Source organism: Lottiidibacillus patelloidae (assembly GCF_002262935.1).
Lineage (GTDB): Bacteria > Bacillota > Bacilli > Bacillales > SA5d-4 > Lottiidibacillus > Lottiidibacillus patelloidae.
The window spans coordinates 230,685-286,484 of sequence record NZ_NPIA01000005.1 but is presented as its reverse complement, the minus strand read 5'-3'; the positions used below and the strand labels follow the sequence as shown (position 1 = coordinate 286,484).

Here is a 55,800-nt window from a genome sequence, read left to right as displayed (position 1 = left end):
GCGATATTGTATTTCTTTTACGCCAGATAAATTATCTGTCGCTGTTAACTTAAATGTTGCTTCTGTTGTGTACCAGTCGTTATTTCCTTTTGTTCCTGTAATTTCCATATTTAATTCTGGCGAAGTATCGTCAATCAGCCATAAAAATGTAGGATAGCTTATGCCCTCTTCGATATACCAAATTGTTCCAAAATCCCAATTTTCAAATGTTTCTTTTTGCTTCATTTCAGCTTTTGTTTTAACTGAAGAGTTTGTTATTGTTCCAAAAAAATTATCATAACAAAAGCTGTCACTATTAACTCCCGTTACTTCTCCTGTTGTATAGGAATTTGTTATTGTTGCATAATCGCTAGGATCTGGAATGTTCTGTGAAGGCCAATCCCAACTTGAGTTAATCCCAACTAAGCCACCTACACTATTAGTTCCCACTACTTTTCCTGTGCTATATGTGTTTGTTATTGTTCCAAGATTATGGCCAACTAAGCCACCTACTGTATTAGTACCAGTTACTTCTCCTGAGTGGTAGGCGTTTGTTATCGTTCCATGATTGTATGTAACTAAACCACCTGTATCATTAACACCCTTTACTACTCCTGTACTATAGGAATTTGCTATTATTCCATAGTTGTGGGCAACTAAGCTTCCTACATAATTACTTCCCTGAGAATTTACATTTTCTATTCCGACATTCTTTAATTCAGCGGAACTTCCAGTATAAGCAAATAGAGCTGCATTGTTTCCTTGATTTATCGTTAAGTTACTAATGATATAACCTGCACCGTCGAATGACCCTATAAATCTGTTACTATCATTACCTATCGGTAGCCAATTATTATAGCTAGATAGGTCAATATCCTTTATTTGTTTGAAGTGTTTATCTAAGTAATTCCTCACTTCATTTAACTGGCCCGCAGTTTCAATTAAATAAGGATCCTGCTCCGTACCTGACCCTCCTGCAAATGGGCTTATTGCACTAGCTTGTTGCGGGGCAACTGTTGCAAATAAAGGTATGACTAAAAGTACTGCAAGTAAAATGTTTATACTCTTTCTGAGTTGTTGCTTAACATAATATTTCATGAATTTCCTCCTTGTATTTTATGGGGTTCATATTATATTTTAATGACATAAGAAAGCACCACTCGCTTGAAAGTAGTGCTATTGGCATCTTTTATACTAGTAGTTGGTATTCATATGTATTATTTAAAAGATATGTACTTATTATTAAAATTATAATACTAATATACTACTATACTACTTAGTATAGACTTATCCTTCTTTTTTTATAAAAAATTCCCTTAATTTCTAATATTTATTTGAAAAGGTGAGAATTTGACTAAATTCCTAAACACATTAATAGTAAGTCCTTAATATATAGAGCATAAAAAAAGGATGGCCAATTGGCCATCCTTTTTGAATGATTATCTAGTTTCAGCAAACAGTTGCTTCCACTATGTTTATTTTCCTGCAATATCGATACGGTTCATCGCACGAGCAAGTGCTAGTTCCGCACGTTTCATGTCAATATCCTTGTCGTTCATGCGCTTTTCTGCACGTTCTTTTGCTTCTTTCGCACGCTCAACATTGATTTTTTCTGGCATTTCAGCACTTTGTGCTAAAATCGTCACTTTGTCAGGACGAACTTCTAAAAATCCACCGCTAACTGCGACCGGCTTTTCTTCATTATTTTGAATTAAGCGAACCGCCCCAATAGTAAGCGGAGCTACGAGAGGTACGTGACCTGGTAAGATACCAAGCTCCCCTGATTGTGCTTTCACAACAACCATTTCCACGTCACCTTCGTAAACCGGACCGTCAGGAGTGGCAATGCTAACTTTAATCATATCCATCTCAAACCCTCCTTGGGTCTTTTAACAGTCCAATTTTTACGCTTTTGCTTCCATTTCTTCTGCTTTAGCCACTACTTCTTCAATACGACCAACTAGACGGAAAGCATCTTCCGGTAAGTGGTCATACTTGCCTTCAAGGATTTCCTTGAAACCTTTAACTGTTTCTTGAACAGGTACGTATGATCCAGCTTGACCAGTAAATTGCTCAGCCACGTGGAAGTTTTGTGATAAGAAGAATTGAATACGACGAGCACGGTTTACGATTTGCTTATCTTCATCAGAAAGCTCATCCATACCTAGAATTGCAATGATATCTTGTAATTCTTTGTAACGTTGTAATGTTGATTGTACGCTACGTGCTACTTCGTAATGCTCTTCTCCAACAATTTCAGGTGACAATGCACGTGAAGTTGAAGCAAGTGGGTCTACCGCAGGGTAAATACCCATTTCAGATAACTTACGCTCTAAGTTAGTTGTTGCATCTAAGTGAGCGAAAGTTGTTGCTGGTGCTGGGTCAGTATAGTCATCGGCAGGTACATAAATCGCTTGGATTGATGTAACTGAACCAACGTTAGTTGACGTGATACGCTCTTGTAATTGACCCATTTCTGTAGCCAATGTTGGTTGGTAACCAACGGCAGAAGGCATACGTCCTAATAATGCTGATACCTCAGAACCTGCTTGTGTAAAGCGGAAAATGTTATCGATGAAGAAAAGAACGTCTTGTCCTTGCTCATCACGGAAATATTCCGCCATTGTTAATCCTGTTAATGCAACACGTTGACGCGCACCTGGTGGCTCGTTCATTTGACCGAATACCATCGCAGTTTTCTTGATAACGCCAGAGTCGCTCATTTCGTGATAAAGGTCATTACCTTCACGAGTACGCTCACCTACACCGGCGAATACTGAGATACCACCGTGCTCTTGAGCGATGTTGTTAATTAATTCTTGGATAAGTACTGTTTTACCTACACCGGCACCACCGAATAAACCGATCTTACCACCCTTAATGTAAGGAGCTAGTAAGTCTACAACTTTAATTCCTGTTTCAAGAATTTCAGTAGTTGTAGATAAGTCTTCGAATGTAGGTGCTAGACGGTGAATAGGGTCACGACGTACATCACCAGTAATTTTTTCATCTAAGTCGATTGATTCACCTAATACGTTAAATACACGTCCTAAAGTTACATCACCAACTGGAACAGAGATAGGTGCACCTGTATCAACAACTTCTACTCCACGAATTAAACCGTCTGTAGAAGACATCGCAACTGTACGAACTGTATCGTTTCCTAGGTGAAGAGCAACTTCAAGCGTTAAGTTAAAATCTTTTTCGCTTGCAGACTGTCCTTTATATTCAACTGTAAGGGCGTTATAGATTTCAGGTAATTGACCGCTTGCAAACTTAACGTCTACTACAGGTCCCATTACTTGAGTAATCAGTCCTTTATTCATCGTTTTCCCTCCTGACTTCAATTCCGCAAAGCGCTGCGACTATTCTAGTGCAGCTGCTCCTCCGACAATTTCCGTAATTTCTTGCGTAATCGCTGCTTGACGTGCACGGTTGTAAGAAAGCGTTAATGAATCGATTAAATCAGACGCATTGTCTGTCGCACTCTTCATCGCTGTCATACGCGCAGCATGTTCACTAGCTTTACCGTCAAGTAAAGCGCCGTAGATCAAGCTTTCGGCATATTGCGGTAATAGGACTTCTAATATTTCTTCTTCTGAAGGTTCATATTCATATAATGCTGAGTTACCAGTGTTTTCAATATCAGTAAGAGGAAGTAACTTCTTCTCTTCTAATGTTTGAGAAATGGCACTCACAAAATGGTTATAAACCATGTATAGCTCATCAATTTCTCCATCGACGAATCTGCCAACACCTTTGCTAGCAATATCTTTAATATCAGCGAATGAAGGTTGGTCACCTAAACCTGTTACTTCTAGAGCTACAGGCATATTGCGCTTCTTAAAGAAATCTCGTCCGATACGACCGATAACGATGATTTCGTATTCATCAGTCGATTGATGGCGTTTTCCAATTGTACGAGTAACGTGACGAAGTACGTTAGAGTTATACGCACCTGCTAGTCCACGGTCAGATGTAATAACAACGTAACCAGTTTTCTTTACAGGGCGAGATTCCATCATCGGATTGTTTGAAGTGCTATTAGAAGCGATGCTTCCAACAACTTCTTGCATTTTATCCATGTAAGGTACGAAAGCTTTAGCATTTTGCTCTGCACGTGCGAATTTCGCTGCAGATACCATTTCCATCGCTTTCGTAATTTGCTTCGTTTTCTTCGTCGACGTAATACGTCCTTTTATATCTCGTAAAGATGCCACTCCGTTTCACCACCTTTTCGCTTTTCTGATTTCAGAATTCTATTATTCAGAAACAACGAACGTTTTCTTAAATGCGTTAATCGCTTCTGCGAAGTCTTCATCAGCAGGTAACTTACCTGATTCACGAATAGCAGCTAAAAGCTCCTTGCTGTTATGGTCTAACCAAGTGTGGAACTCTCCTTCGAAACGACTTACGTCTTCAACAGGAATATCATCTAAGAATCCGCGTGTTAATGCGTATAAACTTGCAACTTGTTTTTCAACAGCTAATGGCTTGTGTAAGCCTTGCTTTAAGATTTCAACTGTACGTGCACCACGGTTTAACTTCGCTTGCGTAGCTTTATCAAGGTCAGAACCGAATTGTGCGAACGCTTCTAATTCACGGTAAGACGCTAAGTCTAGACGTAGCGTACCAGCAACCTTCTTCATCGCACTGATTTGTGCTGATCCACCTACACGTGATACAGATAGTCCGGCGTTGATCGCTGGGCGTACACCTGAGAAAAATAGGTCAGATTGTAAGAAGATTTGTCCGTCCGTAATTGAGATTACGTTTGTTGGAATATATGCAGATACGTCACCAGCTTGAGTTTCGATGAATGGTAATGCAGTTAATGAACCGCCACCTTTAGCATCAGATAACTTAGCAGCACGCTCTAATAAACGACTGTGTAAGTAGAATACATCCCCTGGATATGCTTCACGACCTGGAGGACGACGTAGTAATAATGAAAGCTCACGATAAGCAGATGCTTGTTTCGTTAAGTCATCATATACTACTAGTACGTGTTTACCATTGTACATAAACTCTTCACCCATAGTTACACCAGTGTAAGGAGCTAAGAACAATAATGGTGCTGGTTGAGAAGCACTCGCTGTTACAACGATTGTGTAATCAAGCGCACCGTGTTGACGTAATGTTTCAACTACGCCACGTACTGTAGATTCTTTTTGACCAATTGCAACGTAGATACAAATCATATCTTCGTCTTTTTGGTTTAAGATTGTGTCAATCGCTACTGCTGTTTTACCAGTTTGACGGTCACCGATGATTAACTCACGTTGTCCACGTCCGATTGGTACAAGCGCATCGATTGCTTTAATACCTGTTTGTAATGGCTCATGTACTGATTTACGATCCATTACTCCTGGTGCTGGGCTCTCGATTGGACGAGTTTTTGTTGTTTCGATTGGGCCTAAACCATCAACTGGTTGACCTAATGAGTTAACTACGCGTCCTAATAATTGCTCACCGACAGGAACTTCCATGATACGTCCTGTACGTTTTACTTCATCGCCTTCGCGAATTTCAGTATATGGTCCTAAAATGACGATACCTACGTTGTTTTCCTCAAGGTTTTGGGCCATACCCATTGTACCGTTTGAGAATTCAACAAGTTCTCCAGCCATTACGTTGTCAAGACCATGAGCACGAGCGATACCGTCACCGACTTGAATTACTGTACCAACGTCGCTCACTTCAATTTCAGAATCATAGTTCTCTATTTGCTTTTTAATAAGCGCACTAATTTCTTCTGCTTTGATGCTCATACTTTCACCCCTATTCTTAACCTTGTGCTGAGACTAATTGACGTTGAATTTTCTTCAGTTTGTTACTAACACTACCGTCGAAAATTCGATTGCCAATTTGTACTTTTATTCCACCGATAAGTTCTTTATCGATTACGTTTGTAATGTTTAGCGTTTGTTTACCAACACGCTTCGCGAATACTTCAGATAACGCTTTCTCTTCATCAGCTGAAAGTTCTTTCACTGAGTAGATAGTCGCTTCTGCAATTCCACGTTTTTCATTTGCTAAAGCGAAGAATTCTTCAATCATATCGATGATGATTTCTTCACGGTTACGATCAACAATAACGTAAAGTGTGTTTAGCGCTTCTGCTGAAAGTTCACCAAATGCTTCCTTTAACAATTCTTTTTTCTTCGCTACCGAAATTTTCGGATACTTTAAGAATTGTTGAAAGTTTTTGTTTTGACTATATACATCTTTAAATGCACGTAGTTCTTGCTCAAGCTGATCAAGTTTGCCTTTTTCTGTTGCTAATTCAAAGAGTGCAACTGCATATCGATTTGATACTGCGTTTTTACTCATTGCTTAACTCCCACTTCTTGAATGTACTTTTCAACAAGCTCAGTTTGCTCATTGGCATTCAGTTCTTTTTCAATAACTTTAGAAGCGATCATAACAGATAAAGTAGCAACTTGTTCGCGTAATGCTTTTACAGCAAGTTCTTTCTCACGCTCGATTTCACGAAGTGCGCTTGCCTTCAGGCGTTCCCCTTCTTGACGAGCTAAATCAAGGATTTCTTCTCCTTGCTTTTCGCTTAGCTTCTTCGCGTTTTCAATGATTTCTTGAGCGTCTTGACGAGCTTTCTTAAGTTCTGCACGCTGTTCTTCGATGAATTTTTTAGCTTCTTCACGATTGCGTTCAGCTGTTTCAATTTCATTAGCAATATGCTCTTCACGTTGCTTCATGATTCCCATTAAAGGTCCCCATGCATATTTGCGTAGCAAGCCTAACAATACGATGAAAACAACTAACTGATAGACTATGCCCCAGAAATTAATATGTTCCACGCTGTTCACTCCCCTCAAAGGTCATATAAAACGAGTAGCGAAGGTTCGAATTGAATCTTCGCCACTAAATATTTAGACTATTATTATCCACCTAAAACGATGAATGCGATTACTACAGCGATGATCGGTAATGCCTCAACTAATGCAACCCCGATAAACATTGTAGTTTGTAACTTACCTTGTAATTGAGGTTGACGAGCGATACCTTCTACTGTACTTTTTACGATAAGACCGTTACCAATACCTGCTCCGATTGCTGCTAAACCTACTGCGATAGCTGCTGCTAATAAATTCATTGTGTATTTCCTCCCTTTTAATCCTTAAAGTTTTTTAAAATATTTTGTAATGCAATTCTCCAAATGGAGAGTTTATATTAATGGTCGTGACTCACTTTGTGGGCCATATAAACCATCGTTAACATAACGAAAATAAATGCTTGGATCGCACCTATAAAGATACTAAATCCTTGCCACACTAACATCGGGAAAAATCCTCCGATTGCTCCTAAAATGTTAAAGTGGTGATCAGTTACTGCGAGACCTGCTAACAATGTTAGTAAAATCTCACCTGCCAAAATATTACCGTAAAGACGTAGTCCAAGAGTTAACGTATTAGCAAACTCCTCAATAATCTTTAACGGAAATAAGAAACTTAATGGTTTGAAGAAATCTTTACCATATTCTTTTGCACCCTTCATCTTCACTCCATAGTAGTGAGTTAAGGCAACAACCATAACTGCTAATGTTAAAGTGATTGCTGGGTCAGCTGTCGGTGATTTCCACCAAAGCTCATGGTGATACACGACTGCAAATGGTAACCCTAACATGTTTGCTACGAAGATATACATAATAAGCGTAACTCCTAATGTTAAGAAGCGTCCACCTGTTTTCCAATCCATCGTACTACTTATGATTCCTTTTATGAAATCAAAAACCCATTCAATGAAGTTTTGTAAACCTGTCGGTCGCATTGCAAGAGTGCGAGTTGCTCCAACTGCTAAAAGGAATACGATTACTGCTGCAACTGTTGTCATTAAGATTGCTGACCAGTCACCGTGTAGCCCAAAAAGTTCAAAATGAGGGACTCCGTGATCCATATTTATTCACCTCTCTTCCTTCGTAGCGTTTGAAAAGATAAAAAATCTATGAAGATGATAATGTAGCTAGCCATCAGCCCCACTACCACACTTACCAAGTGGAAGGTTTCCGGATAACGCAGTGCAATTAAAGCAGCTAATCCACCAGTCATTAGACGAGACAAAGATCCTAACGTTGGTTGCTTCTGCTTATTCGCAGCGGCATTTCCTAATTTGTTCGTTTTTCTGTACATCTGCCAGAGGTTGTACAAACTTCCAGATCCACCTAACAATAATCCGAGGAAAACGGTATCATAAGGTGTTATTGCCCAACCAGCAATAAAAATTGATAGTGCGAACAAGTTCAAACTAAGGTAGCGCTTGAATGTGATTTCGTATTCTGTCATTATTCTTCGTCTCCTAAATAACGATTAACTAGACGAATTGTACTATAGACGCCTGCTGCTAGTCCGAGAAGTAAGCCAATGACAAGAAATAACGGTTTCGTATGTATTTGACCATCAAGCCAAATCCCGCCGAACACACCAACAAGTGTTGCTCCGACTAATTGCGATAGAATCACACTCATCAATGCCATCGCTTTAAAAGGATTGCGATTTTGATTTTGCAAAAAACGACAGCTCCTTTTCCTTAAATTGTTCGCGTAATTTAAGGTGAAAACCTTATCATTGTTACCCTCTGTAAGTCTACAATAGGGAAATGTCAATGTCAATTCATTTCAGGCAATTTAAACAAGTGAAAAAGTGACTGTTGTCACAAATTCACAAACTTGTCACATCTTTCGTTAAGGGATAGATAAATGTGCTTGAATCATGTCTTCCTTTCCTGCTTTTTTCGCAAATATGATCGCAATGTACTCTCCTGATTTTCCAATTCTTTCTTTCGGTATTTGCACTTCCAGAAGTCCTCGTTCGACATTTTTCTTATAGTCAAATACGCGATCAAATCGAAGCGTATCTGCCTCGTAAAGCATAATACCAAATTCATCTGCACCTCTAGGAAGGTAGACTTCATACATGTAAGTCTCCTCTTCTTCCCCTTTGCCGAAGCCAAAGTTCGCAAGGCGTGGGTAGTTTGGTTCATTAACGACGAAGAGATATGGTAAATGAATCAGTTGCTTACCTGCTGAAACTTGGAGTGAGCCATAATTCAACCCTTCTTTTAATACAGAAGGTGTTAACTCTAGCCCCAGTTTTATCTCTTTTTTTTCGCCTGGTTTTAGCGTTGATGACAATGGTAATTGCCAACTTATACCACCCTTATTTTCTGGCAGGGTAAATGAAAGTTTGGATGACCGGTCCGACACATTTTCAATGGTCATTTTGAATGTTTTTTTGGTACGTTGATCTTGTTTGCTTACTTTTCCAATCCCAATCGAGCTTGGATAAATTAATGTTTCTGCTTTTAAAGCAGCTTCCACTTGTACTCTCCCTGCTCCTTGCTCATAAGGCGGATAAGGGTCTCCTTTTTTATCTACAAGAATTTTCGCCGTGTTCATTAATGCTGCTTTAATTTGCTCTGGTGACCAAGTTGGGTGAGCTTGCTTAATTAAAGCGGCTGCTCCTGCGATATGCGGGGCTGCCATACTTGTTCCATCTAACGGTTGATACCCTTCTGGAACTGTACTATTAATTTGCACACCGGGCGCTACGATATCTGGCTTGATTTCCCATGAGTGTGTTACAGGTCCTCTTGAGCTAAAGCTAGCAATTTTATCTACTATCGTTTCAGATTCTGTTGCTAGCCATGTCTTTGATGCAGCTATTTCTTTACGAAGTTTTAATCCATCTTTTTGTGCAAGTGATGCGACCGGTATTTTAATGTCACCCATTATCCCACCTTGGAAATTACCTTCCTCATTGTTATAAATAAGGACAGCCACTGCACCATTATCTTCCGCTGCTTTTGCTTTTTCTGCAAAAGGAATGATACCACGTTCTAGTAGAACTATTTTCCCTTTGACATCTGTCATTTTCTCTCTTTCACCTAAACCACGATAAACGACCTCATAATCTCTTTTTAACTCCCACGGTACTGATCCTTGTAACGGAAGCATAGAGAATTGCTCATCTATTTTCTTAACTGCTACTTTTGGTAGTAATAGAGGTGGGTAAGACGCTCCAACTGCTATTGCTTTTGAAGACGTTCCAGGAGATCCTACCGTCCAAATAGATGGACCACTATTACCACTAGAGGTGACCGCAACAACCCCTTTTTCTACAGCTTTGTTTAAAGCTATACTAGTCGGCCAATCCGGTCCATTGACAGGATTTCCAAGCGATAAGTTTATCACGTCCATCCCATCTTCAACGGCTTGATCAATCGCTGCAATAACTTGATCAGACGTTCCTCTTCCCCCAGGTCCGAGTGCACGGTACGCATAAATATGTGCATCAGGCGCAACACCGCGAATTTTCCCATCACCAGCAATGATCCCAGCAACGTGCGTGCCGTGTAACGTATTTAATGATCCAAGTGACCTCGTTTCCATTGGATCATCGTCATTGTCAATAAAGTCCCGACCACCTTTATACCTTCTTTTCAAATCTTGATGTGTGTAGTCTATACCGGTATCAATGACAGCGACTTTTATTCCTTTCCCCGTCAATCGTTGCCCTTTTATATCTAGATAGGTACGAACATCTTCCGCCCCTATAAATGTCCCGTTATTATAATAGAGCAATGTATATGTATTTGCTTCATGTGTAGATTTTATATGCTTAACTTTGTCTAATTTGTTTACTTCTTTTCTGCTAATCTCAAACGAAAATCCGTTAAAAACGTGTTTGTAGCGATATTTTACTTTGCCTGTTGGTACTACTTTTTGCACGTCAGCGATAGCTGCATCAACATCACCCTTAGCCTCAATGAGGAGAACCACTGTGCTTTCCTTGGCGACGGCACTAGTATCGTTTGATAAAATCGCACATATAAAGAGAGCTATAATGAATAGAACACGATACACATTTACACCTCCAATATTGTTACGATGCCGCAAGTGTCCATTTTTAATACGAAAGTAGCACTTATAAAAAAATGAATTTTTTAAAGGATATTTACTCAAAATGGTGAATACATAATAATTGGAAAAATATAGTTAGGGTTGAGAGGGAGTTTTAGAATTGAAAAAAACATTAGTCATCATACTCCTATTAATTGTAGGGATACTTGCAAGCGGGTGCTCCAATGAAACAATTGGTCAGGAAACAGATGAAAGTTTATCAATTAGGGAGCGCATTGAAGCTGAATTACTCGCATTCTATCAGACTGCAGCGTACGCTCGTTCATCAGAAGTAAATAAAGAGACATTAATTGAGAAATTAGAAGCTCATCATGCAGCGTTTAGAAAGTTGGAAGTCGAATACGCAAACGAAAACAAAAATGATCCATTTTCTGATAATGTTGTCATCTTTTTAATGTCAATCAATGAACGGATTAATGGATTAACTTCATTCATCATTCATTATGGCATCGAAGGAACTGGTTCTTTTAGTTTAGAAAAGCAATTTTCCGACAGCTCCATTGATGTTTTTGATACTATTTTGGAAACTGGGATTGCTCCAAGTCATAATAAAATAAAATAAGAAAAATACCCTGAAGAACATAAATTCTTCAGGGTATTTTTTTAGTTAATATAATATCTTTTGAATGATTGCTAAAATGAATGAAGACAAAAATTCAAAGAAGTAAAAGAGAGCAATAAATGCAACAACCATTAACCAGCTTGTCCCGCCTTTTTTCTTCATCAGCTTTCTTTGTTCCTCTTCGCTATCTGCTTTATGTTTAATTTCACTTAATTTCTTAAGAACTTCTAAACGATAACTTGAATATGCGGTCATGCCAGGCATGAAATAAAGCATCAGAAATACAACTGGTTCTACTCTATTCCCAGTTAACACGATATAAAATAATAAACAATACAATGCTAACAAAACAAACAATGGCAGTTTCCACATTTTGCGATACACATACCAAAAAACAGAAAAGAAAAACGGTGACCAACTAAACATTGTATGTTTATTTGTTTGCTCCATCTTTATCCATTTACTTAAAAACTTTTGATATCTCTTACCAACAATTAATTCAATTTCTTCTTCCGAATACTCACTTACCTTATCAAACACATAATAATCTTTATGAGATTTATCAGCTTTCACTTTATCAGAATATGTAATATCTGGTTTAGGAAAATATTTTTCGAAGTGTTTCTTTATATACTTTTCATAAAATGTTTGTGGCATTTTTATCCATATGAAAAAAATAATAAGTACAAGAGGAAGGAGTAACAGAGTTGCTATATGGTCGACATAATGCATAACAATCATACCTATTGCTGAACCATACCCTAAAAACACAAGACTAAACATCCTAAATTTTTCAATTCCATCTAACTTTTTAACAAGATAAATTAAAACCCATGTTCCTCCTACTAATCCAATTAATACAGGTAACCAAAATTCTGCTACATTCATTTCATTGCGCTCCTTTCCCTAGATGTTTATTTGCTTTTTTTGAATAATTCTTCAAAAAATTTCACGCCCCAAAAAAATAGAAAAAATAACAATAAATACGGTTGCTCATAAAACAAATATACTGCGAAGGGAAGTGCTAGGAGAAAACCAACTTTTTTATATGTTTTCATTATATAAATAATGGCTATTCCTACTAATATTTCAATCCCAATCAGATTACCTTCTTTTATGTAAGGGGGAATAAATAAAACGGTATAGATGAATACAACAACTACAAAGTATGTAATATATGATATTAATTTTACCACTCTATATTCCTTTCTCTTATTCTTCTCTTTTAATACCATGCGGATAGCCTACAAGTCGATATATCAATCGAAAAATTATAGGAAATAAAACAATAGAAAATAAGACAAAAATAATATCTTTACTTGGATTGAAAATAAAAATTAGTAATTGCTGACTAATTGTGATGAAGTAAAAAACTACTGCAGCCCAATACGTAAAACGGAAGTACTTATGCGTGAATGATTCCCCTTTTTCATACGGTTTACCAAAAGCAAAGTCAATAAATCTTTTCATAAATACACCTCTCAAGAAAAAAATACACTCAGAATATTCTGAGTGTATTGAAAATTATACCATATTTACGGTCTGAAGTTTTCCGGACGTTCGCTTTTCTTGTTGAAGTGATAAAGAATTGCTTCAACAATACGTTCAGATGCTTTTCCATCCCCATACGGGTTAGATGCTTTTGACATTTTTTCGTATTCTTCTTTGTCCGTTAAAAGCTCTTTTGCAAGTGTATATATATTTTCTTCGTCTGTTCCTGCAAGTTTTAATGTTCCAGCTTCAATTCCTTCCGGACGTTCTGTAGTGTCGCGCAGTACGAGAACTGGTACACCTAAAGAAGGAGCTTCCTCTTGAACACCACCAGAATCCGTTAATATCATGTAAGCACGAGAAGCAAAGTTATGGAAGTCGACAACATCTAACGGTTCGATCAAATGGATGCGCGGGTCGTTTCCTAACACTTCATCAGCTACTTCACGAACAGCAGGATTTAAGTGAACAGGATACACTACTTGCACGTCTCCATGCTCATCTACTAAACGTTTAATCGCACGGAACATGTTACGCATTGGCTCACCAAGGTTTTCACGACGGTGCGCAGTCATTAAAATGAGACGGTCATCACCTAAACGATCTAATACATCACTTTGGTAGTCGTCTTTTACAGTTGTCTTTAAGGCATCAATGGCAGTATTTCCAGTTACGAAAATGCTTTCTCCCTTTTTGTTTTCCGCAAGCAAGCTTTGCTCTGCTTGTGACGTTGGAGAGAAATGTAAGTCAGCCATTACTCCTGTAAGTTGACGGTTCATCTCTTCCGGAAATGGTGAATACTTATTCCAAGTGCGAAGACCTGCTTCAACGTGACCAATTGCAATTTGATTATAAAAACCAGCCAGACTAGCTACAAATGTAGTTGTCGTATCACCATGAACGAGAACGATGTCTGGTTTCACTTTACTCATGACATCATTTAAACCTTCAAGCGCACGCGTTGTCACTCCAACTAACGTTTGGCGGTCTTTCATAATATTTAAATCGTAATCAGGCGTAATGTTAAAAATGTTCATTACTTGGTCAAGCATTTCACGGTGCTGTGCTGTTACCGTTACGATTGATTCGATTTGTTCGCTATGCTTTTGTAGTTCAAGAACGAGCGGGGCCATTTTTATTGCCTCTGGTCGCGTCCCGAAAATGGTCATTACTTTAATGCGATCTGTCATAGCGTTTTCCCCCGCTTCACTCTATTTCGTTCCGAAAAGGCGGTCGCCTGCGTCACCTAAACCAGGAACGATATAACCTTTTTCATTTAATTTTTCATCTAAGCCAGCAACGTAGATTTCTACATCATCATGGGCTTTTTGCAATGCTTCAATTCCTTCAGGTGCTGCGATAATACACATAAATTTAATGTTAACAGCTCCACGTTTCTTTAATGAGTGGATTGCTTCAATTGCTGATCCACCTGTTGCAAGCATTGGGTCAACTACGATTAATTCACGTTCATTAATATCAGAAGGTAGCTTCACATAATATTCGACTGGTTGCAATGTTTCTGGGTCACGGTATAACCCAACATGACCGACCTTAGCTGTAGGAATTAACTTTAAAATCCCATCAACCATTCCAAGTCCTGCACGTAAAATAGGAATAATCCCTAACTTCTTACCAGCTAGTACATTAGATTTTGCAATACTTACTGGTGTTTCAACTTCTACTTCTTCCAGTGGTAAGTTACGTGTAATTTCAAAAGCCATTAATGCAGCTAGCTCGTCCACAATTTCACGAAATTCTTTCGTACCTGTTTTTTTGTCTCTAATATATGTAAGTTTATGTTGAATAAGTGGGTGGTCAAAAACGTATAGTTTTCCCATTATTATCCGCTCCTTTTTTGTAATGGTCTTCACAAATTGTACAGAAAAACAAATGCTAGTTCAAGCAATGATAAAATTAATTTTTCTAAATCCTCTTTAATACGAAAAAAAGCAGACAAATGCTTCGGAAAAAGCTTTGTCTGCTTAAATTTTATTCGTATAACGGATATTGTTTTGATAGTGCCGCAACTCGCTCGCGAGCTTCGTTTAGTTTTTCTTCGTTTTCTAGATTTTTTAAAGTTAAAGCAATAATTGCCGCTACTTCGTCCATTGCTTCTAAGCTAAATCCACGAGATGTCACTGCTGCTGTACCGATACGGACACCACTAGTAACAAATGGACTTTCTGGGTCAAATGGAATCGTATTTTTGTTCGCTGTAATGCCGATTTCGTCGAGTGCATGTTCTGCCACTTTACCAGTAATATTTAAACTACGGACATCAATTAGTAATAAGTGGTTGTCTGTCCCACCAGAAACTAAACGAAGTCCTTCACGGTTCAGAGCTTCTCCTAAACGCTTCGCATTGTCGATGACATTTTGTGCATATTCTTTAAAGCTAGGTTGCAGAGCTTCACCGAAAGCTACTGCCTTAGCCGCGATCACATGCATTAATGGTCCACCTTGCAGGCCAGGGAAGATTGACTTATCAATTTTCTTCGCCCATTCTTCTTTACAAAGAATCATGCCACCACGAGGTCCACGTAATGTTTTATGAGTTGTTGTCGTAACAAAGTCAGCATAAGGAACTGGATTTTCGTGTAAACCAGCAGCTACTAAGCCAGCGATATGAGCCATATCGACCATTAGGTATGCGCCTACTTCATCAGCAATATCACGGAAACGTTTAAAATCAATCGCACGCGGGTATGCACTTGCTCCAGCAACGATTAACTTTGGATTATGTAACTTTGCTTTCTCTAAAACATCTTCGTAATTAATTGTATGTGTTTCTTCATCTACGCCATACTCAACGAAGTTATAGTTAATCCCACTAAAGTTTACGTGACTACCGTGCGTTAAATGACCACCATGAGAAAGGTTCATCCCTAAAACAGTGTCACCATGCTCTAAAATTGTGAAATAAACACCCATGTTCGCTTGGGCACCTGAGTGTGGTTGCACGTTGGCATGTTCTGCTCCGAAAAGTTTTTTCGCACGATCACGAGCAATATTTTCTGCAACATCGACATGTTCACAGCCACCATAGTAACGACGGCCTGGGTAACCTTCTGCATATTTATTTGTTAAGACCGAACCTTGCGCTTCCATGACAGCTTTGCTGACAAAGTTTTCTGAAGCGATCAGTTCGATTTTCGTTTGTTGTCTTATGAGCTCATCTTGAATCGATTGCATTACTTCTTGGTCTTGCTGGGCTAAATGTTTCATAATTGAAGCTCCTTCCCCTTTTTCAAAATCTTATCTGAAAATTGAAACCGCTTTTATTTTATCATTTATTAGCGTTAATGACGATAATTTATGAAGAAATACAATCTTGATCTGTATCATCACGGTAAACAGCACGCTCTCCACCGATGAGCTTCGGACGAGTTTTTGCCATCGTCACGTTTGCCCCCCCGACAAGGCGCATTGATCCTCGCACTGGAACTGCAACATGTTTTAAATGCATACCAATAAACGTGTCGCCGATATCAATACCAGCATCCGCTTTTATATGTTCGACTGCGACTGGCTCTCGCATTTGCCTGTATGCATATGTTGCCATTGCCCCACCAGCTTTGCCAGTTGGAATCACTGTCACTTGTTCAAGTTTGTTTTCTTTCGCCGTTTGCTTTTCGACGATAAGAGCACGGTTTAAATGCTCACAACATTGAAAAGCTAAAGCGACTCCTGTCTCTTCAGCAAATTCCCTTAATGCAGCAAAAAGATCGCGGGCAACATCTTCTGAGCCAGTTGTACCGATATGCTCTCCCATTACTTCACTCGTACTACAACCTACAACGAATAAATCACCTGCCGAAAGCTTAGCATTGTCTTGTAATTCTGTAAGTAATGTAGTTAGCGTTTCATAAATTGCACGATTATCCATTGCTGTTTTCCCCTTCATATTCGGAGATCTTTCCAACACGGCGGGCATGACGGCCACCTTCATAGTCTGTTTCTAGCCAAATTTTCGCAATATCACGCGCAAGGCCTGGCCCAATGACTCTTTCTCCCATCGCGAGGATATTACTATCGTTATGTTCACGAGTAGCTTTTGCACTAAACGTATCATGGACTAAGGCGCAGCGAATTCCTTTTACTTTATTGGCAGCAATGGACATCCCAATACCTGTTCCACAAATAAGAATTCCACGATCTACTTCACCACTAGCTACTTTTTCGGCAACTGGGATAGCGTAGTCTGGATAATCGACAGATTCACTACATTCACAGCCGATATCGACTACTTCAATATTCATGCTTTCCATTAATTCAATAATTTCCTTACGGATGTTTACGCCACCGTGGTCTGACCCGATTGCAACTTTCATTTTGTTATCCTCCTAGTCGTTTATGTATTTTTTCTAACGCTTCTTCTATTTCAAGTAGTGTTTCTTTATATAATGCAAGAGATCCACCAAACGGATCTGATATATCATTTTTCCAAAGATTGTTTTGCACGTCATTTAGCTTGTCCAACTTTTCATTATCCGTTTCACGATTGGCATATTCTTTTAACGTATACAATTTTTCTGCCGCAGATGGGTAAGTAGCTAATATTGCACTTTTATGGTTTTCTGTCATTGTTAACACGATATCGGCCCAATCGACAAGCTCGTTTGTTAATGGTGACGATTGATGATCAAGGTCAATGCCTTTTTCTTTCATTGCGTCGATGCTATTTACCGAAGCAGGCATGCCATTACTTGCAAAAACACCGGCAGATTTTGCGATAAATTTATCATTGTAACGATTATTTGCAAGTGCCTCTGCCATTGGCGAGCGGCACGTATTACCGGTACATACAAAAAGAACGTGTTTCACTTACTTTCCCCCTCCTTTTTCTACTATCATACCCGTTTCATGGAAGAAGTGAAAATGAAAACACGTTTAAATTGGTAATAAAATTTTCAATCCGAATGCCAGTAAAATACAGCCTCCTAATGCTTCACTATACGAACCAAGCCATGATTGAACTTTTTTACCAACGATAAGACCCGTCCACGTTAAGACCATACTCATTAATCCGAACATGATAATTGTTAATACGGTTCGCGTACCAAATATCCCAAGACTTAGTCCGACGGAAAAACTATCTAATGAAACACTAACTGCAAAAATGATTAATCCGAATCCGACTGGTGTTACTAACATATTATTTTCATCGCGAAACGAGGCAATAATCATTTGCAACCCTAAAATTAAAAGAAGCATACCACCAATGAATGCGGCAATGTTACCAAAGTGATCTGATAACATCCTTCCGAGGACCATGCCACACAAAGGCATCATCATATGAAAAATACCAATAGTAATTCCTATTTTAAATATTTGTTTATAGCGTAATCGAACCATCCCCATGCCGATTCCTATTGAAAAAGCATCCATACCTAGTGCAAATGCCATAAAAAACAGCGTGAGAATTTCACCTATTAGCGCAGTGGAATTCACCGAGATACCTCCTAACGGTGCTGATGTTAATAATTCAATTTATGCGTGTCCACTACTAAATAGACATGCTTTTTAAAATGGAAAGAGTGGTATGGTTTCTACTAGGTGAAAATAGATTAGTAAGGAGAGAAGGAAGTAGAATGACATTGTTAGAAGTATATAACTACAATATTTCAGAAAAATAAGTTTATAATAATAGTTGTATGATTAATTGGAGGTGTAGGTATGTCTCGAAAATGGCTAAGCAATGAAGCGAAAACATGGACAGAAAAGGGCATCATATCAGATGAACAAGCTTCAGAGATATTAAGTTTATATCCAAAAGATGAGAAAAGTCGTTTCTTTAAACTATTACCGATAATTGCAAGTATTTTATTTGGTTTAAGTATCCTATCTTTTATTGCTTCAAATTGGAATGGGATTCATGACCTTGTTAAGTTAGCAATTATTATCGTTTTTTTATTTGGATTTTACGCAAGTGGGTCTTATTTCATAGAAAAGAAGAAAACGACGATCGGCTTGCCACTTATCGGTCTAGGTGTGGTAACGTTCGGGGCAGGAATTATTTTACTCGGACAAACGTTCCACATTATTACTTATGATGCGAAAACATTTATTTTATGGGGCATTGCTGGGATTATTTCCGCATACTTTTTCCGAAGCCGCTTCTTATTTTTACTTCCGGCTGCGATTTTAACGTTCGGTCAATTTTACAGTTATACAACATTCAATACTTTTAGTTATACGATTTTAGTTATCTGTATTATTCTTCTAGGTTCTTTATGGTATAGGTTAAAAAGTGTCCTCGTTAGTTTAGCTTATGTTACATCAATGATGGTGCAATGTTTAATTCTCTTCTTCGATGGCGAGAACACGGAGCTAGTTATTTTCGCTGGACTGATTCCACTAGCTTTTTATATGATTGGCGAATTCGTTAAGTTAGAGCGTTTCACTTATCCATTCCAAGTTGTTCCGTTAGTCGTTGGATTTATCTTTACTTTATTTTTGTCATTTATAAATCCACATGACATTAACGAACACTTTAAATACTTACCGGTATATTTAGCAATTACCGCTGTGTTTGCTGGTGCTACACTTCTAATGAAATATCAGACAAATAATTTGTTCACATCGTATCAGCTCATTTTATTTTTAGCATTCGTTATTCCCATCATGGGTGAAAATGTTTTCCAACACGAAATCTTTTATGTTATTTACTTATTCATCTTCTCAATCATGTATTTATTACAAGGCTTTAAGTTAGAAGATAATCACACGATCAACATAGGAACTTTCCTATTTATTTTCACGACACTTTCGGCTTATTTAAATCTAGCATGGGAGTTTATGCATAAGTCACTTCTCTTCCTTACTGGAGGAATTATTATCGTCGGCTTACATTACTTTTTACAAAAGAAGAAAAAAGAGCTTATTCATAATGGAGGTGAATGATGATGACTAAGAAGCGTAAATTACTTTTTTATAGTTTTATCGGAATACAAGTACTCGTCTTATTCTTCATCACATTTACTCATTATGCAACGGAATGGTATGGAGAAGAAATTCGCTTAAAAACAGAGCCAATTGATCCGCGCGATTTGTTTTATGGTGATTATGTCACGTTAAGATACGATATTAATAATGTCTCTACTAATGACGTTGAAGTAAATGTTCCGTTAGATGATTCTTATAATTATCGCCCTGTATATGTAGTCATTGAAAAAAAGGATTATGGAAAGGTCGTTTCCATTCATAACAACAAGCCTAATGTGGCAAAGCATCATGCTGTTTTAAAAGCAAGAATGCAATATTGGGGGAAAGGATCGCGCGGAAATAATATCCATTTAGAATATGGATTTGAACGCTATTACGCAGACAGTGAAACAGCATTGGAATTAGAAAAAGACTATGGGAAGTTTGATGTCATCATTAAAGTTAGTCCGTGGGGACAAAAGATATCGAGGCTTGATTATAAATAACAAAGTAAAATTTTAATGAAAACGGCAAAATTTTGGAGGAAGTACAGATTGTTTAAACAGAGATTATTACAATCAATGAAGTATATAATCGGAGTTGCATTATTGATTACAGGGATATTTTCCTACCTTTATTACCAAGAAGTGAAAGAAGAACAACGCCAGTGGAAAAGATTCGTCAATCACTTCTATCACTCTATTGATAGATCACTAGGAAGAATTGACACTATCATTGCCGAGCAGCCTAAAGCTGAGCAATTAGAACAAAGGATTGCTCTTTTAGAAAAAGAGCTATACACTGCTGAAACAACACTAGCAAACGGGCATTATTTTTTAGATGGGGCAATTTATTATTCCTATGATCTCTTTGATCCGTTTACCTCATTTTTGTTTGGCACAAAGACTAGTGTGAATGGAATAGTAAGATTGGAATTACCTCCTATGTCAGAAGATCAGCTGCTCGATGAAGATGAATTGGCATTGTTAAAAGCTCTTCGTGATATTTTAAAAGAAACGAAAGATGCAATGTATTCACCTGATACGAAGCAGGAAAATCCTGAATTAACGGTAGAGGAATTCAACGAAATCATTACAACGCACCTTGATAAAGATAAACTGCAACTGTATAAAGATACGTTAGAATAAAAAGAGCATGCTGGGCCAATAGAATTTTACTCATTTAAGATCCGAACTAATACAGAAATTGTTTCTGTATCGTTCAGATCTTTTTTATTCTTAAGAACATTAGATACTCCGTCAAAATTCTTCACTTTCCACGGGCACTACCTCAGCCTCAAAAGAAAGCAATATACGCTTTCTTTTGGAGTCTTCGGATACATGCTTTTCCCGTTGGAGTCTCCGAATTTTGACTACACTTCATTTTGTAATGTTCAGCTTAATAGACACTTTTAATTTATTCTCAGATTCTTATTTATTCTTCTATATTTTTATAAACAAATTCGCGATGCTTTTCAAACCCTTGCTTTTCATAAAACTTCTTTGCTTTCTCATTATCTGACCAATAATCTAACTCTATTCTTTTCAATCCTTTAGAGCGAGCTATTTGATAGATCTCTTCCATTAGTTTAGTGCCATAGCCACTACTGCGCTTTTTATCATTAATACTAATTTGATGCACATATAGTGACTTGTATCCTTTTTTGAAGATGTTTTCAGCGTATTCTTTCTCCTCGATCCAAGCATAGCCAATTGGCTCATCGTCTTCTTCGACTAAGAGAAATGTCATCTTATCTTTCGTAATGACATCTTTGAAGAACTCGGTCATGTTTTCTTTGTCGTAAGGTTTGACGAGTTCAGGTGCTAAATTCGCATGAATAGTGTGGACATGTTTATTTAACATACCGATTATTTTATAGTCTTTAGTTTCATTAATTTTCAACAATATTCTCCTATTATTTTTTATTATTCTTTTAGACTTGCATCTGCTACCTTTTCATAAAATCCCTTCGTTTAAGCCATTCTAAACATATAAGATCGTGGTTTTATGGCAGTTGTGAGAAAGCTTGATCGTAGTCCTGTCTTCAATAAGGTAATGGAAGAAAATGAAAATAACCGCTATACTTAAAGGAACATTGTAGAGTAAAGGGAGATTGATTGATTATGAAAATAAGCCATCAAGTCATTATTTTATCATTTATTCTTGCAGTTATTTCGTTGTTTTTACCTTGGATGGAATTATTTTCATCTGAATTCTTTTATCGATCTGGATTAGATGAACAGGCATATTTCTATTTACTTATCTTTGCTTACCCGCTGTACTGTGTCATCAAAAAGAAAGCTATTCACCTCCTATACTTGCCTATTATCATTTTCCACATGTTTGCCTTGAGTGAGTTTATGGATACGAGAAAATATAGAATAGGCGATGATGATACTCTAATAACTTATGTGTATAATCTGTTTGGTACCGGATTAATCCTCTACGGAATATCTCTAATTCTGTTAGTAGTAGGTATGGGGTTACAGGCGAAAAAAGATGTGATGAAAGATCCTCTTCTAGCTCTTAATAAAATGACAAAATGACGAAATGAGGAAAAACCGGAAGCTAAGTTGCTCCCGGTTTTGTTAGTTCTCTTTTATGATTTGGTTGGAAGCAGCTTTTTCTAAGCGGTTCATGATTGCTACGCCGACCCCTTCTTTCGCAAATGTCGTTGCGAAAATAATATCGACTGCTTGTTCATCAAAACTGCGGAGCGCATCATATAGTGAGCTGGCAACTGTTTGCAGTTCCTTGCGAGAACCAGCTTCGATGACGCAATCTGCGAATACATCACTCTTTTCCTCTAATGTAGTTAAGACGCCAACGATTTTTCCATTTTCCTGTTCTTTTCGAACGAGTTCATTTAGAAAAGCGCTTGATCCTTCGACTAAAACTAGTGGCGCATCTGGTGAGTAATGGCGATACTTCATGCCAGGAGATTTTGGCGCTTCATGTTCAGATAGTAGTGCTGGATCAACTGCAACTTCTCCTACAACTGCGGAAATTTGTTCCGTCGTTATGCCACCAGGGCGTAAAATCACCGGAATTTCCCCTGTGCAGTCAACAACTGTTGACTCTACGCCAACTCCTGCCGCCCCTCCATCAACAATACCAGCAATTCGCCCTGTTAGATCTTTGGCAACGTGTTTCGCTGTCGTCGGACTAGGCTTGCCGGAAAGATTAGCGCTCGGTGCCGCGAGTGGCAAATTGGCTTCCGTTATTAAAGCTAAAGCGACCGGATGATTTGGCATTCGTACCGCAACTGTGGATAACCCTGCGGTCACTTTTTCAGAAACGGTCCCATTGGAATGTAAAATTACCGTTAATGGTCCTGGCCAAAAAGCTTCCATTAGTTTTTCCGCAGTTTCGCTAATGTTCGTTACAAGTGTATGTAACTGCTCTTTCTGAGCAATGTGGACAATAAGTGGATTATCGCTCGGTCTCCCTTTGGCAGCAAAGATCTTATCTACCGCTTCATCACTAAGTGCATTACCACCTAAACCGTAGACCGTTTCCGTAGGGAATGCGACTACTTCATTAGCTTGTAATAATTGTGCTGCTTCTTTAAGTTGTGGATAGTTATTTTTGTTTTCAACAGACATTTCCACAGACCATAATTTTGTTTGTTTTCTTATCACTGTTATCGAACCCTCTATGTTAGTACTTTTTTCGTTTTATTGTCTTACTATTCTAATTAGTTATGCACATAATGTGGATAACATCTTGATAATTGTTAATAACTTTGTGGAAAATTGTTTATAAAGTTCTTTTCATGACCATTGTATCGTTTCTTGCACTATTTTGAAAATGTTCAGTAGCAATTATATGTGTTGGAACATCATTTTCTACTCTTTCAAAGCCAAACATGTTTAGGAATTGCTGTGAAGATGGCGTATTTGTGATTAAATATAAATCTTTTAATTCTAATTCCTTCGCTTTACTCATAATTACTTTAAAGAACGTTAGGACATCTTCTATGCCACATGACTTATCGACGACAAGGGATCTTAATAGTCCATCTTCATTTATTTCCTCGACACAAATTAATGCTTTTATATCACCTGTTTCACTTTCATACAAGTATACACTATTTAATAACTTTTCAATGCCGTTTGCGTTTGCATCTGATTGACCGATTAATCGCTTGATTGTTTCCATATCATTTTCTGTTGCAGTTCGAATATTGTAACTCATAAAAAAATCCCTCCTAGCATTCTATGTAACTAACATATGCTAGAAGGAAAGAAATAGAACTAAATGATAGATTTAATAAATGCTGCTATTTTTGCAAAGATTTCTGCGACGAAAAACTTTACTTCAACATCGCCACCTTGCGCGACTACTTCTGTTGGTTGTTCATTAGCTGTTTCCACTGCATCTCCGTTAGAAAAATCTAAGAAACATAATGGAGGAAAGAGGACGCACCACCAGTTTGCACCTTGTCCATCGCCTAGCGTGATTACGACTGCTTCATATGTTCCTGCTGGATAAATGTATTTTCCGTACATTTTTGTTGGAAAACTCACTTCTTTAAACGCTACAGAAAATGATTGGTACATACCGAATTGATTTAGCTTTTGTGAAACGATTTCTTCTATTTCTGGCAAGTTTTCTTTTATGATTTGACGCGCATTATCAACATTTGATAGATTTGCAACCCAATTGCTAATCTCATAGTTTACAGCGTTACGAATTTCTTTCTTTAAGTTTTGATCTGTTTCACCATTACTATTTGCTAAAATTCGTAAACGAATTGCCTCTTCCGGAATGACCGTTGGATTATTGTCAGCATTTGCTACTTGCTGACCTTGTGCTGCATCTATAGAAACGATTACTAACGATAAAATAATGTATAATACAATGCTTATTTTTTGTTTCATGTTTCTCCACCCCTTCACAAACAAGTGTGGTCAACTTAAACAAAAAATAAACAATGAATTTTCAAACAATTTCTTCAACTTTTCGACAGTTTAAAAGCCAACTTCGGCAATAACAATTCGATCTTTCCCATTAATATCATAGATCACTTCTGGTGTGCTTTGTGGAAACGCCTGTTTTAAGAGCTTGGCAATTGGCTCTCCTTGCCCTGCCCCGAACTCAAAGGCTATTAAACCTTTTTCATTAAGAACTTGTGGAATTTCTTCCATGAAGCGGCGGTAAAAATCTAAGCCATCTTTTCCACCAGCGAGGGCACGTGATGGTTCATAATCTTTTACTTGAACGTCCAACGTAAGTACTTCTTCATCAGGAATGTACGGCGGATTTGAGACGAGTATATCAACTTTTTCTCCGCGCTCAATAAGCGGCTGCAATAAATCACCGTGCAAAAAGCGTACGTTCGCTCCAAGACGCTTGGCATTTCCTTTAGCAACCTCAATTGTCGGTTCATATATATCAATTGCTGTCACATCTAGTGCTGGATGTTCGAGCGCTAGTGTTGTTGCAATAATTCCACTACCAGTTCCTACATCGACTGCAGAAAGCTTGCTATTATTGCCGAAACACTTTTTTATCCGTTCTCCGACATGCTGAATTAACTCTTCTGTTTCCATTCTTGGAATTAACGTATCTTTCGTAACATGGAATGTGCGACCGTAAAACTCTTCGACTCCAGTAATGTATTGCACAGGAATTCCTTCGGCATGTTTTTGAACGTCAGCAAAAAAGCGTTCCTTTACATCCTCTGCAATAGGATCGCGAATAATCATCATTAATCCTGAGCGATTTACTTGTAAATGGTGCCGTAAAAGGACTTCTGCAGCATAGCCTTCACGATTATTTTCTTCTAAAAAAGAAGAAGCCCAATTGAGGGCTTCAGCTATCATCATTTGTTGTTTCATATTATTCTCCTTGGGACATTAAGCGCGTTTGCTCTTCAACGATTAACGCGTGGATGAAATCGTCTAATTTCCCTTGTAAGATTTGATCAAGCTTTTGAATCGTTAAACCGATACGGTGATCTGTCACACGATTTTGCGGGAAGTTATACGTACGAATACGCTCTGAACGGTCCCCTGTTCCAACAGCTGATTTACGTGTTTCATCATACTCTTTTTGCGCTTCTTGTTGGAATTTATCATAAACACGAGCACGTAAAACTTTCATTGCTTTATCTTTATTTTTAATTTGTGACTTTTCATCTTGACATGATACAACGACACCCGTTGGTAAATGCGTTAAACGCACAGCTGACATTGTTGTATTTACAGACTGTCCACCTGGTCCACTTGAAGCAAATGTGTCGACGCGAACATCTTTTTCATGAATTTCAATCTCTACTTCTTCCGCTTCTGGAAGTACAGCAACCGTTGCCGTTGAAGTATGGATACGGCCACCTGATTCTGTTTCAGGTACACGTTGTACGCGGTGCGCGCCATTTTCATACTTCAGCTTTGAATAAGCACCTTTACCTGTAATCATAAAGATAATTTCTTTATACCCACCAACACCAGTACTATTGGCATCGATTACTTCAGTTTTCCATCCTTGTACTTCTGCATAGCGTGAATACATACGGTATAAATCACCAGCAAATAATGCTGCTTCATCTCCACCAGCTGCTCCACGAATTTCACAAATTACGTTTTTATCATCATTAGGATCTTTTGGAAGTAAAAGTACTTTTAAGCGCTCTTGATACTCTTTATCTTGAGCAGTAAGTTCTTTTAACTCTTCCTTTACCATTTCGTACATTTCTGGATCTAATTTTTCTTCAAGCATTGCTTTTGCTTCTTTTAAACCTTCAACGACATCTTTATATTCACGGTATACTTGTACCGTTTCCGATATATCAGACTGTTCCTTAGAGTATTCACGAAGTTTATTATTGTCGCTAATAACCTCTGGGTCAGAAAGCAATCCATTTAACTTTTCATAACGTTCTTCTAACTGTTTTAAGCGATCTAACATTACCTGCACCTCATATATTCGTCATCTTCTATAACATTGTAATTATAGTATAGTCAAGGAATGTAGTCAAAATAAAGAAAAGCTGAAGCGACCGTTCAGCGCCATAAATTCTGGAGCACTTTGTTTGAGATAAAGGAAACACGAAGGGCTTTGGCCTTCGATGTTGACTTATCGTAAATAAAAAGTGTGAAGAATTGTAGGCGTTGGGAGCTGAAGCTGGATCAAATAAAGAAAAGCTGAAGCGACCGTTCAGCGCCATAAATTCTGGAGCACTTTGTTTGAGATAAAGGAAACACGAAGGACTTTGGCCTTCGATGTTGACTTATCGTAAATAAAAAGTGTGAAGAATTGTAGGCGTTGGGAGCTGAAGCTGGATCAATAAAGTAAAGCTGAAGCAATCGTCTAACACCGATACTCTTAAACTATAAAGACTTTTGCGCAATCAATAATAACACGACAGCTACTAGCGGGATTGCAGTAATCAAATATAACATCATAAATGTATACACATTTAAAAACTTTACTTCTCTTATATTATTTCGGTCTACATTCATTCTTTCTAAAAATACTAATATTATTCCAAGTGCCGCGATAAAAATCGTAATTATTAAGGCCATCGTTGGGTTTTGTGCTGGATAATTTTGAACTGCTGAAAACGCCATAACAATAAGCACTAACGGAATAAGTTCTACTAAAAATACATTAATAAAAAATTTCGTTTGGAGCTTTTTTTGTGTTTCTTCATTGAAATCATTTTCACGAAGTCTAGCTAACATATGTTTGTAACTTAAGACAATTCCACCAACTGCAATTAATGATGCCAAAACAACTAACCATTCAAAGTAAACCAAGATACTTTCCATTCATGATTCCTCCAATTATATGTATATACCATTTCTTTATTTATGTTATCGTAGCACAAATTAATTACTTCTTGCTTCTTTTGATAATATACCATTAATTAAATCCGTTAAAGGTTCATATTTTCTACTTAGAGCTCATTACTACATTCCACAAAATAAGGTGATTTCCTTTACATATCTTTTTTATATGAAAAAGAGTATTTTGCTTTCTTTTGAAGAAGTTAACTATATGAGATTTTTTAGAGGAGGACTATAAATGAAATATGTCATTATTGGCGGTGATGCCGCTGGAATGAGCGCGGCAATGCAAATTGTTCGTAATGTAGAAAATGCCAAAGTCACTACATTAGAGATGGGTGATACATACTCCTATGCACAGTGCGGCTTACCTTATGCGATTAGTGGGAGAATTCCAAAGCTAGATTCCTTAATTGCGAGGACTAGGGACACGTTTGAAGAAAAGTATGGAATTGATGCACGTATTTTTCATAAGGTTGAACATGTTGACGAAAAAGCTAAACTTGTAAGTGGAACTAATCTTAAAACAAATGAAACGTTCTCAGTTCCATATGACAAATTACTTGTCGCAACAGGAGCACGTCCGTTAGTACCTGATTGGGATGGAGTTAACTTAAAAGGTGTTCATACGTTAAAAACTATCGCTGATGCGAAAGCAATTATGGAAAGTGCGACAGATGCGAAAAATGTAACCGTCATTGGTGGTGGCTACATTGGCCTTGAAATGGCGGAAGCTTTTCATGAGCTTGGAAAAGATGTCCGGATCATTCAGCGCGGCGCACAGCTTGCAAATACATTTGACCTTGATATGGCTGAACATATAAACGATGAAGCAGAAAAGCAAGGGATTGCCGTCCACCTAGAAGAGTCAGTAACTGCGTTAAATGGAAATGGCGTAGTAACAGAGGTTATTACAGACAAAACTTCCTATGAGACAGATTTAGTATTAATCGCAATTGGTGTCATTCCTAATACAGAGCTCCTTGACGGGACTGGGGTTCACAAAGGGGTAAAAGGTGCCATTCAAGTGAATCGTTATATGGAAACGAATGTGAAAGATATCTATGCAGCAGGTGATTGTGCTACGCAGTACCATCGTGTTAAAGAAAAGGATGACTTTAGCCCTTTAGGGACGCATGCTAATAAACAAGGTCGCCTTGCCGGGTTAAATATGATTAAAAAAACTCGCCCTTTTCAAGGAATGGTTGGGACGGCTATATTAAAGTTTTGTGATTTATCACTTGGGAGAACAGGGCTGACAGAAAATGAAGCAAAAGAACTAAACTTACCATATGAGACGACGATCTTAACTTCTACAAATATAGCGGGATATTATCCGGGAAAAGAAAAGTTACATGTTAAGCTCCTTTATCGCAGTGATACAAAGCAATTATTAGGTGGGCAATTTGTTGGCATTGCAGGCGTTGCAAAAAGGACAGATGTTATTGCAACGGCACTATTTCACCGAATGAAAATTGATGAACTGGAAGACTTAGACTTGAGCTATGCACCACCGTTTAATTCCGTTTGGGATCCCGTGCAACAAGGCGCTAGACGTTCAAAATAAAACAAATAAAACCGAGAAGACCTTTGAGGGTCTCTCGGTTATTTGTTGTAGTTTTCATAAATTTCTTCATAAATATCACTAAGCATTGGAATATATACTTTCCAGAAAAACTGTTCTTGGTTTTCAATTAAAGAGCTTACCTTCATTAATGGCTTCATTCCACTTATCCAGTAAGGAGGTAATGGTGAACGGATATCTGCGAAATCTCCTGCAAAGTAATATGCCGTATAGTCACTTGTTTTTTTCGTAACTGCAGGAAATGTTGTCGGGATACCAAATTTATTTAAGATTTGTTTCCCAGCCTCAGTTACATCTAGTTCGTATTGATAAAATGTTTCGACATTTTCAGAAGGTGTTACAACATCAAACCAGTAGTAATACTTTTGGACATCACTAGCAGATTTAAATCCTGTATCCCCATCACTTTTAACCATCTTTAATTCATTTTCCCCGATATGTTTATCATGTTCCAATACTACAATTGTTTCGTTTTCATGAATGTAAACAAAACCTTTTCCTTCAAACTCCCATTTCGCGTCATATTGTTGCTCATACAATGTGTGCATCCAGTCTGGAATTTCATCGTTGTTTAATTGCTCAAAGTAACGACCGATCCAGCCTGTCCAATTCACGCCAAGCAGCGTTTCCATTTCCTGACGAATATGCGTAGGGGTCGGGCTAGCAAAGGCATTAAATTCTGCAATAACCGTTTTATCTTGCTTCGTAGTAAATGCTTTAATAATCGCTATATCATCATCATTAAGGCCACCGTAAACAAGCTTAGAGCGATCTTGACTAGCCTTTCGATGCTTCAGATCTTCCGTGTAAACTCCATATGTGTCAACTAAATATAATAACGGACTAGCTAACACTTGATCTTTAATACCTGTTAACTCACTATGTGTTTGTGAGTTCGGATAAAAGCCAGTATAATCCTTTAAGCTTCTTTCACCATCAGAATATTTCTCATGGTTTATAAACCATATAAGGCCTTTATGCTCACGATACTCCGGATCAGGTACTGTTTTGTCTAAGACAATAATAGGCATGCTTTGACTAGGCTTTGCCCACCATAAAATAACAGGTAAAAATATTATAATTATTGCTATTAACCACAGTATTTTTTTTCTCATCCTATTTACCTTTCTTTTTCAAAACTATTTAGTATGTCAGTACTTCCTCTTTGTACCTTTGAGCCATTCCGTCAATTAGTTCTGAAGCTGTCATGATGTAAATAAGCCCTTCATTCTTTGTGCTAATAGCTCCAATATCATGTAAGATCGTTTCACTTAAAGATATCGTATGGTAACTAATTGGCAGAGCTGCTATTATTTCTTTCACCTCAGCAAATTGCTCTTCACTTGTAAACCCAGGTACATCAACGACAATAATGTGCCTAATGCCAACTGTAGCAATTCCGTTTTCCCAATCATCTCTTGTAAAAGCAGGACCGACTAAAAGATCTTTTTTCGCATATAATGCATTTTCTATAACATCACTTGGGACTAATTCATTATTATCAACTTTCGAATCGACAGCACCGTAAAAATAATTCTGTGCAAGATTAGCTAATAATTGTGCACGTTTCCCCGTTTTAAATCCATGAATGTACACAGGACCTGTTGCTTGCTTCTCTAAGTATTGCAATATTTCATATAATTGTGCTGCTTCTACTTTATCCTCATGAAGTGAAAAGTGTTTGTAAGTTAAACCATTGGCAAGTGCCCAATCCTTTTCTTGGTCAATCCATTTAACATCTGCTTCTTTTGCTTCATTTAACAAACTAATAAATTGCGTAAATCCCGTTTCTTTTAAACGTTCAAACTCCTCAGGTGTTGGATAAGGACCAATAGCTAACCAGCGACCAATTTTGATTATTTCACCACGTTCAAACTTGTCTGGTACATCAACATTAACGAAAGGCTCAATATTTTTAAGTTTTGTTTCTAAGGCTTTCATCACTTCGCCACTACGGAAATCAAAAACATATGCTGAGTGATCAAGCATGTTAATATACTCGTGTAGTTTTGTGAGATTCGTTTTGTCCGCACCATCTATTACAGGTATTTCTGTAAAAGTAATTTCATACTCTTTAGCAATTTGACGAGCCTTTTCAATCCATTGTACATCGCCTGGATTAGCAGGATCCAACGTAGAAATTAGTTCTTTTATTCCAGGTCGTAAAACAATATGGAACCATTCTTCATCTGTCGGAAATGGTCCTAAAACAAGTTGTTTTTCTTTAATATGAACAAGTGGTCCTCTTTCAATTTTATCAGGGAAAATAACTACTCGATTATTATCTTTACCAATAAACTCAAAAATTGACGTTCGCGCCAAATCAACTCGATGTTTGCCTAAATAACAGTGAACGTAATATTTACCTTGATTATTTTTTAATAGAGCTTGTATTCCATCTAGTGCTTTTTTATTATCACTTACCCATGGAAGCATTGGGAAAGAGTGTACTTGAAGGCCAACCGTTTCGCCATTACTAAGCTCCTGATCTAATAATACCTTTTCAAAAGGAATTGTCGGACTTAGTAATGTTATTACACCTTCATAGCCTTCTTCTTTTAATTTTCGAAGTTTTTCCTCATCAGGATAAGGGCCAAAGATAACTCGGTCTACTTGCTCTTCTTCCCCTTGTAATTGCTTTATCGCAACTGACGTCGGACTTAAAAATAAATAAAAGACAAAACCAGCTAAAAGGAAAAAGATAAGTAACAAGCTATATGAAAATTTCGTCCTTCCTGGTTTTACTAAGAAAAAGTAAAAGGCAATTGATAAACCAAGCATGCTAAGTGCATAGACGCCTATAAGTCCGCTCATTAATAAATCGATTCCACGTTGAGATAACCCTTCGTTAAAGAACCACTGTTCGATTGGTACCATGAAGAACAATAGGAAAAGACCACCAATAGCAAAGCTTGAAAAGCCGGAAAATAAGAACCAATTTAAAAATGGTAACCACGACTGTTTGTGTACTGGCTTCTTCTTTCGTCTCATGTTCCAACCTCCTTTATTATGATAAGGATTTATAACCTCGAGAGCCTAACTCTGCTCGCTTTAAATTACCCCATTTCTTTTTGTTCTTACGGATTGAAAATAGAGCTAATAATTTCCACCAATTGTTTAACGGGCGGAAAAAGAAGTTTTCAAGAAATGAGTATATGAATAATGTAAATAAATCGCTCCATTTTTTATAACGGCGGAAGTTATATTCCTCTAGAATAAGTGCACCTACTGAAACGATTTGGCTATAAATAAATGCTACTGCTATAAATGCTAGTAAGAAGTAAAAATTAATTAAATCTAAGAAATACAAAGTTGGAATTAATATTAATCCTAAAAGTTCTAATATTGGGCCTAATAATTCGACAAAGAATAAATAAGGCATTCCTACTAAACCTGTTACACCATAACGAGGGTTTAATAGCATTCGTTTATGCGCCCACAATGATTCTACTAATCCACGATACCAACGATCTCGTTGCTGCTTTAAGTCTTTACGAGTTTCCGGTGCTTGTGTCCAGCAAACCGGATTAGGGACAAATAAAATTTTCCATTTTTTCTTTTTCTCATAACTATGACGATGAAGGCGTACGGTTAGTTCCATATCCTCTCCAACAGTGTCTGTTAAATAGCCGCCAACCTCAATAACTGCACTCTTTTTAAAAATACCAAAAGCTCCAGCAATAACAAGTAAGCTTTTCAGTTTACTTAACGCAATTCTTCCTATTAAAAAGGCACGTAAGTATTCTAGTACTTGCATTTTAGCCCAACGATTTTTAGGTAGTTGAACTTTCGTAATCGTACTATTTTCAATTTTACACCCATTAACAATTCGAACAATTCCTCCAACAGCAACAACTTCATCAGGGTTTTCAACAAAAGGATATACGACTTGTAAAAGTGCTTTTTCCTCTAAAATCGAGTCAGCATCTACGACACAGAAAAGTGGAAATTTACTAATATTAATTCCTGCATTAATCGCATCCGCTTTGCCGCCGTTATCTTTATCAACAACAATTAAATTCGGGTAAAGGAGAGAATGGTAAACTACTCTTACATCCTCTGTATCTAGCTTTTTTGAATATGTTTTTGTCATTGGTGTCAGCTGAAAATTTTCTATTAAAATTTCTAAAGTTTTATCTTTTGAGCCATCATTGACAACAATTACTTCAAAGTCTGGATAATTTAATTGTAAAAATCCTTTAATCGTTGTTGCAATTGTCACTTCCTCATTATAAGCAGGAACTATTAGTGAAATAGGAGAGACGAATTGCATTTGTTTCGTTTCCATTATTTGTCTTGCACGACGCGTCCGAATATAATGAATAATACTTTTTACTGATAAAATTAAAAATGCAAAGTAGGTTGTTTGAATCAGAAACACGGCAATAATTAAGAATAAATTTAACCAAACGATAAACTCATGAATGGACATAATTATCAAATCCTTTTAGTTTTAGCATATCTAAGTAATAGCGGGACATATCGCGAGCATATTTATCGGGATGTTCTTTTTCAAGGCGCACTAATTCTTGTTCGCCACCATGTCCAAGTTTTACAAGTCCAAATGCGCTATAATATCTTACCCACCACAGTTGGTGCCCTAGATTATTTTCCATACATTTAGCAAACTGTTCGTCACCAAAAAGGGCAATCCCTTTCATTGAAAGGATTTTAATACCTGGTAATTCATAATCATCGTTAATGTTTTGTTCAAAGTGTGGTAATGCAATTTTAGCTTCTAAGGAAATTAACGCTTTTACCGCCCCAACTTTGACTTCTCCACTTTCACTCTTCATCACGTTTAAAATAAATGGGATACAATCTACTCGATTTTTTTGTCCCATCCATTCTAAAATACATCTTCTCGTAAATGCCTTTTTATAGTTGGGATATCTAAGTTTTACACGTTCGTAGAAAGCATTATCATTCGTACTTTTTATATTTGCTAAATTGTGTAAAACCCAGTCAAGCTGATAATATTCTGTGTTGTATTCTTCTAAAACATTGAAGATCTCAAAAATATCGTCTTCCTCACCGATTGAGCTTAAGGTAGTAATTGCTGCCATTCTAATAAGTGGGTTTTCATCCATACACATCTTTAGAACATTTGGTCGCTCTTTTTTCACTTGGAATGCGGCAGATAAATATAATGCTTCATACCTCTTCCACCAATGCTTTGAACTCATACCTTTTTCAATGTCTTTTGTTATTCCCCACTCATCCATTAATTTTGAGAGTCTCTTAACACCTTCATCTGTTAGTTTCGTTTCATATTTTATTAATTGGTTAAGTGCCCATTGTCTAAAGTTGCCTTTTAAAGATGATTTCATTCTTGGAGTGATTGCGGTGGGGGATGTTAAGTACTTCTCTACTTCTCTTTTAAAACGTCTTCTACGGAGTTTCCAATTTTTTCGTTCATAATTCGTTTTTAGTCTTTTTAATACAAGCCATACTATTGTAATTAATAACAATGTACTTAATAGAAATAAATAGATAAAGATTAATGAAAAGAGAAACGGCATCTATTCACACCCCAATTCTAGTATTCTACTTTAAGAATACCCTATATTGGTAGGAAGTCAACGGTTCATTTGTCGAAATTTGTAGACGTTATTATCCTTGTCAAGTTTTATGCCTATTTTCGAAGATATAATATATTCAAATCAAGTAAATCAAGGTAAATAAAAGTGAGGAAGGACTCGACATAAATATGGAGTAGGATATAGATGTTAGTTTATCCGAATTAACGAAGTATTTTATTGAAGATCCTGTGGCATATTAAAAACTAATATAAAGGCTGGGATAAAACAAGGAGCCAGGCACCCTACAAGGTGCCGGGCACTTGTATCCCAGCCTTATTAATTATTCTAAATTAAGGTGAAGGTCATAACGTGGCATCGCTTTTATTAAAGATTTCTTAAGTTCATTTCTAATCTCTTTTTTCTCTTTTGTAGAGAAGTTTTTTGTAAAAGAAGCATTTACCCAAGCGTCGTTACCGATGATTATAACCATGCCAGGTTCTACACCTTCAACCATGTTTACAGTCGCTCGAAACTTAGATTGATCATCGCCTAAATCCGCTCTGTCTTCCCGTAAATTATGCCAGTTAGGATTTTGATTAACATCAATTGGGTATGCTACATCTTCCTGACCTTCAAGTGTCGTATCATTAGGTTCTGTTCCTTGTGCACATCCTGCTAAAAGCATACTTATGGTAACTACTGAGAGGAATGCATTTCTCATTTTTAAACACCCCTTATTCAATAGCTTGTCCACTTTCGCTTTATTTTTGCATCTGATTTTCTTTTTTTAACGTTACTTTATTCGGTACTGTATGACAATGACGGCAACGTGGCTCATAGCTTTCTGATGCACCAACTAAAATAATTGGATCATCATAAGAAGCTGGTTTACCATTTATTAAACGCTGCGTTCTATTTGATGGAGATCCGCATGAAAGGCAGATTGCTTGTAACTTTGTCACCGTTTCTGCAAGCGCCATCAACTGCGGCATTATACCAAATGGTTCCGCGCGAAAATCTAAATCTAACCCAGCTGCAATCACTCGTTTGCCATTATCCGCTAGATGTTCAATGACTGCGACAATCTCATCGTCAAAGAATTGCACTTCATCTATTCCAATAACATCAGCATTTTCATCGACATGCTCTAAAATATCGTGCGCTTTACTAACTGCTGTTGCCATGACTGAAGTTCCATTATGGGAGACAACCGCCACCTCACTATATCGATTATCGACTGCAGGTTTAAACATTTGTACAGTTAATTTCCCGTATGTCGCTCTTCTAATTCTGCGAATTAATTCTTCTGATTTCCCAGAAAACATTCCACCACAAATTACTTCGACCCATCCGTTATGTTTCATGATATGCATGAGGCAGTCTCCCCTTTTAACAATTATAATTGATGTATTTTTTTATTTTGTCTATGTTTTAAAAGAAAAAACAGGCAAGGAGTGAACTCTTGCCTGCTTTTTATAATATTACTTACGTTTATATTTCTTGTTAAAGCGGTCTACGCGTCCACCAGCGTCAGCAAACTTCTGACGTCCTGTGTAGAATGGGTGACATTCTGAGCAAACCTCAACTTTAATTTCTTCTAAAGTTGATCCGCTTTCGAATTCGTTACCACAAGCACATTTAACCATTGATTTCTTATAGTTAGGGTGAATTCCTGCTTTCATCCTATTCATCTCCTTCCGCCCTGAGCCCCTGAGACCCAGAATAATGTGTCTATCATGTCAGCACATGAAAAAATTATATCAGTGCAACGTATAATTTGCAACTCATTCATGATAAAAATATTGTTGTAAAATAATGTTACGCTCTTGTCCGTTTCACACCTGCAGCTTTATCTTCTTCTATCTTTTGGAAGAACTCATCATTTGTTTTTGTTGTCTTTAAACGTTTCATAAATTGATCGATAAAGTCAGGAGAGTTATTCATTGTTTTGCGGATTGCCCATAAGCTATCCAGTTGATTTTTTGGCATTAATAGTTCTTCTTTTCGTGTTCCAGAACGACGGATATCAATCGCAGGGAAGATTCTTCTTTCTGCTAAGCTACGGTCAAGGTGTAATTCCATGTTACCTGTCCCTTTAAATTCTTCATAAATAACGTCATCCATACGTGAACCAGTATCAATTAGTGCAGTTGCTAATATTGTTAAACTTCCACCATCTTCAATATTTCGCGCTGCTCCAAAGAAACGTTTCGGTCTATGGAATGCTGCAGGGTCAATACCCCCTGATAATGTACGACCACTTGGTGGTATAACTAAGTTATACGCCCTAGCTAAACGAGTAATACTATCTAAAAGAATGACGACATCTTTTTTATGTTCAACAAGACGCATCGCTCTTTCTAGCACTAACTCAGCAACCTTGATGTGGTTTTCTGGAACTTCATCGAATGTTGAGCTTACAACATCACCTTTTACTGAACGCTCAATGTCCGTTACTTCTTCTGGTCTTTCATCAATAAGTAGAACAATTAACTCTGTGTCAGGGTGATTTTCAGTAATACTATTAGCTATTTCTTTTATTAAAATCGTTTTACCTGCTTTTGGAGGTGCTACGATTAAACCACGTTGTCCAAAACCTACCGGAGAAATCATATCAATGATCCGTGAGGAAAGTTTGAAGGGTGCTGTTTCAAGAGTCATTCTATTATCTGGATACACCGGTGTTAATGCCGGGAAATGAACTCGTTCTCTTGCTGTATCAGGATCTTCACCATTTACTGCGGTTACATGCAATAATCCGTAATAACGCTCATTTTCTTTCGGAGGTCGTACTTTACCAGAAACCTTGTCCCCATTTCGCAAATCAAAACGTCGAATTTGTGAAGCAGAAATATAAATATCTTCGGAACTAGGAGAATAATTAATTGGTCGTAAAAAACCAAAACCTTCCGATTGGATTACTTCTAATACACCTTCCATAAACATAAAGCCATCTTGCTCTGCTTGTGCCTTTAAAATTGAAAATATAAGTTCAGGCTTTTTTAACTTACTGTAATAAGAAACTTTGAAATTTCGTGCTAGCTCGTACAATTCTTTGAGCGTTTTTTCTTCCAACTGTGATAACGTTAACGTCATGCTTACACCACTCTTATCTATTTTATTAGTTACTTCTATTATTTCGAGATTATTTTTGGTATTCATATTTGGAGATTTTTGAAGGTTCCGCGAAGTTACTCGAAGAGAAGTGTTTTATTAGGGAAACTTACTTGCAAACCAGCTTCTATTCTAACCATAACGGCTAAAAATATTCAACTTAATAAATATGGAAAAGGGGGATAGCCCCCTTTTCATTAAGGTTTAATAACTAAATTAGGTTTTTTCGATAGACTGTGACGACCATCAATAAAGCGAACTGTTCCAGATTTTGCACGCATTACTAAAGATTGAGTAGTGCCAGTATGAGCCTTAAATTGAACACCTTTTAACAATTCTCCATCTGTAACACCAGTTGCAGCAAAAATTGCATCATCGCCTTTTACTAAATCATCCATCTTTAATACTTTCGTTACATCTAAGCCCATTTTCTCACAACGAGCTAACTCTTCTTCTGTTTGCGGTAAAAGCTTTCCTTGTAGTTCACCACCAAGACATTTTAAAGCAACAGCAGCTAAAACACCTTCTGGCGCTCCACCACTACCAAATAAAATATCTACGCCAGTGTGATCAAATGCAGTATTTATTGCTCCTGCAACATCACCATCTGAAATTAATTTAATTCTCGCACCAGTTTCTCTTATCTCTTCAATGATTGCACTGTGGCGGTCACGATTTAAGATAGTTGCGACAACTTCCTCAATATCTTTATTTTTTGCTTTTGCTACGGCATGTAAATTCTCCGTAACAGAGGCATTAATATCAATTTTACCAACCGCTTCAGGACCTACTGCAATCTTGTCCATATACATATCTGGGGCATGAAGTAAACAACCATGGTCAGCGATAGCGATTACTGCTAGTGCATTCCAAGTTCCTGCAGCAACGATATTTGTTCCTTCTAAAGGGTCAACGGCTACATCAACTCGTGGGCCAAACCCATTCCCAAGTGTTTCCCCGATGTATAGCATTGGTGCTTCGTCCATTTCACCTTCACCGATAACAACTGTACCTTTCATCGGAATTGTATCAAATACATTACGCATTGCAGTTGTAGCAGCATCATCTGCTTCATCTTTTTTCCCTCGTCCCATCCATTTCGCTGATGCTAAAGCTGCAGCCTCTGTCACACGGACAAGTTCCATTGATAAACTTCTTTCCATAATAAACTTCCTCCCCGTTTGCCTATGTATTAAGCGTTTTGCATTTTTTCTATTTCTTGTTCATCCATTGTTTCGCGCCAAACATTGGCACCTAGACCTTTTAATTTACTAACAAGATTTTCGTAACCGCGATCAATGTGTTCTAAACCGGTTACTTCCGTTATTCCTTCTGCCATTAAACCAGCAACAACTAAAGCAGCACCAGCACGAAGATCACTTGCTTTCACTCTTGCTCCTTGCAGTTGACGTTTCCCTTCAATTATTGCTGCACTACCCTCTACTTTAATATTTGCACCCATGCGACGTAATTCATCAACATGTTTAAAACGGGCATTATAAATTGTGTCAGTAACTATACTCGTTCCTGTGGCATTTGTTAAAAGTGAAGTAAATGGTTGTTGTAAGTCCGTCGGGAAACCTGGGTAAACTAGAGTCTTAATATCAACTGACTTCATGTTATCTTGTTTTGCCACGTATACTTGGTCTTCATTCGCTTCTATATGAACACCCATTTCACGAAGTTTTGCAATGAGTGATTCAATATGATGTGGGATTACATTTTCAATAATTACCTCTTTCCCCATAGCTGCAGCCATAATTAAAAAAGTTCCTGCTTCAATGCGGTCAGGGATTATTGAGTGACGGCATCCATGTAAGGAATCTACTCCCTCAATTCGGATAACATCTGTTCCTGCACCTTTAATTTTCGCACCCATGTTTGTTAGTAACGTAGCTACATCAATGATTTCTGGTTCTTTTGCGGCATTTTCAATAATTGTTTGCCCTTTTGCTCTAACAGCTGCAAGCATAATGTTAATAGTTGCACCAACAGAAACAACATCTAAGTAAATACGCGCTCCAATAAGTTCATCAGCACGTAAGTAAATAGCACCTTGTTCATTCGTTACTTTTGCTCCTAGTGCCTCAAATCCTTTTATATGTTGGTCAATTGGTCTTGGACCTAAATGGCAACCACCTGGCATACCAACGACAGCTTTTTTAAATCGACCAAGCATTGCACCCATTAAATAGTATGACGCACGCAACTTCTTAACTTTCCCACTAGGTAGTGGCATTGCAACCATCTTACTAGGATCGACGGTTAATTTTGTATTTTCTAAAGTTACTTCTCCACCAATTTCTTCAAGTAACTCACTTAATGTATGTACATCTGAGATGTTCGGTAATTGTTCAATAGTGACAGGAGATTCAGCAAGGATTGCAGCTGGGATAAGTGCGACAGCACTATTTTTTGCACCACTTACACTGATTTTACCTTTCAGTACTTTGCCGCCTTCAATCATTAATTTTTCCATTTGTGTAGTCTCCTTTCTTTATTGCGAAATATTTTTGGTTATTATTTCCTAATATTACTTAAAAAATGTAATAGAAAGAGAAGTATTTCCATACTTCTCCGTATTTAATTTATTTACTCTTGTTCCAGTCAGCTAGAAACTTTTCAATTCCAGCATCAGTTAAAGGGTGTTTTGTTAATTGTTGAATTACGTTGAATGGAATTGTAGCAATATGTGCACCACGTAAGGCAGCTTGTGTTACATGTTGAGGATGACGAATAGACGCTGCAATAATTTGAGTTTCAATATTGTGAATAGCAAAGATTTCAGCAATCTCTTCAACAAGTTGAAGCCCATCTTGACCAATATCATCAAGGCGTCCTAAAAATGGAGATACATAAGTTGCTCCAGCTCTTGCGGCTAGTAGAGCTTGATTCGCGGAGAAAATTAGCGTAACGTTCGTTTTAATTCCTTTTTCAGAGAAAGTTTTCGCTGCTTTTAGCCCTTCGGTTGTCATCGGTAATTTAACCGTTACATTCGGCGCTATTTTTGCAAGTTCTAAGCCTTCTTTGACCATTTCATCATATGTTAAGCCGATTACTTCAGCACTTACTGATCCAGAAACTATTTCTGTAATTTCTTTTATACGGTCTTCAAACTTTACTCCCTCTTTTACGACAAGAGAAGGATTCGTTGTGACACCATCTAATATTCCTAAATCGTTAGCTTCACGGATTTCTTCAATATTTGCTGTATCAATAAAAAATCTCATTTGAATTGCTCTCTCCTTGTTGTTTCGAGTACACTACTATTTCTATTATAAAGCAGTCTAGCTCCTTTGTGAAAACAAAACCGCCTTTTTCTAGAAAAAAGACGGTTTTTTTTAAATCTATATTATTATGCTTGGTTTGAAGAACCAAATTCACGCATTTTTCCGCTAACTGTTTGTTTAATTGTTTCACGTGCAGGTCCTAAAAACTTACGAGGATCATACATTTCAGGATTGTCAGCTAATACTTCACGAATTTTTTTCGCTGATGCAATTTGGTTTTCAGTATTTACATTAATTTTTGCAGTTCCTAAAGAGATAGCTTTTTGAATATCCTTTGTCGGGATTCCTGTACCACCATGAAGTACTAATGGAACTTTCGTTAATTCCATAACTTCTTTCATGCGGTCAAATCCTAGGTTAGGTTCACCTTTGTATGGACCATGTACAGAACCTAATGCTGGTGCAAAGCAGTCAACGCCTGTTTCACGTACTAATTGGTCACATTCAGCTGGAATAGCATATGCCGCTTCCGCATCATCAACAATTAAATCATCTTCTTGACCACCGATACGACCAAGTTCTGCTTCAACAGAAACGCCGTGGAAGTGTGCAAGTTCAACAACTTTTTTCGTTAATGCAATGTTCTCTTCAAGCGGATGATGTGAACCATCAATCATTACAGAAGTGAAACCTGCATGAATTGCTTCTGCACATTTTTGATAGCTTGAGCCGTGATCAAGGTGAATAGCTACAGGTACAGTAATGTTGTAATCGTGCATTAAACCTTCAATCATTAATACAACTGTTTTAAATCCACCGATGTATCGTGCTGCCCCTTCAGAAACTCCTAAAATTACAGGTGAGTTCTCTTCTTGAGCCGCTTGTAAAATCGCTTGTGCGTACTCTAAATTATTAACATTGAATTGTCCTACTGCATAAGACCCTTCATTAGCTTTAATAAGCATTTCTTTCATTGATACTAAAGGCATGAAAAAATCCTCCTACTCATTTGATGTCATTTTTAATTTATGTAACTAGAACATAGTACTTTACTAGCATACCAATTATACAAGACTTTTAGCAATTTATTGCTCTAAAATTTATTTAGACATTACAACAGGTAAAACGTCTCTTACGGCTTCGCGAATTTCATCAATATCGAAAAACTTAGAGAAATGCGAAATTGCGCCTAAATTCTTTGCTTCTTTAATCATATCTAGTTCACCATATGCTGTCATCATTATAACTTGAATGGAACTATCCATAGCTTTTAACCGTTTAAGTATTTCTATTCCATCCATTCCCGGAATTTTCATATCTAATAAAACGAGGCCAGGTCGATTTTTTTCAGCAATACTTAATGCTTGGGTACCGTTAGCAGCTTGATACGTATTATAACCTTCTTTTTTAAAAATTTCTGTTAATAAAACACGTATTCCATACTGGTCATCGACAATTAATAAGTTACTAGACAATTTTACCACCTACTGATCGTATTTTTTCATTTCTAACCTACTTCTATTTTAGCTTATCTTTCTCCTTCTTTTTAAATTATTTTTTCATTTCGCACTTTTATCCTTTATTCGTTATAATACTGCTAGACGTAATAAAGGAGTGTCTATTGTGCTTAAAATTTTCACAACCCAATTAGTTGGTTATTTTAATTCCATTCAAGAGAAAGAAGAAATTCATATTGAAGATAGTTCAAGAGCAATTGCCCAAGCAATTGTTGGAGACGGCCATGTTTACTTTCATGGGTTCCATGAAATGATGGCAGTTTGTTATGAAGCTGTCTTAGGTCAAGAAACATTACCGAAGGCAAAGTTCCTATTTGAAGGAGGAAAAAAAGCTAACTTAACTTCGATCGACCGGTTAGTTATTGCTGCCTCACCAAATGACCATACAGATGCAATATCTTTAGCAAAAGAAGCAAAAGAGCAAGGTGTTACCGTTATTGGGCTATCCGTTGAGAAAGATCATGGTGGTAATGACTCATTTATTTCGGAATGTGATTTCCATATTAATATCCACTTAAATAGTCCGTTAGTTCCGACCGATAGTGGGGAAAGAATCTGCACACCTACTGTCATGGCAGCACTATATGGCTATTATGCTCTATTTTTAACTACGAAAGAGATATTAGATGACTATTTGTAAAAGATAAGCGGCTTTCAAAAAGTCAGTGAAATGCAAGTACATACCTTGGCTTCCGAGGGCTGTGGGGTCTTGCTTGGCTCACTGTTCCCGCAGGAGAGTCGTGAATTTCATCCAAATATCAACACAAAAACAAAAACAAGACCAAGTTAGATGGATAACTCTACTTGGCCTTGTTCTATTTTAAGGACTTATTACACTGCCCCTGTAATCATTTTTAATCCTAGTTTGAAATCGTTGCTTTCTCTTTAATTGTCGCACCAACAAATTCACGGAATAACGGTTGTGGTCTTGTTGGACGTGATTTGAATTCAGGATGGAATTGACAAGCTACAAACCAAGGGTGATCTTTTAGCTCAATAATTTCTACTAAGCGACCGTCTGGACTAGTACCTGAGAAAATAAATCCTGCCTCTTCCATTACTTTACGGTATTCATTATTAAACTCGTAGCGGTGGCGATGACGCTCATAGACAACTTCATCATTATACGCTTCATAAGCTTTTGTATCTTTATTTAATTTACAAGCATACAATCCTAAGCGAAGTGTTCCACCTAAATCCTCAATATCTTTTTGTTCTGGTAGCAAGTCTATAATAGGATAGTTTGTTTCTGGATTTAGCTCAGCTGAATGTGCATCTTTAAAATTTAGAACGTGACGTGCAAACTCCACAGAAGCGAGTTGCATTCCTAAACAAATACCTAAAAACGGAATGTTGTTTTCACGAGCAAATTTTGTGGCAGCTATTTTCCCTTCAACTCCACGGTCACCAAAACCTCCAGGAACCAGAATTCCATCACAATCAGAAAGTAATTCTTTTACATTACCATCATTTACTTCTTCCGAATTGACCCATTTTATTTCAACGTCTGAGTCATGTGCATACCCAGCGTGTTTTAATGCTTCTACTACAGAAATATAAGCGTCCTGTAAGGAAACATATTTACCAACAAGGGCAATTTTCGTTTTTTCTTTTAAATTTGTTACTTTGTTTACTAGTGCTTTCCACTCGGTCATTTCTGCTTCGTTACAAGAAAGTTTCAAATGATCACACGTAATTTGATCTAGTCCTTGTGCTTGAAGTGCCAGAGGAACTTCGTATAAAGTTTCCGCATCGCGAGCTTCAATAACTGCATGTTCTTCAATATCACAGAACAATGCTATTTTATCTTTCATGTCTTGAGAAATTGGCTGTTCTGTTCGCACAACAATGACATTAGGTTGAATTCCTAATGAACGTAATTCTTTTACGCTATGTTGCGTTGGCTTCGTTTTCATTTCACCTGCTGCTTTAATATAAGGGACTAACGTACAGTGAATGTACATGACATTATCTCGGCCGATATCACTTTTCATTTGGCGAATTGCTTCAAGCATCGGTAATGATTCAATGTCACCTACCGTACCACCAACTTCAGTAATTACAACGTCAGCATTCGTTTCTCTACCTGCACGGAAAATACGTTCTTTTATCTCGTTTGTAATGTGAGGGATTACTTGGACCGTACCACCTAAATAATCACCTCTACGTTCTTTTCGTAAAACTGTAGAGTAAATTTTACCTGTCGTTACATTACTATTTTGGTTTAAATTAATATCTATAAAACGCTCATAATGTCCTAAATCTAAATCTGTTTCTGCTCCATCATCCGTTACAAAAACCTCACCGTGTTGATATGGACTCATTGTACCTGGATCAACATTTATGTATGGATCAAATTTTTGTATCGTTACATTTAAGCCACGATTTTTTAATAATCTACCAAGAGAGGCAGCTGTAATTCCTTTTCCTAAAGATGAGACAACCCCACCCGTTACAAAAATATATTTCGTCATAGTAATCCCCCTCTTTTTTGTATTAAGTATTTGTCATTATTGGTTAAAATATAAAATAGTCTGGAAAACAAAAAAAAAAGTGCCACCTCTCATTATAATAATAAGAGGGGCACTTGAATGTTATTTCCCATATGTAACAGCTATTTGAATAGCCCAACATAAATAATACAATTACAGTTTATCTATGTCAACTATTACCTATAGGTCTTCTTCTTCGTCTTCATCAAGATCGTCATCATCGGCAATCTCGTCAATTTCATCAGTGAAATCGTCATCAAGGTCTGCATCATCTGTGTCTAAATCATCATCGTCATCAAAATCATCATCGTCTTCATCATCTAAATCTTCATCATCAAGAAGTAGATCGTCATCGTCTTCATCTAGATCTTCATCATCATCACCAAGAAGTAGATCTTCAACTTTTTTCTTTTTCTTTTTACGACGCTTACGTGGTGTGTTTTCGACAGAAAGTGTTAACTCTTCATCTTGCTGTTGGTCAACTGGGTACCATTCTTTTAGACCCCACATGTTATCACCGATGTTCATGTATCGACCTTCAATGTTTAAGTCCGTGTAAAATTGTGAAATGCGATTTTCGATTTCCTGTTCACTCATACCTTTAGCATCAGCAATTTTTGTAACTAAGTCATCAAATGAGATTGCTTCTTTATTTTCAGTTAAAATTAAGAAGGCAACTTCAATCATCGACATTTCTTCTATTTCTTCTTTTGAATACTTTGAAATTAAAGTCATACTGGCACTCCTCTCATCACTTGCAAATCATACCATTCATTATAAACAAAATTATAAGGAATATGCTACTTTAAGTTGTAATTTTTTCCGAAATATTACCTTATGAGATAGCATTAATCACTATTTAATAAGTATAAAATACGAATGTTTATATTCTCACATAGAAAAAGGGGGAGTTTTCCTCCCGCCTTAATTATAGGATAGCTTACGAAGTGCTCCAGAATTTACGCCGTTAACCGATTGCTTTAGCTTTTCTTTTTTGATCCAGCTTCAGCTCCCAACGCCTACAATTCTTCACACTTCTTATTTACGATAAGTCAACATCAACTCGAACTTCTCGTTGTGTTTCCTTTATCTTAGTTCAAAGTTACATAAGGTTATACGTCGCTGAACGTTCGCCTCCGCTTTTCTTTTTTACATGTTACGACGGTATTGCCCTCCGACTTCGTATAACGCTTGGGTAATTTGCCCTAAACTTGCTACTTTGACAGTTTCCATTAGTTCTGCAAAGATGTTACCACCTGATACCGCAACTTGCTTCAAACTATTTAATGCATGTTCTGCATCGTCTTTATGCGTTTCTTGGAATGCACGCAAGTTTGTAATTTGGTGTTCTTTTTCTTCTTTTGATGCACGTGCTAGTTCCATGTTAAATTCTTCTTCATCAACTGCATTTGGATTTAAATACGTATTCACACCGATGATTGGCAATTCCCCAGTATGCTTTTTCATTTCGTAATACATTGACTCTTCTTGAATTTTTCCACGTTGATATTGCGTTTCCATCGCGCCCAATACTCCGCCACGGTCATTTAAACGTTCAAATTCTGTCAGAACCGCTTGTTCTACTAAATCAGTAAGTTCTTCGATAATGTAAGAACCTTGCATTGCATTTTCATTTTTCGCTAAGCCAAATTCCTTTGTAATAATCATTTGGATAGCCATTGCTCGGCGAACTGAGTTTTCCGTAGGCGTCGTTACCGCTTCATCATAAGCGTTTGTGTGTAGCGAGTTACAGTTATCATAAATAGCTAACAATGCTTGAAGTGTCGTACGAATGTCGTTAAAGTCCATTTCTTGGGCATGCAATGAGCGACCTGACGTTTGGATATGATACTTCAACTTTTGACTACGCTCGTTAGCACCATATTTTTCACGCATAACTACTGCCCAAATTCTTCTTGCAACACGGCCAATTACCGAATACTCAGGGTCTAATCCATTTGAGAAGAAGAATGACAAGTTAGGTGCAAAATCATCAATATTCATGCCACGGCTTAAATAGTATTCAACATACGTAAATCCGTTCGCAAGCGTTAACGCTAATTGTGTAATTGGATTCGCTCCAGCTTCAGCAATGTGATAACCAGAAATGGAAACGGAGTAATAGTTTCTCACCTTACTATCAATAAAGTATTGCTGAATGTCCCCCATCATACGCAGGGCAAATTCTGTTGAGAAAATACATGTGTTTTGTCCTTGATCTTCTTTTAAAATATCTGCTTGCACAGTTCCACGAACTGTTTGCAATGTCATTTCTTTAATTTGCATTGCTTCTTCGTCGCTTGGCTTACGCCCATTTTCTGTCTCAAACTTTTCAATTTGCTGTTCGATTGCAGTGTTCATAAACATTGCTAAGATGATTGGTGCCGGACCGTTAATTGTCATAGACACAGACGTTGACGGTGCACATAAGTCAAAGCCATTATATAACTTCTTCATATCATCTAATGTACAGATACTTACGCCACTTTCCCCAACTTTTCCGTAGATGTCAGGGCGGTAATCTGGATCTTGCCCGTAAAGTGTTACTGAGTCAAATGCTGTACTTAAACGCTTCGCATCATCATCTTTTGATAAGTAATGGAAACGACGATTTGTTCTTTCTGGCGTTCCTTCTCCTGCGAACTGGCGCTTCGGATCTTCACCTTTACGTTTAAACGGAAAGACTCCTGCTGTATAAGGGAATGAACCTGGAACGTTTTCTTTCATAATCCACGTAAGTAAGTCGCCCCAATCGTTAAACTTAGGAAGCGCTACTTTTGGAATATCTAAGCCCGATAAACTTCTCGTCTTCAGTTCTGTAACGATTTCTTTGTCGCGAATTTTTGTAACAAACTGATCGGCTTCATATTTCTCTTTCAGCTTTGGCCAATTTTCAAGGTGAGCAGATACTTCTTTTGAAAGCTGTTCTGTTGACGCTTGTTTTGCATTTTCCAATTCCGAAAGTGTTTCTTCTTTTGCTCCAACTTCTTTTAAAGTGTTAATTGACCCAGCAAGTTGGTATACTTTTCGCGCACTTTCTGCTTGCTCCTTGACGTAACTATGGTAGCTTTTAACTGTTTTTGCAACATCCAGCATATATTGCGTACGATCCGTCGGGATAATGACATTTTGTTTTTCAACGTTGGCTTTCGTTTCATACGAACATTCCCAATTTAAGCCACACTTTTTATTAATTGTCTCAATAATTGCTGCAAAAAGATTATTAGTACCAGGATCGTTAAATTGGCTAGCGATCGTTGCGTACACTGGCATATTTGCCGTATCTTCATCAAAACGCATATGACTGCGTTGATATTGCTTTTTCACGTCGCGAAGTGCATCTTCCGATCCTTTGCGTTCGTATTTATTAATAACAATTAAGTCCGCAAAATCGATCATATCGATTTTTTCTAATTGTGAAGGTGCACCGAACTCACTCGTCATGACATACATTGCAATGTCTGCGATATTCGTAATCTCAGCATCACCTTGACCAATTCCACTTGTTTCAATCACGATTAAATCAAAGTCAGCTGCTTTTGTAACTGCCACTGCATCTTTGATTGCGAGCGATAGCTCTGTTTTCGACTGACGAGTTGCAAGACTGCGCATATAAATGCGACCAGAATGAATAGCATTCATACGAATACGGTCACCTAGTAATGCCCCACCCGTTTTTTGCTTTGTTGGATCAATAGAAATGATCGCCATCTTTTTATCTTTATATTGATTTAAGAAACGACGGACAAGCTCATCTGTTAAGGAACTTTTCCCCGCTCCACCTGTTCCTGTAATTCCGACAACAGGTACTTCTTTTTGTAATCCTTGTAGTTGGGAAATAGCCGCTTCTGCTGTTGCCGCAACTTCTGAAGAATCACTTTGTTTTGCTTCCACGAAAGATATTAACCGAGCAATTGCACCGTGGTCTCCTTCTTGCAAACGCTCAATTTCATTATCAAGCTGTTTCGCTGTCGGAAAGTCACACTCTTCGACCATTTTATTGATCATTCCTTGAAGTCCATGTTTACGACCATCTTCAGGCGAGAATATACGAGCAATCCCATATTCATGAAGCTCTTTTATTTCTGGTGGGACGATAACTCCACCACCGCCTCCATAAATGCGAATGTGTCCAGCACCTTTTTCCTTTAGTAGGTCGTACATGTATTTGAAATATTCCATATGTCCGCCTTGGTAAGAGGAAATCGCAATTCCTTGCACATCCTCTTGAATTGCAGCAGTCACAACTTCGTCAACAGAACGGTTATGCCCTAAATGAATTACTTCAGCACCTGTTGCTTGGATAATACGACGCATAATGTTAATAGAAGCATCATGGCCATCGAATAAACTTGAAGCAGTAACAAAGCGAACATGATTTTTCGGTTTATAAACTTCTGTAGTATTACTCATTTGTCTCGCTCCTTTCATTTATTGTTCAGGTAAAATTCCTTTAAAAATTAAGCGGTTTTGTTTCTCAATAAACTCTTCCAACGTATATAAATGTTTTAATCCCCAACGTCTAAATGACCACATTTGCCCTTGAACGACGATTTGATGACTAATTAGTTGGATTTCTTTTTCATCTAGATCTAGTTGTTTCTCTTGCACTAATTGACTTAGCATTTCAATAAAAATTTCAACCATTTCTTCTTCTTTTTTTAATACGTATGGCAATGCTTCTTTAGAAAGTGATTTCGATTCTTGGTACATGACCATAACTTCATCTTGCATTTCATCCATTACGTGAAAGTATGCTACAAGTGCATCTTCAAGGCTTTCAAGCGTTACTTTGTCTCGGTCTATCGCTTTTTCCAGCTTTTCATGTACCTCATCGTAAATGGCATCACAAACGAGATATAAAATATCTTCTTTTTTGCGGATATATTCATAGAGAGTACCGATACTAAAACCGGCTTCTTTTGCAATTTCTCTCGTCGTCGTACGGTGAAATCCTTTTTCTTTAAAAAGCTTTACCGCACCTTTAATCATTTGATCGCGGCGTTTTTTAACGAGCTTTTCATCCTTCACTAATGAAGGTACTTCACGCTTATTCATTGCTATCACTCTTTCCTTGATTTAGCCACTTAGCCATAATTGCTTCTGCTACTGAATAGGGGTCTACTTCACCATTAGTTAATTCATGAATCCAAGTTTCTTCATGCTCTTTTTCATGGATGAGTAGGTCTTTCATCAGCTCTGCATGAACAACTTCATATACTTCCGTTTGTAAGTGCTGCTTGCGGCGTTTCTCTCCTTCGCCGCTCTCAAGTAAATAGCGTTGATGTTCTTTGGCTGCATTCCATAACCCATCAATATTTTTATTCTCTGTCGAAATCGTTTGCACGACAGGGGTTTTCCAGTCGCTATCGTGATTAATGATTTCTAGTAAACTTTCAAGCTGGCCTAATAGTTTAGGTACGCCTGGTAAGTCAGCTTTATTTATGCAATACAGATCGGCTATTTCCATAATTCCGGCCTTGAAAATTTGCACAATGTCACCACTGCCAGGATTTAAGACAACAGCTGTTGTGTCAGCAATTTTCATAATATCCAGTTCAGATTGACCGACACCGACAGTTTCAATGAGAATGACATCAAATCCGTAAGCGTCCATTAATCGAACTGTTTCCTTCGTCGTGCGGGCAAGACCACCAAGACTTCCTCTCGTTCCCATACTACGAATGAAGACACCTCTATCGGTAAAATGCTCTGCCATTCGTACCCGGTCGCCGAGCAATGCTCCGCCACTAAAAGGACTAGTCGGGTCAACAGCCACAATACCTACCGTTAAGTTAAGGGCGCGAAGATGACTAATTAAGCGATTTACGAGCGAACTTTTTCCAGCTCCAGGCGAACCAGTTAAGCCAAGATAATAAGCTTTACCTGTATGTTGGTGGATGTCCTTTAAGATCGTAAGTTTATCTTTGTCATCGTTTTCTATTAGTGATATCGCTCGAGCTAGCGCTCGCTCATCTCCGTTAATCAATCGCTTCGCAAGAGGATGCATAAGTGTTGCCTCCTTATTTCGTAACCATTCTAGAAATTACTAATCGTTGAATTTCTTGAGTTCCTTCGTAAATTTGAGTAATCTTCGCATCACGCATATAACGTTCTACTGGATAATCTTTCGTGTAACCATATCCACCAAATACTTGAACCGCATCTGTTGTAACTTCCATTGCAATATCTCCAGCGAAAAGTTTCGACATTGCCGATTGTTTTCCGTAAGGTTTCCCTTCACTTTCAAGCCAAGCTGCTTGATAAGTTAATAGACGAGCCGCTTCAACTTTTGTTGCCATGTCAGCAATTTTAAAACCGATTCCTTGTTGTGCTGCAATAGGCTTTCCGAATTGCTTACGCTCTTTTGCATAATCAACCGCTGCATCTAATGCACCTTGAGCAATCCCTACCGCTTGTGCAGCAATTCCGTTACGACCACCATCAAGTGTCATCATAGCAACTTTAAATCCTTCGCCTACTTCACCAAGAACGTTTTCTTTCGGCACACGACAATTTTCAAAGATAATTTCTAATGTTGGAGATGAACGAATTCCAAGTTTTCGTTCCTTTTTACCAAATGAAAATCCTGGCGTTCCTTTTTCAACGATAAATGCCGTTGTCCCTTTAGCACCTTTTTCTGGATCAGTAACAGCGAATACTACATAAATTTCTGCTTCCCCGCCGTTTGTAATGAAGATTTTCGAGCCATTAATAACATATTCATCGCCATCAAGTTTTGCTGTCGTTTTCATACCACCAGCATCAGACCCTGACTGTGGCTCAGTTAATCCGTAAGCACCCATTTTCTTTCCTTCAGCCATTGGGCGTAAAAACTTTTGTTTTTGCTCTTCCGTACCAAATGTGTAGATTGGCCAACCAGCAAGTGAAGTGTGGGCAGAAAGCGTTACTCCAGTTGAAGCACAAACGCGAGATAACTCTTCGACTGCGATACAGTAGGCAACATAGTCCATTCCAGCTCCGCCGTACTCTTCTGGCCACGGAATACCTGTTAAACCTAACTCTGCCATTTGGTCAAAAATTTCTCGGTCAAAGCGTTCTTCTTCGTCACGCTCTTCAGCTGTAGGTGCAACTTCGTTTTCTGCAAAGTCACGAATCATTTTACGTAGCATTTCTTGTTCTTCTGTTAATTGAAAGTTCATCGTATTCTCTCCCTTTGTCTAAGTTCTCTAGTAGACTATTATTTCATCTATATTACCTATATATTGGTGTCGCTTCAGGCACTCGCTTTCCGCGAGCAACGCTTCAGCCTCCTCACTTCCACAGGAAGTGGTTGCTTCGACGTTTTCAAAGAAGTTGGGAAAATGTATTACATTGATAAACAATACGTGCACAGTCAAAATACTACGCTTTCCACGGGCACTACCTCAGCCTCCTAAGAAAGCAAAAATACGCTTTCTTGCGGGGTCTTCGGATACGTGCTGTCCCGTAGGAGTCTCCATATTTTGACTGTACTAATCATTGCTTAATTTTGTCCCAGCTTCTACGAGTTGATATTCTTTATCCATGTTACAGGATCTTCAGCTGTTGCTTTTCCCGCAGGAGTCTCGCACCTTCGCTATTACTATTTGTAAAATTTGCGCAAAATCCGCGACACTCCTGCGGAATAACGAGCCAGACGAGACCCCACAGCGAGGAACGAGTGAGGAGGCTCGTGGTTCGTCCGCGGAAAGGGAGCGGATTTTAGCAAATTAATTCTAATATTATTTAAAGATGTTTTTGCTTAATACGAGACGCTGAATTTCGCTCGTACCTTCATAGATTTCAGTGATTTTCGCATCACGGAAGTAACGTTCGACTGGATAGTCTTTCGTGTAACCGTAGCCGCCGAACACTTGAATCGCTTCTGTCGTTACTTTTGTCGCAATTGTTGATGCGAAAAGCTTTGCCATTGATGCTTCCTGCGCACAATCAATTCCGCGAGATTTTAAATCTGCAGCACGGTAGATTAATAGTTTGGCAGCTTCTACTTCCGTTGCCATATCAGCTAGCTTAAATGCCACTCCTTGCTGGCGTGCTATCGGTTTTCCAAACTGCTCTCGCTCTTTTGCATAAGCAATAGCCGCTTCTAGCGCAGCTTCGGCAATTCCTAACGCTTGCGCACCGATCCCGATACGACCAGCATTTAAGTTTGCCATTGCAATTTTAAATCCTTTGTTTTCTTCACCTAAAAGATTTTCGACTGGAACTTCCGCATTATCAAAAATCAGTTCTACTGTATTAGAACCATTCAGTCCCATTTTTCGTTCTTTCTTCCCAATCGTCATCCCTGGTGTATCTTTTTCTACGATAAATGCAGATACGCCTTTGCTTCCTTTTTCTTCAGGATTAGTACGAGCAAATACGATGTAAGTATCCGCTTCACCACCGTTAGTAATAAAGATTTTCGAGCCGTTTAAGATGTATTTATCATCCTTTTTCACTGCACGAGTGACTAAGCTTCCTGCATCTGAACCCGCACTTGGTTCTGTTAATGCGAACGCACCTAAGTATTCTCCACTAGCCAGCTTCGGAATGTACTTTTGTTTTTGCTCTTCTGTTCCAAAGAAAAGAATTGGGTTTGTACCAACAGAAGTATGAACAGATAAAATTACACCAATTGTTGCACTTACTTTTGATAGCTCATGAATGGCAATGATATAAGAGGTGAAATCCATTTCCACTCCGCCATATTGTTCTGGTATTGGAATACCCATTAGGCCAAGCTCTGCCATTTTATTAATTACTTCGCGAGGAAACTCATCAGTTTCATCCATTTTTTCAACAATCGGAGCAATTTCTGCTTGTGCAAAATCTCGGACCATTTTTCGCATCATTTCTTGTTCTTCCGTAAATGTAAGTTGCACGTTTTTTTCCTCCTAGCTGTTAGTTATAGTTATAAAAACCGCGGCCTGATTTTTTCCCTAACCAACCAGCTTTTACATATTTTCTAAGCAATGGACATGGACGATATTTATCATCACCGAATCCTTCCTGTAATGTTTCCATAATGTAGAGGCAAGTGTCTAAACCGATAAAATCAGCTAAAGTTAATGGTCCCATTGGGTGGTTCATCCCTAACTTCATTACTTCATCAATTGCTTCTGGTGTTGCAACACCTTCATATACTGTATAAATTGCTTCATTAATCATCGGCATTAAAATACGGTTCGATACAAAGCCTGGAAAATCATTTACTTCCACAGGTACTTTGTTTAATTTTTTCGTAATATCTTCAATCGTTTCATATACTTCATCAGCAGTTGCTAGACCGCGAATAATTTCGACTAGCTTCATGACAGGCACAGGATTCATAAAATGCATGCCAATTTCCTTTTCCGGTCGATTAGTTGCAGCTGCAATTTCCGTAATCGGTAGTGAAGATGTGTTTGTCGCTAAAATTGTATGTGCAGGTGCGATTTCATCTAACTGAGCGAAAATTTTCGTCTTAATGTCCATATTTTCAACTGCAGCTTCAATTACTAAATCTACTTCTTTTGCAGATTCTAACGTTGTCGTGTTCGTAATACGTCCGAGTGTTGCTAACTTATCTTCTTCAGTCATCCGACCTTTTTCAACTTGACGAGATAAGTTTTTCGTAATGACTGCTAATCCGCGCGCTAATGCATCATCATTTAAATCATTTAAAAAAACGTTATATCCAGCCATCGCACATACTTGAGCAATTCCGCCACCCATTTGTCCTGCACCGATAACCATAATGTTAGTTACACTCATCTTTCACCCTCCAAAATATATTTATCTAGTAACCTCTGCTATACACTCGCTTTCCACGGGCACGGCCCCATCCTCCTGAGAAAACATATCAATGTTTTCTGCGGGGTCTTCGGACTCGTGCTGTTCCCGTTGGAGTCTCGTGATTGCAGCAAGAATTGAATAGTGTACTTTCTGAAAAATTCTTAAGTAGATTTTTTTACACTTCTACCATAATCGCATCACCTTGACCGCCACCGCTACAAATTGCAGCAACACCGATTCCACCACCACGACGCTTCAGTTCATGAATTAATGTAATAATAATACGGGCACCACTTGCACCGATTGGATGACCTAATGCAACTGCACCACCGTTAACATTAACTTTTGCTTCATCAAGTTCTGCAAGCTTTCCACTAGCTAGTGCTACCGCTGCAAATGCTTCGTTTACTTCAAATAAATCGATATCATTTAATGATTTTCCTGTTTTCTTTAGAAGCTCATTAATAACTAATCCAGGTGTTTTCGGGAAATCTTCCGCTTCAATCGCAATTGCCGTATGCGCTAGAATTGTTGCCATTGGCTTGTGACCTTCTTTTGCTGCACGCTCTTCAGACATTAATACTAAAGCAGCTGCCCCATCATTTATTCCAGGTGCATTACCAGCAGTTATCGTTCCATCAGCTGAAAATACTGGGCGTAGTTTCGCTAATTTTTCAACTGTTGTATCCCCACGTGGTGCCTCATCTTTATCAACAACAATTGGCTCACCGCGACGTTGTGGCACTTCGACAGATACGATCTCGTCTGCAAATAAACCTTTTTCCATTGCCGCAGTAGCTTTTTGGTGACTGTTGTATGACCATTTATCTTGTTCCTCACGAGAGATTTCTAATTCACTAGCAGTTTTACTTCCGTAAATCCCCATATGCACG

The 55,800-nt window shown here is 37.8% G+C and carries 57 protein-coding genes (1 of these 57 cut by a window edge); 7 read left to right on the top strand and 50 right to left on the bottom strand.

The features are described from left to right. From CIB95_RS11330 to CIB95_RS16515, 12 genes are all read right to left on the bottom strand, one after another. Window positions 1-1,077, bottom strand: a 1,077-nt coding sequence (locus tag CIB95_RS11330; RefSeq protein WP_332893286.1) for a GLUG motif-containing protein, incomplete at its 3' end; no start/stop codon positions are given. A gap of 377 nt (window positions 1,078-1,454) precedes the next feature. Then, window positions 1,455-1,847, bottom strand: a complete 393-nt coding sequence (locus CIB95_RS11325; protein WP_094925227.1) for a F0F1 ATP synthase subunit epsilon — start codon at window positions 1,845-1,847, stop codon at window positions 1,455-1,457. A gap of 36 nt (window positions 1,848-1,883) precedes the next feature. Beyond that, a complete protein-coding gene (gene atpD, locus CIB95_RS11320) occupies window positions 1,884-3,305 on the bottom strand; it encodes a F0F1 ATP synthase subunit beta (RefSeq protein WP_094925225.1) in 1,422 nt (473 codons plus the stop codon). A gap of 39 nt (window positions 3,306-3,344) precedes the next feature. Further along, on the bottom strand, window positions 3,345-4,199 hold the full coding sequence (gene atpG / locus CIB95_RS11315) for an ATP synthase F1 subunit gamma (protein ID WP_094925223.1): 855 nt from the start codon (window positions 4,197-4,199) through the stop codon (window positions 3,345-3,347). A 42-nt stretch (window positions 4,200-4,241) separates the two neighbouring features. Beyond that, window positions 4,242-5,750 carry a F0F1 ATP synthase subunit alpha gene (atpA, locus tag CIB95_RS11310; protein WP_094925221.1) on the bottom strand — a complete coding sequence of 503 codons (1,509 nt, stop codon included), beginning with the start codon at window positions 5,748-5,750 and terminating at the stop codon, window positions 4,242-4,244. Between the two features lie 16 nt (window positions 5,751-5,766). Further along, entirely contained in the window at window positions 5,767-6,312 is a 546-nt protein-coding gene (locus tag CIB95_RS11305) for a F0F1 ATP synthase subunit delta (protein ID WP_094925219.1), read from the bottom strand. Next, entirely contained in the window at window positions 6,309-6,797 is a 489-nt protein-coding gene (atpF, locus tag CIB95_RS11300) for a F0F1 ATP synthase subunit B (RefSeq protein ID WP_233144121.1), read from the bottom strand. Before atpF ends, CIB95_RS11305 begins: the two co-directional genes overlap by 4 nt. Window positions 6,798-6,880: 83 nt before the next feature. Further along, window positions 6,881-7,093, bottom strand: a complete 213-nt coding sequence (gene atpE / locus CIB95_RS11295; RefSeq protein ID WP_094925215.1) for a F0F1 ATP synthase subunit C — start codon at window positions 7,091-7,093, stop codon at window positions 6,881-6,883. 77 nt (window positions 7,094-7,170) lie between these two features. Next, window positions 7,171-7,893 carry a F0F1 ATP synthase subunit A gene (gene atpB / locus CIB95_RS11290; protein WP_094925213.1) on the bottom strand — a complete coding sequence of 241 codons (723 nt, stop codon included), beginning with the start codon at window positions 7,891-7,893 and terminating at the stop codon, window positions 7,171-7,173. A 2-nt stretch (window positions 7,894-7,895) separates the two neighbouring features. After that, the gene (locus CIB95_RS11285; protein ID WP_094925211.1) at window positions 7,896-8,279 is read right to left on the bottom strand and encodes an ATP synthase subunit I; all 384 of its coding nucleotides are present in this window, start codon (window positions 8,277-8,279) and stop codon (window positions 7,896-7,898) included. Continuing rightward, window positions 8,279-8,503, bottom strand: coding sequence for an AtpZ/AtpI family protein (locus tag CIB95_RS11280; RefSeq protein WP_094925209.1), 225 nt, complete (start codon window positions 8,501-8,503; stop codon window positions 8,279-8,281). The genes CIB95_RS11285 and CIB95_RS11280 overlap by 1 nt, the downstream gene beginning before the upstream one ends. 174 nt (window positions 8,504-8,677) lie before the next feature. Then, entirely contained in the window at window positions 8,678-10,858 is a 2,181-nt protein-coding gene (locus tag CIB95_RS16515) for a S8 family serine peptidase (protein ID WP_158217612.1), read from the bottom strand. A 157-nt stretch (window positions 10,859-11,015) separates the two neighbouring features. Here CIB95_RS16515 and CIB95_RS11270 point away from each other — a divergent pair, with 157 nt between their 5' ends. Continuing rightward, on the top strand, window positions 11,016-11,477 hold the full coding sequence (locus tag CIB95_RS11270; protein WP_094925205.1) for a hypothetical protein: 462 nt from the start codon (window positions 11,016-11,018) through the stop codon (window positions 11,475-11,477). A gap of 45 nt (window positions 11,478-11,522) precedes the next feature. On the opposite strand, the gene CIB95_RS11265 is transcribed toward CIB95_RS11270, so the two are convergent. From CIB95_RS11265 to CIB95_RS11220, 9 genes are all read right to left on the bottom strand, one after another. Beyond that, window positions 11,523-12,365 (bottom strand): DUF2628 domain-containing protein, encoded by an 843-nt coding sequence (locus CIB95_RS11265; RefSeq protein ID WP_094925203.1) that lies wholly within the window; start codon window positions 12,363-12,365, stop codon window positions 11,523-11,525. A gap of 324 nt (window positions 12,366-12,689) precedes the next feature. Further along, the gene (locus CIB95_RS11255; protein WP_094925199.1) at window positions 12,690-12,947 is read right to left on the bottom strand and encodes a hypothetical protein; all 258 of its coding nucleotides are present in this window, start codon (window positions 12,945-12,947) and stop codon (window positions 12,690-12,692) included. A gap of 65 nt (window positions 12,948-13,012) precedes the next feature. Continuing rightward, the gene (wecB, locus tag CIB95_RS11250; RefSeq protein ID WP_094925197.1) at window positions 13,013-14,158 is read right to left on the bottom strand and encodes a non-hydrolyzing UDP-N-acetylglucosamine 2-epimerase; all 1,146 of its coding nucleotides are present in this window, start codon (window positions 14,156-14,158) and stop codon (window positions 13,013-13,015) included. A 21-nt stretch (window positions 14,159-14,179) separates the two neighbouring features. Continuing rightward, a complete protein-coding gene (upp, locus tag CIB95_RS11245; protein ID WP_094925195.1) occupies window positions 14,180-14,809 on the bottom strand; it encodes a uracil phosphoribosyltransferase in 630 nt (209 codons plus the stop codon). 151 nt (window positions 14,810-14,960) lie between these two features. Then, on the bottom strand, window positions 14,961-16,196 hold the full coding sequence (locus CIB95_RS11240) for a serine hydroxymethyltransferase (protein ID WP_094925193.1): 1,236 nt from the start codon (window positions 16,194-16,196) through the stop codon (window positions 14,961-14,963). Between the two features lie 88 nt (window positions 16,197-16,284). Beyond that, complete coding sequence (locus tag CIB95_RS11235; protein WP_094925191.1) at window positions 16,285-16,875, bottom strand: TIGR01440 family protein; 591 nt, start codon at window positions 16,873-16,875, stop codon at window positions 16,285-16,287. Next, the gene (gene rpiB, locus CIB95_RS11230) at window positions 16,850-17,302 is read right to left on the bottom strand and encodes a ribose 5-phosphate isomerase B (RefSeq protein ID WP_094925189.1); all 453 of its coding nucleotides are present in this window, start codon (window positions 17,300-17,302) and stop codon (window positions 16,850-16,852) included. The genes CIB95_RS11235 and rpiB overlap by 26 nt, the downstream gene beginning before the upstream one ends. 4 nt (window positions 17,303-17,306) lie before the next feature. Continuing rightward, on the bottom strand, window positions 17,307-17,795 hold the full coding sequence (locus CIB95_RS11225; RefSeq protein ID WP_094925187.1) for a low molecular weight protein arginine phosphatase: 489 nt from the start codon (window positions 17,793-17,795) through the stop codon (window positions 17,307-17,309). 66 nt (window positions 17,796-17,861) lie between these two features. Next, a complete protein-coding gene (locus CIB95_RS11220; protein ID WP_198949193.1) occupies window positions 17,862-18,422 on the bottom strand; it encodes a manganese efflux pump MntP in 561 nt (186 codons plus the stop codon). A gap of 225 nt (window positions 18,423-18,647) precedes the next feature. Here CIB95_RS11220 and CIB95_RS11215 point away from each other — a divergent pair, with 225 nt between their 5' ends. The 3 genes from CIB95_RS11215 to CIB95_RS11205 are packed head-to-tail and all read left to right on the top strand — an operon-like array spanning window position 18,648 to window position 21,043. Beyond that, entirely contained in the window at window positions 18,648-19,874 is a 1,227-nt protein-coding gene (locus tag CIB95_RS11215; RefSeq protein WP_094925185.1) for a DUF2157 domain-containing protein, read from the top strand. Then, window positions 19,871-20,401, top strand: coding sequence for a GDYXXLXY domain-containing protein (locus CIB95_RS11210; protein WP_094925183.1), 531 nt, complete (start codon window positions 19,871-19,873; stop codon window positions 20,399-20,401). The genes CIB95_RS11215 and CIB95_RS11210 overlap by 4 nt, the downstream gene beginning before the upstream one ends. A gap of 48 nt (window positions 20,402-20,449) precedes the next feature. After that, window positions 20,450-21,043 (top strand): hypothetical protein, encoded by a 594-nt coding sequence (locus tag CIB95_RS11205; protein WP_094925181.1) that lies wholly within the window; start codon window positions 20,450-20,452, stop codon window positions 21,041-21,043. 286 nt (window positions 21,044-21,329) lie between these two features. Here CIB95_RS11205 and CIB95_RS11200 read toward each other — a convergent pair whose 3' ends face one another. Then, a complete protein-coding gene (locus CIB95_RS11200) occupies window positions 21,330-21,797 on the bottom strand; it encodes a GNAT family N-acetyltransferase (protein WP_094925179.1) in 468 nt (155 codons plus the stop codon). A gap of 221 nt (window positions 21,798-22,018) precedes the next feature. Between CIB95_RS11200 and CIB95_RS11195 the strand changes: the two genes are divergently transcribed. Beyond that, window positions 22,019-22,441, top strand: a complete 423-nt coding sequence (locus CIB95_RS11195) for a hypothetical protein (RefSeq protein ID WP_094925177.1) — start codon at window positions 22,019-22,021, stop codon at window positions 22,439-22,441. A 42-nt stretch (window positions 22,442-22,483) separates the two neighbouring features. On the opposite strand, the gene CIB95_RS11190 is transcribed toward CIB95_RS11195, so the two are convergent. The 6 genes from CIB95_RS11190 to CIB95_RS11165 all read right to left on the bottom strand — a co-directional run bounded on the left by CIB95_RS11190 (window position 22,484) and on the right by CIB95_RS11165 (window position 27,670). Beyond that, a complete protein-coding gene (locus CIB95_RS11190) occupies window positions 22,484-23,500 on the bottom strand; it encodes an L-threonylcarbamoyladenylate synthase (protein WP_094925251.1) in 1,017 nt (338 codons plus the stop codon). 154 nt (window positions 23,501-23,654) lie between these two features. Beyond that, on the bottom strand, window positions 23,655-24,092 hold the full coding sequence (locus tag CIB95_RS11185) for a GNAT family N-acetyltransferase (protein WP_094925175.1): 438 nt from the start codon (window positions 24,090-24,092) through the stop codon (window positions 23,655-23,657). Window positions 24,093-24,151: 59 nt separating this feature from the next. Beyond that, window positions 24,152-24,778 carry a stage II sporulation protein R gene (gene spoIIR, locus CIB95_RS11180; RefSeq protein WP_094925173.1) on the bottom strand — a complete coding sequence of 209 codons (627 nt, stop codon included), beginning with the start codon at window positions 24,776-24,778 and terminating at the stop codon, window positions 24,152-24,154. A 90-nt stretch (window positions 24,779-24,868) separates the two neighbouring features. Continuing rightward, on the bottom strand, window positions 24,869-25,726 hold the full coding sequence (gene prmC, locus CIB95_RS11175) for a peptide chain release factor N(5)-glutamine methyltransferase (RefSeq protein ID WP_094925249.1): 858 nt from the start codon (window positions 25,724-25,726) through the stop codon (window positions 24,869-24,871). A 13-nt stretch (window positions 25,727-25,739) separates the two neighbouring features. Next, entirely contained in the window at window positions 25,740-26,807 is a 1,068-nt protein-coding gene (gene prfA / locus CIB95_RS11170; RefSeq protein ID WP_094925171.1) for a peptide chain release factor 1, read from the bottom strand. Window positions 26,808-27,229: 422 nt separating this feature from the next. Further along, the gene (locus CIB95_RS11165; RefSeq protein ID WP_094925169.1) at window positions 27,230-27,670 is read right to left on the bottom strand and encodes a hypothetical protein; all 441 of its coding nucleotides are present in this window, start codon (window positions 27,668-27,670) and stop codon (window positions 27,230-27,232) included. Between the two features lie 256 nt (window positions 27,671-27,926). On the opposite strand from CIB95_RS11165, the gene CIB95_RS11160 reads away from it, so the two are divergent. Then, window positions 27,927-29,255: a CoA-disulfide reductase gene (locus CIB95_RS11160; protein ID WP_094925167.1), complete on the top strand. Its 1,329-nt coding sequence runs from the start codon at window positions 27,927-27,929 to the stop codon at window positions 29,253-29,255. 38 nt (window positions 29,256-29,293) lie between these two features. Here the strand turns inward: CIB95_RS11160 and CIB95_RS11155 are convergent, their stop codons facing one another. The 13 genes from CIB95_RS11155 to CIB95_RS11095 form a co-directional block, all read right to left on the bottom strand. Beyond that, window positions 29,294-30,388 carry a hypothetical protein gene (locus tag CIB95_RS11155; RefSeq protein WP_094925165.1) on the bottom strand — a complete coding sequence of 365 codons (1,095 nt, stop codon included), beginning with the start codon at window positions 30,386-30,388 and terminating at the stop codon, window positions 29,294-29,296. A gap of 28 nt (window positions 30,389-30,416) precedes the next feature. After that, window positions 30,417-32,264: a hypothetical protein gene (locus CIB95_RS11150; RefSeq protein ID WP_094925163.1), complete on the bottom strand. Its 1,848-nt coding sequence runs from the start codon at window positions 32,262-32,264 to the stop codon at window positions 30,417-30,419. A gap of 16 nt (window positions 32,265-32,280) precedes the next feature. Further along, complete coding sequence (locus CIB95_RS11145; RefSeq protein WP_094925161.1) at window positions 32,281-33,705, bottom strand: glycosyltransferase family 2 protein; 1,425 nt, start codon at window positions 33,703-33,705, stop codon at window positions 32,281-32,283. Beyond that, entirely contained in the window at window positions 33,692-34,795 is a 1,104-nt protein-coding gene (locus CIB95_RS11140; RefSeq protein WP_094925159.1) for a HEAT repeat domain-containing protein, read from the bottom strand. Before CIB95_RS11140 ends, CIB95_RS11145 begins: the two co-directional genes overlap by 14 nt. 340 nt (window positions 34,796-35,135) lie before the next feature. Continuing rightward, window positions 35,136-35,516, bottom strand: coding sequence for a hypothetical protein (locus CIB95_RS11135; RefSeq protein WP_094925157.1), 381 nt, complete (start codon window positions 35,514-35,516; stop codon window positions 35,136-35,138). 40 nt (window positions 35,517-35,556) lie between these two features. After that, window positions 35,557-36,168 (bottom strand): thymidine kinase, encoded by a 612-nt coding sequence (locus tag CIB95_RS11130; RefSeq protein ID WP_094925155.1) that lies wholly within the window; start codon window positions 36,166-36,168, stop codon window positions 35,557-35,559. Window positions 36,169-36,276: 108 nt separating this feature from the next. Continuing rightward, window positions 36,277-36,477 (bottom strand): 50S ribosomal protein L31, encoded by a 201-nt coding sequence (rpmE, locus tag CIB95_RS11125; protein ID WP_094925153.1) that lies wholly within the window; start codon window positions 36,475-36,477, stop codon window positions 36,277-36,279. A 136-nt stretch (window positions 36,478-36,613) separates the two neighbouring features. Further along, a complete protein-coding gene (gene rho / locus CIB95_RS11120; protein ID WP_094925151.1) occupies window positions 36,614-37,891 on the bottom strand; it encodes a transcription termination factor Rho in 1,278 nt (425 codons plus the stop codon). 215 nt (window positions 37,892-38,106) lie between these two features. After that, complete coding sequence (gene glpX / locus CIB95_RS11115) at window positions 38,107-39,072, bottom strand: class II fructose-bisphosphatase (protein ID WP_094925149.1); 966 nt, start codon at window positions 39,070-39,072, stop codon at window positions 38,107-38,109. Between the two features lie 29 nt (window positions 39,073-39,101). After that, window positions 39,102-40,388: a UDP-N-acetylglucosamine 1-carboxyvinyltransferase gene (locus CIB95_RS11110; protein ID WP_094925147.1), complete on the bottom strand. Its 1,287-nt coding sequence runs from the start codon at window positions 40,386-40,388 to the stop codon at window positions 39,102-39,104. 109 nt (window positions 40,389-40,497) lie between these two features. After that, complete coding sequence (gene fsa, locus CIB95_RS11105; protein WP_094925145.1) at window positions 40,498-41,139, bottom strand: fructose-6-phosphate aldolase; 642 nt, start codon at window positions 41,137-41,139, stop codon at window positions 40,498-40,500. A 125-nt stretch (window positions 41,140-41,264) separates the two neighbouring features. After that, the gene (locus CIB95_RS11100; RefSeq protein WP_094925143.1) at window positions 41,265-42,128 is read right to left on the bottom strand and encodes a class II fructose-bisphosphate aldolase; all 864 of its coding nucleotides are present in this window, start codon (window positions 42,126-42,128) and stop codon (window positions 41,265-41,267) included. Between the two features lie 111 nt (window positions 42,129-42,239). Beyond that, complete coding sequence (locus CIB95_RS11095) at window positions 42,240-42,614, bottom strand: response regulator (protein WP_094925141.1); 375 nt, start codon at window positions 42,612-42,614, stop codon at window positions 42,240-42,242. 148 nt (window positions 42,615-42,762) lie between these two features. On the opposite strand from CIB95_RS11095, the gene CIB95_RS11090 reads away from it, so the two are divergent. Further along, a complete protein-coding gene (locus tag CIB95_RS11090) occupies window positions 42,763-43,296 on the top strand; it encodes a DUF2529 family protein (RefSeq protein WP_158217611.1) in 534 nt (177 codons plus the stop codon). A gap of 220 nt (window positions 43,297-43,516) precedes the next feature. On the opposite strand, the gene CIB95_RS11085 is transcribed toward CIB95_RS11090, so the two are convergent. The 9 genes from CIB95_RS11085 to CIB95_RS11045 form a co-directional block, all read right to left on the bottom strand. Next, window positions 43,517-45,130, bottom strand: coding sequence for a CTP synthase (locus CIB95_RS11085; RefSeq protein WP_094925137.1), 1,614 nt, complete (start codon window positions 45,128-45,130; stop codon window positions 43,517-43,519). Window positions 45,131-45,328: 198 nt separating this feature from the next. Further along, window positions 45,329-45,883, bottom strand: a complete 555-nt coding sequence (gene rpoE, locus CIB95_RS11080) for a DNA-directed RNA polymerase subunit delta (RefSeq protein ID WP_094925135.1) — start codon at window positions 45,881-45,883, stop codon at window positions 45,329-45,331. Between the two features lie 414 nt (window positions 45,884-46,297). Beyond that, window positions 46,298-49,561, bottom strand: a complete 3,264-nt coding sequence (gene icmF / locus CIB95_RS11075) for a fused isobutyryl-CoA mutase/GTPase IcmF (RefSeq protein WP_094925133.1) — start codon at window positions 49,559-49,561, stop codon at window positions 46,298-46,300. Between the two features lie 18 nt (window positions 49,562-49,579). After that, window positions 49,580-50,206, bottom strand: a complete 627-nt coding sequence (locus tag CIB95_RS11070) for a TetR/AcrR family transcriptional regulator (protein WP_094925131.1) — start codon at window positions 50,204-50,206, stop codon at window positions 49,580-49,582. Then, window positions 50,199-51,158, bottom strand: a complete 960-nt coding sequence (gene meaB, locus CIB95_RS11065) for a methylmalonyl Co-A mutase-associated GTPase MeaB (RefSeq protein WP_094925129.1) — start codon at window positions 51,156-51,158, stop codon at window positions 50,199-50,201. Before meaB ends, CIB95_RS11070 begins: the two co-directional genes overlap by 8 nt. Before the next feature lie 13 nt (window positions 51,159-51,171). After that, complete coding sequence (locus tag CIB95_RS11060; RefSeq protein ID WP_094925127.1) at window positions 51,172-52,311, bottom strand: acyl-CoA dehydrogenase; 1,140 nt, start codon at window positions 52,309-52,311, stop codon at window positions 51,172-51,174. A gap of 561 nt (window positions 52,312-52,872) precedes the next feature. Beyond that, complete coding sequence (locus CIB95_RS11055; protein ID WP_094925125.1) at window positions 52,873-54,015, bottom strand: acyl-CoA dehydrogenase; 1,143 nt, start codon at window positions 54,013-54,015, stop codon at window positions 52,873-52,875. Between the two features lie 19 nt (window positions 54,016-54,034). Continuing rightward, on the bottom strand, window positions 54,035-54,886 hold the full coding sequence (locus CIB95_RS11050) for a 3-hydroxybutyryl-CoA dehydrogenase (protein ID WP_094925123.1): 852 nt from the start codon (window positions 54,884-54,886) through the stop codon (window positions 54,035-54,037). 196 nt (window positions 54,887-55,082) lie between these two features. After that, on the bottom strand, window positions 55,083-55,800 hold the 3' portion of the coding sequence (locus CIB95_RS11045) for an acetyl-CoA C-acetyltransferase (RefSeq protein ID WP_094925122.1). The gene runs 461 nt beyond the window's last position; the window shows 718 of its 1,179 coding nt (coding positions 462-1,179); its start codon lies off the right edge, out of view; it ends in the stop codon at window positions 55,083-55,085.

Coding starts and splice junctions, on each gene's coding strand:
- CIB95_RS11325 (WP_094925227.1), bottom strand. CDS start 1,847: ATGGATATGATTAAAGTTAGCATTGCCACTCCTGACGGTCCGGTTTAC.
- atpD (WP_094925225.1), bottom strand. CDS start 3,305: ATGAATAAAGGACTGATTACTCAAGTAATGGGACCTGTAGTAGACGTT.
- atpA (WP_094925221.1), bottom strand. CDS start 5,750: ATGAGCATCAAAGCAGAAGAAATTAGTGCGCTTATTAAAAAGCAAATA.
- CIB95_RS11305 (WP_094925219.1), bottom strand. CDS start 6,312: ATGAGTAAAAACGCAGTATCAAATCGATATGCAGTTGCACTCTTTGAA.
- atpE (WP_094925215.1), bottom strand. CDS start 7,093: ATGAATTTATTAGCAGCAGCTATCGCAGTAGGTTTAGCAGCAATCGGA.
- atpB (WP_094925213.1), bottom strand. CDS start 7,893: ATGGATCACGGAGTCCCTCATTTTGAACTTTTTGGGCTACACGGTGAC.
- CIB95_RS11285 (WP_094925211.1), bottom strand. CDS start 8,279: ATGACAGAATACGAAATCACATTCAAGCGCTACCTTAGTTTGAACTTG.
- CIB95_RS11265 (WP_094925203.1), bottom strand. CDS start 12,365: ATGAATGTAGCAGAATTTTGGTTACCTGTATTAATTGGATTAGTAGGA.
- CIB95_RS11255 (WP_094925199.1), bottom strand. CDS start 12,947: ATGAAAAGATTTATTGACTTTGCTTTTGGTAAACCGTATGAAAAAGGG.
- wecB (WP_094925197.1), bottom strand. CDS start 14,158: ATGACAGATCGCATTAAAGTAATGACCATTTTCGGGACGCGACCAGAG.
- upp (WP_094925195.1), bottom strand. CDS start 14,809: ATGGGAAAACTATACGTTTTTGACCACCCACTTATTCAACATAAACTT.
- CIB95_RS11240 (WP_094925193.1), bottom strand. CDS start 16,196: ATGAAACATTTAGCCCAGCAAGACCAAGAAGTAATGCAATCGATTCAA.
- CIB95_RS11235 (WP_094925191.1), bottom strand. CDS start 16,875: ATGAAGGGGAAAACAGCAATGGATAATCGTGCAATTTATGAAACGCTA.
- rpiB (WP_094925189.1), bottom strand. CDS start 17,302: ATGAAAGTTGCAATCGGGTCAGACCACGGTGGCGTAAACATCCGTAAG.
- CIB95_RS11215 (WP_094925185.1), top strand. CDS start 18,648: ATGTCTCGAAAATGGCTAAGCAATGAAGCGAAAACATGGACAGAAAAG.
- CIB95_RS11210 (WP_094925183.1), top strand. CDS start 19,871: ATGATGATGACTAAGAAGCGTAAATTACTTTTTTATAGTTTTATCGGA.
- CIB95_RS11195 (WP_094925177.1), top strand. CDS start 22,019: ATGAAAATAAGCCATCAAGTCATTATTTTATCATTTATTCTTGCAGTT.
- CIB95_RS11190 (WP_094925251.1), bottom strand. CDS start 23,500: ATGTCTGTTGAAAACAAAAATAACTATCCACAACTTAAAGAAGCAGCA.
- CIB95_RS11185 (WP_094925175.1), bottom strand. CDS start 24,092: ATGAGTTACAATATTCGAACTGCAACAGAAAATGATATGGAAACAATC.
- spoIIR (WP_094925173.1), bottom strand. CDS start 24,778: ATGAAACAAAAAATAAGCATTGTATTATACATTATTTTATCGTTAGTA.
- prmC (WP_094925249.1), bottom strand. CDS start 25,726: ATGATGATAGCTGAAGCCCTCAATTGGGCTTCTTCTTTTTTAGAAGAA.
- prfA (WP_094925171.1), bottom strand. CDS start 26,807: ATGTTAGATCGCTTAAAACAGTTAGAAGAACGTTATGAAAAGTTAAAT.
- CIB95_RS11165 (WP_094925169.1), bottom strand. CDS start 27,670: ATGGAAAGTATCTTGGTTTACTTTGAATGGTTAGTTGTTTTGGCATCA.
- CIB95_RS11160 (WP_094925167.1), top strand. CDS start 27,927: ATGAAATATGTCATTATTGGCGGTGATGCCGCTGGAATGAGCGCGGCA.
- CIB95_RS11155 (WP_094925165.1), bottom strand. CDS start 30,388: ATGAGAAAAAAAATACTGTGGTTAATAGCAATAATTATAATATTTTTA.
- CIB95_RS11150 (WP_094925163.1), bottom strand. CDS start 32,264: ATGAGACGAAAGAAGAAGCCAGTACACAAACAGTCGTGGTTACCATTT.
- CIB95_RS11145 (WP_094925161.1), bottom strand. CDS start 33,705: ATGTCCATTCATGAGTTTATCGTTTGGTTAAATTTATTCTTAATTATT.
- CIB95_RS11140 (WP_094925159.1), bottom strand. CDS start 34,795: ATGCCGTTTCTCTTTTCATTAATCTTTATCTATTTATTTCTATTAAGT.
- CIB95_RS11135 (WP_094925157.1), bottom strand. CDS start 35,516: ATGAGAAATGCATTCCTCTCAGTAGTTACCATAAGTATGCTTTTAGCA.
- CIB95_RS11130 (WP_094925155.1), bottom strand. CDS start 36,168: ATGCATATCATGAAACATAACGGATGGGTCGAAGTAATTTGTGGTGGA.
- rpmE (WP_094925153.1), bottom strand. CDS start 36,477: ATGAAAGCAGGAATTCACCCTAACTATAAGAAATCAATGGTTAAATGT.
- rho (WP_094925151.1), bottom strand. CDS start 37,891: ATGACGTTAACGTTATCACAGTTGGAAGAAAAAACGCTCAAAGAATTG.
- glpX (WP_094925149.1), bottom strand. CDS start 39,072: ATGGAAAGAAGTTTATCAATGGAACTTGTCCGTGTGACAGAGGCTGCA.
- CIB95_RS11110 (WP_094925147.1), bottom strand. CDS start 40,388: ATGGAAAAATTAATGATTGAAGGCGGCAAAGTACTGAAAGGTAAAATC.
- fsa (WP_094925145.1), bottom strand. CDS start 41,139: ATGAGATTTTTTATTGATACAGCAAATATTGAAGAAATCCGTGAAGCT.
- CIB95_RS11100 (WP_094925143.1), bottom strand. CDS start 42,128: ATGCCTTTAGTATCAATGAAAGAAATGCTTATTAAAGCTAATGAAGGG.
- CIB95_RS11085 (WP_094925137.1), bottom strand. CDS start 45,130: ATGACGAAATATATTTTTGTAACGGGTGGGGTTGTCTCATCTTTAGGA.
- rpoE (WP_094925135.1), bottom strand. CDS start 45,883: ATGACTTTAATTTCAAAGTATTCAAAAGAAGAAATAGAAGAAATGTCG.
- icmF (WP_094925133.1), bottom strand. CDS start 49,561: ATGAGTAATACTACAGAAGTTTATAAACCGAAAAATCATGTTCGCTTT.
- CIB95_RS11070 (WP_094925131.1), bottom strand. CDS start 50,206: ATGAATAAGCGTGAAGTACCTTCATTAGTGAAGGATGAAAAGCTCGTT.
- meaB (WP_094925129.1), bottom strand. CDS start 51,158: ATGCATCCTCTTGCGAAGCGATTGATTAACGGAGATGAGCGAGCGCTA.
- CIB95_RS11060 (WP_094925127.1), bottom strand. CDS start 52,311: ATGAACTTTCAATTAACAGAAGAACAAGAAATGCTACGTAAAATGATT.
- CIB95_RS11050 (WP_094925123.1), bottom strand. CDS start 54,886: ATGAGTGTAACTAACATTATGGTTATCGGTGCAGGACAAATGGGTGGC.